This is a genomic window from Pseudomonas sp. B5(2017) (assembly GCF_002112825.1).
In the GTDB taxonomy this organism is placed as follows: domain Bacteria; phylum Pseudomonadota; class Gammaproteobacteria; order Pseudomonadales; family Pseudomonadaceae; genus Aquipseudomonas; species Aquipseudomonas putida_Z.
This window is the reverse complement of record NZ_NEIR01000023.1, coordinates 1-55,403: the sequence shown is the minus strand read 5'-3', so window position 1 is coordinate 55,403 and position 55,403 is coordinate 1. Positions and strand designations below refer to the sequence as shown.

The window sequence follows — 55,403 nt, the reverse complement described above, 5'->3', positions numbered from 1 at the left end:
ATCACGGCCTGCAATCCGCCGCCGATGCCTGGCCCGCCCACTGCCAAACCATCTGCGACAATCTCGGCATCGAACTCCAGGTCATCCACGTCCAGGTCACCCCCGGCGCCAGCCTCGAACAGGCCGCCCGCGACGCCCGCTATGCTGCCTTCAGGCAAGCCCTCGGCCCGGGTGACATCCTGTTCACCGGCCAGCACCGCGATGACCAGGCCGAAACCCTGCTGTTCCGCCTGCTGCGCGGCGCAGGCCTGCGTGGCCTGGCTGCAATGCCGGGGCAGCGGGCGCTAGGGCAGGGCAGCCTGGTCAGGCCATTGCTGGGCTGTTCCCGCCAGCAACTGCAGGACCATGCCCAGGCCAATGGGCTGGCCTGGATCGAAGATCCGTCAAACGCTGACACACAATTTGCCCGCAACTACCTGCGCAGCGAAGTGTTTCCGCTGCTTCAGCAACGTTGGCCGCAGGCCAGCCAGAACCTGGCTCGCGCCGCCGAGCACCTGGGCGAAGCCCAAGGCCTGCTGGACGAGCTGGCCCAAGACGACCTGGCGCTCGCCGGGGAGGGCGCGCCGGTGGCTTGGCCGGGGCTGGACTCCCTCGACCTGGCTACTCTGGTGGCGCTGTCGCCGGCCCGTCAGCGCAATGCCTTGCAATACTGGCTGAGCCACCGTACCCGCCTGCCCGACACCCGGCACTGGGCCGGCTGGGCCGACCTGCGCGATGCCGCCGCCGATGCCCAGCCCGCCTGGCAACTTGCCGATGGGCAATTGCTGCGCAGTCATGGGCGCATCTGGTGGTTGAGCGGTGACTGGCTGCAGCTGCCCGTCGGCGAACTGGCCTGGGCCGATCCCGCCAAGCCTTTGCCGTTGCCGGGTAACGGCAGTGTGCGTCTTGTTGGCGCAGCGCCGCTGCACGGCTTGCGCATTGCCTACCGTCAGGGCGGTGAAGTGCTGGACCTCCCCGGCCGCGGCCGACGCGACCTCAAGCGCCTGCTCAACGAGTTGCAGGTGCCGCTTTTCCTGCGCCCGCGCCTGCCACTGCTGTACCAGGGCGAGCGCCTGCTGGCGGTGGCCAACCTGCCCGGGCTGGTGCAGGCTGATTGCCAGCTGTCCTGGCAGTTGCCGACGAACGCGCAAGGTTTGAGCTGAAGGGTACATTCGGGTAGACTACCCTCCCTTCTTGATACAGCTTCTGTGGGTTCCGCGAAAACACAGGAGTTGCCGATTACCAAGCAGTTTTTTGCTGGGCTGATTCTGGAAATGACGAGCGAGCTCCATGCCGGGGATACCCCTGGTCTGTACAGACGCGGCAGTTTTTCGAGATGCACTGTGATTGACGCAGGTGATCGGGGGCTTCGGCCTTCCTTCGCTTTCTCCGGCGGCGCTGGCCGCCTTAACGCAGACTTCTAGGGTTTTTCATGACGCGCTACATATTCGTCACGGGCGGTGTTGTTTCTTCATTGGGGAAAGGCATTGCCTCGGCTTCCCTGGCGGCCATCCTGGAAGCGCGGGGCCTGAAGGTCACCATGCTCAAGCTGGATCCGTACATCAACGTCGATCCGGGCACCATGAGCCCGTTCCAGCACGGTGAAGTGTTCGTCACCCACGATGGCGCCGAGACCGACCTCGACCTGGGCCACTACGAGCGGTTCATCCGCACCACCATGACCCAGAACAACAACTTCACCACCGGCCGCATCTACGAGCACGTACTGCGCAAGGAGCGTCGTGGTGACTATCTGGGCGCGACCATCCAGGTCATCCCGCACATCACCGACGAAATCAAACGTCGCATCATCAAGGGCGCCGGCGATGCCGACGTGGCCCTGGTGGAAATCGGCGGTACCGTGGGTGACATCGAGTCGCAGCCGTTCCTCGAGGCCATCCGCCAGCTGCGCGTCGAAGTGGGCTCCAAGCGCGCCATGCTGATGCACCTGACCCTGGTCCCGTACATCGCCACCGCTGGCGAGACCAAGACCAAGCCGACCCAGCACTCGGTCAAGGAGCTGCGCTCCATCGGCCTGCAGCCTGACGTGCTGATCTGCCGCTCCGACCACCCGGTCGATGCTTCGTCGCGTCGCAAGATCGCGCTGTTCACCAACGTTGAAGAGCGTGCGGTGATTTCGCTGGAAGACGTCGACACCATCTACAAGATCCCGGGCGTGCTGCACGCACAGGGCCTGGACGACTTCGTCGTCGAGCGTTTCGGCCTGCAGTGCAATGGCGCCGACCTGTCCGAGTGGGACAAGGTGGTCGATGCCAAGCTCAACCCCGAGCACGAAGTGACCATCGCCATGGTCGGCAAGTACATGGAGCTGCTGGATGCGTACAAGTCGCTGATCGAAGCGATGAGCCACGCCGGCATTACCAACCGCACCAAGGTCAACCTGCGCTACATCGACTCGGAAGACATCGAGAACCAGGGCACCAGCCTGCTCGAAGGCGCCGATGCCATTCTGGTACCGGGCGGTTTCGGCCTGCGCGGCGTGGAAGGCAAGATCACCGCGGTGCAATACGCCCGTGAGAACAAGGTGCCGTACCTGGGTATCTGCCTGGGCATGCAGGTGGCCGTGATCGAATTCGCCCGTAACGTGATGGGCTGGAAAGACGCCAACTCCACCGAGTTCGACCGCAACAGCGGCCACCCGGTAGTCGGCCTGATCACCGAGTGGGCCGATGCCACCGGTGCCGTCGAAACCCGCAGCGAAGCCTCCGACCTGGGTGGCACCATGCGCCTGGGTGCACAGGACTGCCAGCTGGCCGCCGGCTCCAAGGTGCACGACTGCTACGGCAAGGACGTGATCACCGAGCGTCACCGTCACCGCTACGAAGTGAACAACAACCTGCTGCCACAACTGGTCGACGCCGGCCTGGTGGTTTCCGGCCGTTCCGAAGACGGTGCGCTGGTGGAAGTGGTCGAGTCCAAGGACCACCCATGGTTCGTCGCCTGCCAGTTCCACCCGGAATTCACCTCGACCCCGCGTGACGGCCACCCGCTGTTCAGCGGCTTCGTCAAGGCAGCCCTGGCTCAGAAGAACAAGGCCTGATCAATGACCCAGAAGATCATTCGCGTCGGTAACATCGAGATCGCCAACGACAAGCCGTTCGTCCTGTTCGGCGGCATGAACGTCCTGGAGTCCCGTGACCTGGCAATGAAGGTCTGCGAGGAGTACGTGCGGGTGACCGAGAAGCTCGGTATCCCGTACGTGTTCAAGGCCAGTTTCGACAAGGCCAACCGTTCGTCGGTAACCTCGTACCGTGGCCCGGGCATGGAAGAGGGGCTGAAGATCTTCGAAGAGATCAAGCGCACCTTCAACGTGCCGGTCATCACCGACGTGCACGAGCCTTACCAGGCCGAGCCTGTAGCCAAGGTGTGCGACATCATCCAGCTGCCGGCCTTCCTGTCGCGGCAGACCGACCTGGTGGTGGCCATGGCCAAGACCGGCGCGGTGATCAACATCAAGAAGGCCCAGTTCCTCGCACCCCAGGAAATGAAGCACATCCTGACCAAGTGCGAGGAGGCCGGTAACGACCAGTTGATCCTCTGCGAGCGTGGTTCGAGCTTCGGCTACAACAACCTGGTGGTGGACATGCTCGGCTTCGGAATCATGAAGCAGTTCGAGTACCCGGTGTTCTTCGACGTGACCCACGCCCTGCAGATGCCGGGTGGTCGCGCCGATTCCGCCGGTGGTCGCCGCGCCCAGGTCACCGACCTGGCCAAGGCCGGCATGAGCCAGGGCCTGGCCGGGCTGTTCCTCGAAGCCCACCCCGATCCGGACAACGCCAAGTGCGATGGCCCATGCGCCCTGCGCCTGGACAAACTGGAGCCGTTCCTGGCCCAGCTCAAGCAACTGGACGACCTGGTGAAAAGTTTTCCGACGGTAGAAACCGCGTAAAGCTCGATTCTCGGGTAAAGTACCGTCCGATCCACCCCTGACCAGTCGGTCAGGGGTTCCCTTCACCCGGCCTGCCCACTGCAAGTCCGCCCGGTGAACGGCAAGAATTTCCTAAGCTAAGTTGTTTTCGTCAATTCTGGAGTGCTTACAACAATGGCAAAAATCGTCGACATCAAAGGTCGTGAAGTTCTCGATTCGCGTGGCAACCCCACCGTGGAAGCCGATGTACTGCTCGACAACGGCATCATCGGTAGCGCCTGCGCGCCGTCCGGTGCTTCCACTGGCTCGCGCGAAGCGCTGGAGCTGCGTGATGGCGACAAGAGCCGTTACCTGGGCAAGGGCGTGCTGAAGGCCGTCGCCAACATCAACGGCCCGATCCGTGACCTGCTGCTGGGCAAGGACCCTGCTGACCAGAAGGGCCTGGACCGCGCCATGATCGAACTGGACGGTACCGAGAACAAGGCCAAGCTGGGCGCCAACGCCATCCTGGCCGTTTCCCTGGCTGCCGCCAAGGCCGCTGCCCAGGACCAGGACCTGCCGCTGTACGCGCACATCGCCAACCTGAACGGCACCCCGGGCCAGTACTCGATGCCGGTACCGATGATGAACATCATCAACGGTGGCGAGCACGCCGACAACAACGTCGACATCCAGGAGTTCATGGTTCAGCCAGTTGGCGCCAAGACCTTCTCCGACGGCCTGCGCATGGGTACCGAAATCTTCCACCACCTCAAAGCCGTGCTGAAGGCCCGTGGCCTGAACACCGCTGTTGGTGACGAGGGTGGTTTCGCCCCTAACCTGGCTTCCAACGAAGACGCTCTGGGCGCTATCGCCGAAGCTGTCGAGAAAGCCGGCTACAAGCTGGGCACCGACGTGACCCTGGCCCTGGACTGCGCGGCTTCCGAGTTCTACGAAGACGGCAAGTACAACCTGTCCGGCGAAGGCAAGTCGTTCGACGCCGAAGGCTTTGCCGAGTACCTGAAAGGCCTGACCGAGCGCTTCCCGATCATCTCGATCGAAGACGGCCTGGACGAGTCCGACTGGGCTGGCTGGAAGATCCTCACCGACAAGATCGGCACCAAGGTGCAGCTGGTTGGCGACGACCTGTTCGTGACCAACACCAAGATCCTCAAGGAAGGCATCGAGAAGGGCATCGGTAACTCGATCCTGATCAAGTTCAACCAGATCGGCTCGCTGACCGAAACCCTGGAAGCCATCCAGATGGCCAAGGCTGCTGGCTACACCGCGGTGATTTCGCACCGTTCCGGTGAAACCGAAGACTCGACCATCGCCGACCTGGCCGTGGGTACTGCTGCTGGCCAGATCAAGACTGGTTCGCTGTGCCGTTCCGACCGCGTTTCCAAGTACAACCAGCTGCTGCGCATCGAAGAGCAACTGGGTGCCAAAGCGGTTTACCGCGGTCGTGCCGAGTTTCGCGGCTAAGCAAGAGATGGTAAAAAGACAGCAGCCGGAGTTGTAGGAACGTTCGTACTGTTCTTTCCTACATTCCAACGGGTTTCTGTCGACGAAGCCTGGCCTCGGCCAGGCTTCGTGCTATTCGAGGCCCCGAAGTAAAAAGTACCCGGCAGCCTTTTTAACCTGGATAACGTGATGCGCAGTCCCTATTGGTTGTTCCTCGTCCTGCTCCTGCTGCTGGGTGGCCTGCAGTACCGCCTGTGGGTGGGTAATGGCAGCCTGGCGCAAGTGACCGAGCTGAAGCAGCAGATTGCCGAGCAGCATGCCGAAAACGAGCGCTTGCTCGAGCGCAACCGCGTGCTCGATGCCGAAGTGCTGGAGCTGAAAAAAGGCATGGAGACCGTTGAAGAGCGGGCTCGCCACGAATTGGGGATGGTCAAAGAGGGCGAAACCCTCTTCCAGTTGCCACAGAAATGATCGAAACCTTACCGGCCTTCTGGGCCGTGATTCCTGCTGCGGGCGTAGGTGCCCGCATGGCTGCCGACCGCCCCAAGCAGTACCTGGAGCTGGCCGGGCAGACCATTCTCGAGCACAGCCTCGACTGTTTTCTTGGCCACCCGATGCTCAAGGGCGTGGTGGTCAGCATTGCCGAAGATGACCCGTACTGGCCTCGCCTGCGCTGTGCCAGCGACCCGCGCATCCAGCGCGCCGCAGGCGGCCGCGAGCGTGCCGACTCGGTGCTCAATGCCTTGCTGATGCTGCATGCCCAAGGGGCGGCGGACAGCGACTGGGTGCTGGTGCATGATGCCGCGCGACCGAACCTGGCGCGCAGCGATCTGGACAAGCTGTTGTCGGAGTTGGCGGACGACCCGGTGGGTGGTCTGCTGGCGGTGCCGGCGCGCGATACCCTCAAGCGGGCCGATGCCGATGGCCGGGTGGGCGCTACCGTCGACCGCAGCACCATCTGGCAGGCCTATACGCCGCAGATGTTCCGCCTGGGGGCGTTGCATCGGGCGCTGGCCGAGTGCCTGGTGTCGGATGTGCTGGTAACCGACGAGTCCTCCGCCATCGAGTGGTCCGGCCAGGCGCCGCGGCTGGTCGAAGGGCGCAGCGACAACATCAAGGTGACCCGGCCGGAAGACCTGGAGTGGTTGCGCCAGCGTTGGGCAGGGCGCCGCTGAGGCTTTGACCAGTGCTGGTTTCTTCGCGGGCATGCCCGCTCCCACAGGTACAGCGCCAGCCTGAAGGTATGCGCAGGACCTGTGGGAGCGGGCGAGCCCGCGAAGAGGCCGGCACAGCCAACACCCCCCTTCAGCCTTGCCGATACTCCGGCAACCCCGCCAACCCTTCCTTCAGGTAATCCACCAGCCGCCGTACCTTCGGCGACAGGTGCCGTTGCTGCGGATACAGCGCCCACACCGCGGTATTCGGTGGCTGGTGCGCCTCCAGCAACGACACCAGAGCACCACTGTTCAAGTGCTCCAGCACGTAATAATCCGGCAACTGGCACAACCCCATCCCCTGCAGCGCCGCGTCCAGCACCGCCTGCCCGCTGTTGCAACGCCAGTTGCCCTGCACTCGCTGGCTGATCTCGCGGCCGTCCTGCTGCAGCGCCCACAAATCCGAGCTGCCCACCAGGCAATTGTGCCGCGCCAGTTCCGACAGGCTGTGTGGCCGACCGTAACGTTCCAGGTAGGCCGGCGAAGCGCACAGGTACATGCGCCGGGGCGCCAGGCGGGTTGCCACCAGTCGTGAATCGGCCAACCGGCCCAGGCGGATGGCCAGGTCCATGCCTTCATGCACAAGGTCGAGGGTATGGTTGCTCAGTTCCACATCCACCCGCAGCTGCGGGTACAGCGCCATGAACCGTGTCACCAGCGGCACGATGAAGCGCTCGCCATAAGCCACCGCGCAGGTCATGCGCAGCAACCCCTTGGGCTCGCTGGCCAGGTCGCCCATGGCGCGCAGGGCTTCCTCGCGGCCATCCTGCAGGCGCTGGCAGTGCTGCAGGAATGTCTGCCCGGCCTCGCTCAGGGTCACCCGCCGGGTACTGCGGTACAGCAAGCGCGTCTGCAGCCGTTCCTCCAGCCGGGCGATCTGCCGGCTGATGTGCGATGAGGAAACCCCCAGGCGCTCGGCGGCCGCGGTGAACTGGCCCGACTCGGCCACGGCGACGAACTCGTCGATGCCTTCCCAGCGGCTGCTCATTGATTGTCCCTGTATGGCAATAATGTTTTGTCTTTGGCCGGATTATTCATCAAAAGGCGGTGAATTACACTGCCAAACTGAATCGACCCTCTGTCTGGAGACCTTTGATGATCAAGTCCCGTGCTGCCGTAGCCTTCGAAGCCAAGAAACCCCTGGAAATCGTCGAAGTCGACGTGGCCATGCCCAAGGCCGGTGAAGTGCTGCTGCGCGTGGTCGCCAGCGGTGTCTGCCACACCGACGCCTACACCCTGTCCGGTGCCGACCCGGAGGGCATCTTCCCGTCGATCCTCGGCCACGAAGGTGGCGCGATCGTCGAGGCGGTAGGCGAGGGCGTCACCTCGGTCGCCGTCGGTGACCACGTCATCCCGCTGTACACCCCGGAATGCGGCAAGTGCAAGTTCTGCCTCTCGGGCAAGACCAACCTGTGCCAGGCCATCCGCGCCACCCAGGGCAAGGGCCTGATGCCGGACGGCACCACGCGCTTCTCCTACAAAGGCCAGCAACTGTTCCACTACATGGGTACCTCGACCTTCTCCGAGTACACCGTGCTGCCGGAAATCTCCGTGGCCAAGATCCAGAAAGAAGCGCCGCTGGAAAAGGTCTGCCTGCTGGGTTGTGGCGTCACCACCGGTATCGGCGCGGTGCTCAACACCGCCAAGGTCAAGCCGGGTGACACCGTGGCCATCTTCGGCCTGGGCGGCATCGGCCTGTCGGCAGTGATCGGTGCGGTCAAGGCCAAGGCGTCGCGCATCATTGCCATCGACATCAACCCGGCCAAATTCGAAATCGCCCGCCAGCTGGGTGCCACCGACTGCATCAACCCGAAAGACTACGACCGCCCGATCCAGGAAGTGATCGTCGACCTCACCGACGGCGGCGTGGACTTCTCCTTCGAGTGCATCGGCAACGTGCAGCTGATGCGTGCTGCGCTGGAATGCTGCCACAAGGGCTGGGGCGAGTCGGTGATCATCGGCGTGGCCGGTGCCGGCCAGGAAATCGCCACTCGTCCGTTCCAGCTGGTCACCGGCCGTGTATGGCGTGGTTCGGCGTTCGGTGGCGTACGTGGCCGCAGCGAGCTGCCAAGCTACGTGGAAATGTCCGAGAAGGGCGAGATCCCGCTGGATACCTTCATCACCCACACCATGGGTCTGGAAGACATCAACAAGGCCTTCGACCTGATGCACGAAGGCAAGAGCATTCGCAGCGTGATCCACTTCTGAGGTTTGCCATGAGCCTGGATAACATCTCCTGCCAGAAGAGCTTTGGCGGCTGGCACAAGCGTTACCGGCATCACTCCAAGGTGCTGGGCTGCGACATGGTGTTCGCCGTCTACCTGCCGCCGCAGGCCGAACAGGGCGAGAAGCTGCCGGTGCTGTACTGGCTCAGCGGCCTCACCTGCACCGACGAGAACTTCATGCAGAAGGCCGGCGCCCAGCGCCTGGCCGCGGAGCTTGGGTTGATCATCGTCGCCCCCGACACCAGCCCGCGTGGCGAGCAGGTGCCGGGCGACCCGGACGGTGCCTGGGACTTCGGCCTGGGTGCCGGCTTCTACCTCAATGCTACTCAGCAGCCTTGGGCCCAGCACTATCGCATGCACGACTATGTGGTGGAGGAGTTGCCCGCGTTGATCGAGGCGCACTTCCCGGCTTCGGGCGAGCGCAGCATCAGTGGCCACTCCATGGGTGGGCATGGCGCGCTGGTGTGCGCCTTGCGCAACCCGGGGCGCTACCGCTCGGTGTCGGCGTTTTCGCCGATCAGCAACCCGATGGATTGCCCGTGGGGCGAGAAAGCCTTCAGCCGCTACCTGGGTGAAGACCGTGCGCGCTGGCGCGAGTGGGATGCCAGCGTGCTGCTGGCCGAGACCCCGGCCGGCGAATGCCCGCCGTTGCTGGTGGACCAGGGCGACCGCGACGACTTCCTCGAGAAGCAGCTCAAGCCTGAAGCCCTGGAGCAGGCGGCACGCAAAGGTGGGCATGAACTGACCTTGCGCCTGCAGCCTGGCTATGACCACAGCTACTACTTCATCGCCAGCTTCATCGAGGAGCACCTGCGTCATCATGCGGTGGCCTTGGGGCGGGTGTAAGGCGTAGCTGTGGTGCTTGCTTCATCGCCTGTAGGAGCAGCCTTGTGCTGCGAATGGGCTGCGAAGCAGACCCTGGGTCTAACGCTATCGCCGATATTGCCGGGGCCGCTTTGCGGCCCATTCGCAGCACAAGGCTGCTCCTACAACGACGGCCCCAATACTGGCTAAAGCAGGTAGAATCACGCCCTGACTCATTCAGGGCGTTTTTCTATGCGTATTGGCCACGGCTACGATGTGCACCGTTTCTGCGACGGTGATTTCATTACCCTGGGCGGGGTGCGTATCCCCCACAAATACGGCCTCCTGGCCCACTCCGATGGCGACGTGCTGCTGCACGCCCTGAGCGATGCCTTGCTTGGCGCGGCGGCGCTGGGTGACATCGGCAAACACTTCCCCGACACCGATCCACAGTTCAAGGGCGCCGACAGCCGGGTGCTGCTGCGCCATGTAGTCGGCATCGTCCAGGCCAAGGGCTGGAAGGTCGGCAACATCGACGCCACCATCGTCGCCCAGGCGCCGAAGATGGCCCCGCACATCGAGACCATGCGCAAGCTGATCGCCGAAGACCTGCAGGTCGAGCTCGACCAGGTCAACGTCAAGGCTACCACCACCGAGAAGCTCGGCTTCACCGGCCGCGAGGAGGGCATCGCCGTGCATTCGGTAGCCCTGCTGTTGCCAGCATGACCGAACTGGAACTGCTGGGCCCGCGCGCATCGGGCGAACCACTGGGTACCGCCGTCCTCAAGGCGGTGGCCGAGGATTTCCAGGTCGACGAAGTACTGGACATCCCCCTGTCGGGCCAGGGCGAGCACCTGTGGCTGTGGGTCGAGAAGCGTGACCTGAACACCGAGGAGGCGGCCCGCCGCCTGGCCCGTGCCGCTGGGGTGCCGGTGCGCACGATCAGCTACGCCGGCCTCAAGGACCGCCAGGCCCTGACCCGCCAGTGGTTCAGCCTGCACCTGCCCGGCAAGGCCGACCCGGATCTGTCGCGTGCCGAGGATGCCAGCCTGCGTGTGCTCAAGCAGGTGCGCCACCAGCGCAAGCTGCAGCGCGGTGCGCATTCGGCCAACGGCTTCACGCTGCGCCTGACTGCCCTGGCTGCCGATCACCAGGCGGTGGATGCGCGCCTGGAACAGCTCAAGCAGCACGGTGTGCCGAATTATTTCGGCACCCAGCGCTTCGGCCACGGTGGCGGCAACGTTCACGACGCTCTCGATTGGGCCGCACGCAAGGCCCTGCCCGAACAGCGCAACGTGCGTTCGCGGTTGCTCTCGGCCGGGCGCAGCTACCTGTTCAACCAGGTGCTGGCAGCCCGTGTTGCCGACGGCAGCTGGGCGCGTGCGCAGGTGGGCGACCTGTTGGCGTTCACCACGAGTCGTAGCTTCTTTCCTGCTGGGGAGTCGGAATGTTCCGATCCTCGGCTGGCGATCCTTGACCTGCATCCGACCGGCCCGCTGTGGGGGGCAGGCGATTCGCCGGCTACGGGGAGTACTGCGCAACAAGAGGATGCGATCGCCGCACGGCAGCCGGCACTTTGCCAGTGGCTGGCCTTGGCGGGCATGGATCACGAACGACGCATTCTGCGGCTCCCTATTGGCGGTCTTACGTGGCATTATCCGGAGCCTGATATCCTGCAACTGGAATTCGTCCTTCCGGCCGGATGCTTCGCCACCGTGGTGGTGCGCGAAGTCGTGGATCTGGTGTCGGCGGGGCAGACGGACAGCTCATGCGTATTCTGATTTCGAACGACGACGGTGTTACCGCACCCGGCATCGCCGCGCTGCACGCTGCGCTGGCGGATTACGCCGAGTGCGTGGTTATTGCCCCGGATCAAGACAAGAGCGGCGCCAGCAGTTCGCTGACGCTGGACCGGCCACTGCATCCGCAGACCTTGGCCAATGGCTTCATCAGCCTCAACGGCACGCCGACCGACTGCGTGCACCTGGGGCTCAATGGGCTGTTGCCACAGGCGCCGGACATGGTGGTGTCGGGGATCAACCTCGGTGCCAACCTGGGCGACGACGTGCTCTATTCGGGCACGGTCGCGGCCGCGTTGGAAGGCCGTTTCCTCGGCGGTACCTCGCTGGCGTTTTCGCTGTTGTCGCGCCAGCCGGACAACCTGCCAACCGCGGCCCATATCGCCCGCCGCCTGGTCGAGGCGCAGTCGCGCCTGGCCTTGCCGCCGCGCACCGTGCTCAACGTCAACATCCCCAACCTGCCGCTGGAGCACATTCGTGGCATCCAGCTTACCCGCCTCGGTCACCGGGCGCGGGCGGCGGCGCCGACCAAGGTGGTCAACCCGCGCGGCAAGGAAGGCTACTGGATCGCCGTGGCCGGGGATGCCGAGGACGGTGGCCCGGGTACCGACTTCCACGCGGTGATGCAAGGCTATGTATCGATCACTCCGCTGCAGCTCGACCGCACCTTCAGTGATGCCTTCGAGCAGCTCGACGGTTGGCTGGAGGGCCTGCTCTGATGCGCGAGGACGATATGCTGCGGCGTGGCATCGGCATGACCTCCCAGCGTACCCGGGAGCGGCTGATCCAGCGCCTGTGCGAGGAGGGCGTTTCGAACACCAAGGTGCTCGACGTGATCCGTCGTACCCCGCGCCACCTGTTCGTCGACGAGGCGCTGGCGCATCGCGCCTACGAAGACACCGCGCTGCCGATCGGCCACAACCAGACCATCTCGCAACCGTTCATGGTTGCCCACATGAGCGAGCTGCTGCTCGAGGCCGGGCCGCTGGACAAGGTGCTGGAGATCGGCACCGGCTCGGGCTACCAGACGGCAATCCTGGCCCAGTTGGTCGAGCGTGTGTTCTCGGTGGAACGCATCAAGGTGTTGCAGGACCGGGCCAAGGAGCGCCTGGTGGAACTGAACCTGCGCAACGTGGTGTTCCGCTGGGGCGACGGTTGCGAAGGCTGGCCGGCGCTGGCGCCGTACAACGGCATCATCGTCACCGCCGTGGCGCCGGAAGTGCCGCAGGCATTGCTCGACCAGCTGGCGCCCGGTGGCCGTATGGTGATCCCGGTGGGGCCAGCCGGCGAAACCCAGCAGCTGATGCTGATCGTGCGCGAGGAGCATGGATTCTCCCGCCGCGTGCTGGGGGCAGTGCGCTTCGTACCGCTGCTCAACGGCCCGCTGGCCTGAACACTGCTGGTTCGAGCCGCGCGATATTTTTACGCCAGCACCGAATTCTTGCAGCAACGCCCTGTCTATCTGGCGGGGTGAAGCGCTAGCGCACAGCGTGTGCCATGGCTTTGCAGCAGTCTTTCACCAACCCTGCCAATGCGGGCGGGCTTGGTTATAATTGCAATAATATTGCATTTCTTGTCTTCATATCGTTTTCGGCACCATGAGGGGAGCGCGGGTGGGTCACACAGTCATTCGGCAGCGCAAGGACGGGTCGGGTTTCACGCTTCTGGTGATTGCACTGGCCATGGGCACGCTACTGGTGGGTTGCTCGAGCACCAGCAGCAACAGCGCGCGGGTGGTCGACCGCAATAACACCGTGCCCAAGCGCCCGGCGGTAACCACCGGGCAGTACATCGTCAAACCTGGCGATACGCTGTTCTCCATTGCCTTCCGTTATGGCTGGGACTACAAGGAACTGGCTGCGCGCAACGGCATCGCGGCGCCTTACACCATTCGCCCGGGGCAAGCGATTCGTTTCAGCAGCGGCTCTACCGGCAGCACCACGGTGGTGTCCAGCCCGTCGTCGTCGAGCAAGACCACGGTCATCCGGCGGCCTGTGGGCAGTACCAGCACACCCCCTGCCAGTACCAGCAAACCGGCCACGCCGACAGCCTCCAGCAGCGCCCCGGTGGTCGCCACGGTGCCTGCCGCGGAGCGCGCGGTAGGCGGCTGGACCTGGCCCGCCAATGGCGTGCTGATTGGAAAATTCGCTTCAAACGGTAGTTTGAATAAAGGCATTGATATCGCCGGTGATTTGGGACAGCCTGTTTTTGCTGCGTCTGATGGTGCAGTGGTGTACGCCGGGAGTGGCTTGAGGGGCTACGGCGAACTGATCATCATCAAGCACAGCGATACCTACGTCAGTGCCTACGGCCATAACCGCAGGCTGTTGGTTCGGGAGGGGCAGCAGGTCAAGGCAGGGCAGTCGATTGCTGAAATGGGGTCCACGGGCACAGATCGGGTGAAGCTGCATTTCGAGATTCGCCGCCAGGGCAAACCCGTCGATCCGCTCCAGTTCCTGCCACGTCGTTGACCGTTGTACCCGGCCTGTTCCTGTGATGTAGAGGGGACAGGCTCCAGCGCTGCCAGGGAGATAGGTGCCGCTCGAGTCTGAGTTCGAACTCAGCAAAGGACTATAACAATGGCTCTCAGTAAAGAAGTGCCGGAGTTTGACATCGACGATGACCTGCTTCTGATGGAGACGGGTATCGTTTTGGAAACGGATGTGGTGTCAGACGAACCTGCTGTATCTTCGGTTCGGACGAGGGCCAAGTCGGGCTCTTCGCTCAAGCAACACAAGTATATCGATTACAGCCGGGCGCTCGATGCCACCCAGTTGTATCTCAACGAGATCGGATTTTCGCCTCTGCTTTCGCCGGAAGAGGAAGTGCATTTTGCGCGCCTGTCGCAAAAGGGCGACCCTGCCGGCCGCAAGCGCATGATCGAAAGCAACCTGCGCCTGGTTGTAAAAATTGCCCGTCGTTACGTGAACCGCGGCCTGTCGCTGCTCGACCTGATCGAGGAGGGCAACCTGGGGTTGATCCGTGCCGTCGAGAAGTTCGACCCGGAGCGTGGTTTCCGGTTCTCGACCTATGCGACTTGGTGGATTCGCCAGACCATCGAGCGGGCAATCATGAACCAGACCCGCACCATTCGCTTGCCGATCCACGTGGTCAAGGAACTGAACGTCTACCTGCGCGCTGCGCGCGAGCTGACCCAGAAACTGGACCACGAACCCTCGCCAGAAGAAATCGCCACGCTGCTGGAGAAACCGGTCGCCGAGGTCAAGCGCATGCTGGGCCTGAACGAGCGGGTGTCTTCGGTGGATGTGTCGCTCGGTCCGGACTCGGACAAGACCCTGCTCGATACCCTGACCGACGACCGCCCGACCGACCCGTGCGAACTGCTGCAGGATGACGACCTGTCGCAGAGCATCGACCAATGGCTGGGCGAGTTGACCGACAAGCAGCGTGAAGTGGTGGTGCGCCGCTTTGGCCTGCGCGGGCATGAAAGCAGCACCCTGGAAGATGTCGGCCTGGAGATTGGCCTGACCCGTGAGCGGGTGCGGCAGATCCAAGTCGAGGGGCTCAAGCGTTTGCGTGAGATCCTCGAGAAGAACGGCCTGTCCAGTGAGTCGTTGTTCCAGTAGCGGAAGCCTGCAACACAAAGCGCCCCGATGATTTCGGGGCGTTTTTGTATGCCTGTTTGAATTGCTGGGGGCGCTGCGCGCCCCTATCGCGACACAAGGCCGCTCCTACAGGAGATCGCGTTGCCTGTAGGAGCGGCCTTGTGTCGCGACGGGCTGCAAAGCAGCCCCAGACATTATGTACTGCGCTACCCCAGTAACATCGCGTGTAAGCCTTTGCTTACTTGTTCTGTCAGCCTTCTATGTACGTTTCAGTAAATCATTGTCGTATCCAGATCCTGCGTTTTCCCAACTCATTGAAAAACCTGGCTTATTCAGCTGTGAGGAAATGTGTCACCTGCAACACCCTGTGAGGTTTAGCGGTTGCCCGCCCGGCTCAAGTCGCTAGTATTCGAACTGTGCACAGGGACATGCACAGGCTTTCAGGAGGAAAGCCAGGGACGTCGCAAGAGGCGATTTCATCAGGATGATGTTTGGGACAAGCAGGGACTACGGAAAAAATGTGGGCGGGTCAAACCGCCCCTTTTTTTTGCCTGCAGAAAACAAAAAAGGCCCCAAGGGGCCTTTTTCGTGTCCGGACGCTATCAGCGCTCCAGGTCTGCAATCTTGCCAGTCTTGCCATCCCACTCTTCAGCGTCCGGCAGGGCGTCCTTACGCTCGGTGATGTTCGGCCAGATTTCCGCCAGTTCGGCGTTCAGCTCGATGAAGTTCTCCATGCCCGCAGGCACTTCGTCTTCCGAGAAGATGGCTTGCGCTGGGCATTCCGGCTCGCACAGAGCGCAGTCGATGCACTCGTCCGGGTGGATGACCAGGAAGTTCGGGCCTTCGTAGAAGCAGTCCACCGGGCAGACTTCCACGCAGTCGGTGTATTTGCATTTGATGCAGTTGTCGGTGACGACGAAGGTCATTTCTAATTCTCTCCTCAGGCGACGGCGGCGGCCCTTCCTCTCAGGGCCGCGCGGTTTGCGGGCATGTGGCTGCAGGCCAGGCTAATAACCTGCAGCACCAGCAAACCGCGGCGGATTCTACCAGCTTGTAGTGGGCGCCGTTATAACAGGTTCTTTAGTTGATATAGCATTTCGATAGCTTGACGCGGGGTCATGTCGTCCAGCTGCAGCTTGCCCAGCTTCTCGACGGCCGGGTGTGGCAGGCTGGCGAACAGGTCGCTCTGGTGCGGGACCTGTGGCACGTCCTTGGCCTTTTGGGCCGGGGGTTGTTCATGCGGCAGGCTGGTGGTTTCCAGCCTCGCCAGGTGTTCACGGGCACGCTGGATGACGGCCGTCGGCACGCCGGCCAGCTGCGCCACGGCCAGGCCGTAGCTCTGGCTGGCAGGGCCAGGCAGCACGTGGTGCAGGAACACGATGCGTTCGTTGTGCTCGGTGGCGTTCAGGTGCACGTTGGCCACCAGCGGCTCGCTTTCCGGCAGCACGGTGAGCTCGAAGTAGTGCGTGGCGAACAGCGTGTAGGCACGCAGCTGGGCCAGGCGCTCGGCGGCGGCCCAGGCCAGCGACAGGCCGTCGAAGGTACTGGTGCCACGGCCCACTTCGTCCATCAGAACCAGGCTGCGGTCGGTGGCGTTGTGCAGGATGTTGGCGGTTTCGCTCATCTCGACCATGAAGGTCGAGCGGCCGCCGGCCAGGTCGTCGCTGGAGCCGATGCGGGTGAAGATGCGGTCGACCAGCGACAGCTCGCAGCTGGCAGCCGGCACGAAGCTACCGATATGCGCCAGCAGCACGATCAGGGCGGTCTGGCGCATGTAGGTGGACTTACCGCCCATGTTAGGGCCGGTGATGATCAGCATGCGTGTGCTGTTGTCCAGGCCCAGGTCGTTGGCCACGAATGGCGTGGTCAATACCTGTTCCACCACAGGGTGGCGGCCCTGCTCGATGCGCAGGCACGGCTCGTCGACGAAGCGCGGGCAGTTCAGGTCCAGGTTCAGTGCACGTTCGGCCAGGTTGCTGAGCACGTCCAGTTCGGCCAGGGCAGCGGCGCTGTCCTGCAGCGGTGCCAAGTGGCTGATCAAGGTTTCCAGCAGGGCGTCGTAGAGCATCTTTTCGCGGGCCAGGGCGCGGCTCTTGGCCGACAGGGCCTTGTCCTCGAACGCCTTCAGCTCCGGGGTGATGAAGCGCTCGGCGCCTTTCAGGGTCTGACGGCGGATGTAGTCGCCCGGGGCCTGCTCGGCCTGCTTGGTCGGCAGCTCGATGAAGTAGCCATGCACCCGGTTGTAGCCGACCTTGAGGTTGGCCAGGCCGGTGCGGGCCTTTTCCCGGGCTTCCAGGTCGATCAGGAACTGGCCGGCGTTCTCGCTGATCGCCAGCAGCTCGTCCAGCTCGTTGTCATAGCCGGCCTTGAGCACGCCGCCATCGCGGATCACCGCCGGCGGGTTGTCGATGATCGCCCGTTCCAGCAGGCTGGCCAGTTCGGGGTAGGTGCCGGTAATGGCGGCCAGGCGTGCCAGGTGCGGCGCCTCCAGCTCGGCCATGGCGTTCTGCAGCTCGGGCAGCGCGCCCAGGGCATCGCGCAGGCGTGCCAGGTCGCGTGGGCGGGCGTTGCGCAGGCCGATACGGGCGAGAATCCGCTCGATATCGCCGATTTCCTTGAGCTGCGGCTGCAGCTTCTCGAAGCGGTAGCCGTCGAGCAGGCAGCGGATCGAATCCTGGCGTGCCTGCAGCACCTTGAGGTCGCGCAACGGGCGGTTCAACCAGCGGCTCAGCAAACGGCTGGCCATGGCGGTCTGGCAGCGGTCGATCACCGACTGCAGGGTGTTGTCACGGCCGCCGGCCAGGTTGATGTCCAGCTCCAGGTTGCGGCGGCTGGCGCCGTCGAGGATGACCGTGTCGTCCAGGCGTTCGTGGCGCAGGCTGCGCAGGTGCGGCAGGGCGGTGCGCTGGGTTTCCTTGGCGTAGATCAGCAGGCAACCGGCGGCGCCGATGGCCAGGGTCAGCTTGTCACAGCCAAAGCCCTTGAGGTCCTTGGTCGCGAACTGCTGGCACAGGGCCTTGCGCGCCGAGTCGCGGTCGAAGTCCCATGGCGCACGGCGACGGGCGCCCGGGCGTTTCTCGGCGGGCAGGTCGCGCGGCCAGTCGTCGGGGATCAGCAGCTCGACCGGGTTCAGGCGCTCGAGCTCGGCCAGCAGGTTTTCCCAGCCCTTGATCTCCTGCACGCTGAAGTTGCCACTGGTGATGTCCAGTACGGCCAGGCCGAACAGGCGCTCGTCACCGAGCAGCGCGGCAATCAGGTTGTCGCGACGCTCGTCGAGCAGGGCCTCGTCGCTGACCGTACCCGGGGTGATGATGCGCACCACCTGGCGTTCCACCGGGCCCTTGCTGGTGGCGGGGTCGCCAATCTGCTCGCAGATCACCACCGATTCGCCGAGCTTGACCAGCTTGGCCAGGTAGCCTTCCAGCGAATGGAACGGAATCCCGCACATGGGGATGGACTGGCCGGCTGACTGACCGCGCGCGGTCAGGGTGATGTCCAGCAGTTTTGCGGCTTTTTTCGCATCTTCGTAGAAGATCTCGTAGAAGTCGCCCATGCGGTAGAACATCAGCTGGTCCGGGTGCTGGTTCTTCAGCTTCCAGTACTGCTGCATCATCGGGGTGTGTGCGGAGAAATCGGAAATTGCTTTATTCATCAAGGGCTTAGAAAGTAGGTCTCAATATTGTGGGGCAAATTGGGGCGTTCTGTGTTGCACGCGCGACGCCGAGACCCACCGGATTTTCAAGCCGCATAGGTTAACACGGCTACCCGGCAGGCTGTACCTGCGATATTCCGCCCGGCGCCGCTGCCGTGGCCGGTAGCGGCCTGGAACAAGTGATGTGCGAGACCGAAGCGGGCGCCCACCCCACCTCACCAAGATGCTAGGGTAGAAGCCTGCCTCCAAGGAGCCCGACATGGACCCGATCACCACGCTTGCCACCCGCCTGGGTGAACACCTGCGCCGCTTCAACGCGCAGGTGACCACCGCCGAATCCTGCACCGGTGGCGGCATCGCCGAGGCCATCACCCGCGTGCCCGGCAGCTCGGCCTGGTTCGAGGCTGGGTACGTGACCTATTCCAACACCCAGAAAACCCGTCAACTGGAAGTGCCCGCGGCGTTGTTCAGCCAGGTTGGCGCGGTCAGCCAGGAAGTGGTCGAAGCCATGGTCCGCGGCGCCCAGGCCGCCAGCGGCGCGCGCTTTGCCGTGGCGGTGAGCGGCGTGGCCGGGCCGGACGGTGGTTCGCCGGCCAAACCGGTGGGCACCGTGTGGCTGGCCTGGGGCGACGGCAACCATGTGTTCAGCGAGCGGCGCCAGTTCGACGGCGACCGCGAGGCGGTGCGCCGACAGACGGTGATCGCCGCGTTAGACGGCTTGTTACAGCTTGGTGCCGAGTAAATCGACGACAGGGGTTTGCGCGGGCGCTTGCCTGTGGAATAATACTGGCTACTTATACAGGTATTCCGGCCGTCAGGGCCAAGTCGAACACGTGAGGATTTCAATGGACGACAACAAGAAGCGCGCCTTGGCTGCGGCCCTGGGTCAGATCGAACGCCAATTCGGCAAGGGCGCCGTCATGCGCATGGGCGACCACGAGCGCCAGGCTATCCCTGCCATCTCCACCGGCTCGCTGGGCCTGGACATTGCCCTGGGCATCGGCGGCCTGCCAAAAGGCCGTATCGTCGAGATCTACGGCCCGGAATCCTCGGGTAAGACCACGCTGACCCTGTCGGTCATCGCCGAAGCCCAGAAAAACGGCGCGACCTGCGCCTTCGTCGACGCCGAACACGCCCTCGACCCCGAGTACGCCGGCAAGCTGGGCGTCAACGTCGACGACCTGCTGGTTTCGCAGCCGGACACCGGCGAACAGGCCCTGGAAATCACCGACATGCTGGTGCGTTCCAACGCTGTTGACGTAATCATCGTCGACTCCGTGGCTGCTCTGGTACCGAAGGCCGAGATCGAAGGCGAGATGGGTGACATGCACGTGGGCCTGCAGGCGCGCCTGATGTCCCAGGCGCTGCGCAAGATCACCGGTAACATCAAGAACGCCAACTGCCTGGTCATCTTCATCAACCAGATCCGTATGAAGATTGGCGTGATGTTCGGCAGCCCGGAAACCACCACCGGTGGTAACGCCCTGAAGTTCTACGCCTCGGTGCGTCTGGATATCCGCCGTACCGGCGCGGTCAAGGAAGGCGACGAGGTGGTCGGTAGCGAAACCCGCGTCAAGATCGTCAAGAACAAGGTTTCTCCGCCATTCCGTCAGGCCGAGTTCCAGATCCTCTACGGCAAGGGTATCTACCGTAACGGCGAGATCATTGACCTGGGTGTTTCCCAAGGCCTGGTCGAGAAGTCCGGTGCCTGGTACGCCTACCAGGGCAACAAGATCGGTCAAGGCAAGGCAAACGCTGCCAAGTACCTGGCTGAGAACCCGGCTATTGGTGCCGAGATCGAGAAGCAGATTCGCGAGAAGCTGCTGACCTCTGGTGCTGTTGCGGCTGCTGGTAAGGCTGCTGCTGCCGAAGCCGATGCCGATGACATGGCCGACGCTGACGCCGGTTATTGATTGCGCGGTAGATAGCCGAACATGTCCGCCGTACTCGACACCCCCGTCGCCATTCGGCGGACAGCCATGGACCTGCTCGCGCGACGTGAGCACGGTCGCGTCGAGCTGACGCGCAAGTTGCGTCAGCGCGGCGCTTCGGACGAGCTGATCGAGCCTGAACTCGATCGGCTCGCCGAAGAAGGGCTGCTTAGCGAAGCCCGTTACCTCGAAAGTTTCATCCGATACCGTTCCAGCTCTGGCTACGGCCCTGCGCGTATTCGCGAAGAGCTAGGCCAGCGCGGTTTGGCGCGTGCTGATATCGAGCAGGCGCTACGCGAGAGCGAAGTGGATTGGGGCGAGCGCATGCGGGACGTTTGGCAGCGCAAGTTTGCTGGCCAGCGTCCGCAAGATCCCCGCAGCCGTGCCCAGCAGACCCGGTTTCTGGCTTACCGGGGTTTCCCCATGGACATGATCGGCCGCCTGCTCAGTGGGCGTGATATCGACGACTACTGAGGGCTGCAAAGCAGCCCCAATCCAGCCGGCAAACGTTATCTGACCGGCATTAGGGTTTACCCGCGAGTACCGGCAACGCCGCTCCCACAGGTTGCGCGGCGCACTTTGGAAATTTGTTCGACAATCAACTGACCTTCAACGCCTCCCTGGCCCGCTGCGTGGTATGCATGGGCTGCGGCTTGGCCCAGTTCTCCGGCAGGTTGATGAAGTCCACCAGCTCGCGCAGCCTGCCCTGATCCCGGCCATTGAAGGCAAATGACAAACGGGTCAGGTGGCTGAAGTTGCCCACTTCGTGCTCGGCACTGCTGTCAGGTTGCTGGTGATACTTGCCACTCAGGCGCAAGTCGGCAAAGCCTTCCTGGATGTCATACAGCGCCGCCTCGCTGAGCGGGTGATGCATGCGGATCACGAACTGGCTCTTCAGCCAGCGGCTGGAGTGGTAGTTGCTGTAGAACTGGTTGATTTCTTCCACTGCCTCGTCAGCGCTGTGCACCAGGCGCAGCAGTTTCAGGTCGCTGGGCAGGATGTAGCGGTTTTCCTCCAGTTGGCGGCTGATGAAGTCCAGGCAGTCGCGCCAGAAGCTGCCACCTGGCGAATCCAGCAGCACCACCGGTACCAGCGGGCTCTTGCCGGTCTGGATCAGGGTCAGCACCTCCAGCGCTTCATCCAGAGTGCCGAAACCACCCGGGCACAGCACCAGGGCATCGGCCTCCTTGACGAAGAACAGCTTGCGGATGAAGAAGAAATGGAACGGCAGCAGCTTGTCGGTGCCGTCCACCGTGGGGTTGGCATGTTGTTCGAAGGGCAGGGTGATGTTGAACCCCAGGCTGTGGTCGCTGCCGGCGCCTTCGTGGGCAGCTGCCATGATGCCGCCGCCGGCACCGGTGATGACCATCAGGTCGGAGCGTGCCAGGGTTGCGCCCAGTTCGCGGGCCAGGGCGTACATCGGGTGCTCCAGCGGAGTGCGCGCCGAGCCGAACACGGTCACCTTGCGCCGGCCCTTATAGCGTTCCAGGGTGCGGAACGAATGGTCCAGTTCGCGCAGGGCCTGCAGGGTGATCTTGGCGCTCCAGCGGTCGGTGTCGTCATGGGCCATGCGCAGGATGGTCAGCATCATGTCGCGGTACAGCGGCAGGTTGGGGCTGTTCGGTGCCACCAGTTGCAGTTGTGCGTCGATGTTGCTCAGGTCGATGTTGTTGTCGCGGAAGTGGCTGAACAGCAGTTCACTCGATTGGTAAGGCATGCAACGTCTCCTTCTGCACCAATACCTCTGACCTCAATCTAGACCCTTGCGCTCAATTGTGCCGGAGGGTTCGGCACAGCCGCCCGTCGGCATGCAGCCACGGGGGATGCGGGTTTGGTTAACTGGGTAGAGCGAAACGTGTCGATGCAGGAGGTGGCGGTATGCATCGCTTGATCATCGAAGTGGACCGGCAGCTTTACCAGCAGCTGGAGAATGCGGCCCAGGTGCATCACCTGAGCCTGGAAGCCGAGTGCCGGCGCAGGCTGTCGGGGCTGGAATGCCAGTCGCGCTACCTGCAGGCGCTGCTGGCAGAGATGCGCGCCGATGCCGCTGAAGGGCGCTGGCGCGCCCGTGAAGACGAGAAGGCGTAGCGATCGAAGTTGGTTACTTCTTCTTGTTGCCGGCCACGCAGCTGGCATTGTCGAACGCCTGGTCCATGATCGGCTGGTTGGTCTTGTAGACCGTGAAGCGGTAGACCATGACCGCGCCTTTGGACATCAGGTTGCGGAAACCGCTGTTGCGGCAGACGCTGTCACCCAGCTGGCTGCGTACCTGTTCGGGGTTGGCCTGCATGCGCGCGGCATGGTCCTGGCGCACGCTCAGGTGGTTGACCAGTGCCTTGCCCTCCACGGTGTAACCCTGGTCGAGGATGTCCTCGTTGATGGCTCGCGGGGTGCCGACACTGCTCTCTTTGGCAACCTTCTGCAGCGTGTTGTTCAGGTCGTATTCCTGCTTGGAAGCCGCCTGGGCTGCCAGGGGCAGGGCGAGCAGCAGGCTCAGGGCGGGGACGATACGGCGCAGCATGAATCTCTCCTGGTTCGATGACTGGCGCTTTGACATGCGCGGGTCGACGGCGTTCCCTGAAAATCGCGCAGGCGCGAGGCTGGGGTACGGTAAAAACAGCGATTATAAGGACCGCGCCGCCACCTGCACAGCAATTGCCCCCTGTTCTGGTAGACTGGCGCCCTTAGTTTTTTCCGAGTCATCCTTGTGTCCATTCCCAACCTGTCCAGAGGCCTGCCGGCATGAGCCATGCGGTAGCGCGCCTGCGCGCCGAACGCCTGGCCCGCAGCAACAAGCCCTTCATCGCCCGTGGTTCGCGTGCCGAGCGCTGCCCCGATTGCCGGGTCATCGCCACTCATTGCCTGTGCGCCTGGAAGCCGCGGGTGCAGGCCGAGTCCGGCGTGTGCCTGCTGATGCATGACACCGAGCCGCTGAAGCCCACCAATACCGGCTGGCTGATCGCCGACCTGATCGAGGACACCTCGGCCTTCGGCTGGCTGCGCACTTCGGTCGACGAACGCTTGCTGGCGTTGCTGGGCGATCCGCGTTGGCAGCCCTACATCGTCTTCCCCGGCGAATTCGTTGCCCAGGAGCGGGTGGTCAGCGAGGTAGTGCGCGAGCCGGGCAAGCGCCCGCTGTTCATCCTGCTGGATGCCACCTGGACCGAAGCGCGCAAGATGTTCCGCAAAAGCCCGTACCTTGACCGCTTCCCGGTGTTGAGCCTGCAGGCCGAGCAGATGTCCCGCTACCGCCTGCGCCGCTCCAAGCGTGACGATCATTTCTGCACTGCGGAAGTCGCTGCCATGTGCCTGGACCTGGCCGGCGATACCCAGGCCTCGCAGGCGCTGGACGCCTACCTGGATGTGTTCAGCCTGCATTACCTGAGCGGCAAGCGGCGCCTGCCGCTGGACGAGCAGGACGACACCCACCAGCGTTTGCATACCTTCCTATAGTCCAAGGGGCACAACCCCTGCTTTGGTTCATAATGACCCTTACCCGAGTGCCCGACACAGAACAGGATCCCCAGATCGATGGCCACTTACGAAATCCTGATTGCCGATGACCACCCGCTGTTCCGTGGCGCCTTGCGCCAGGCCGTTACCCTCGGCCTGGGCCCGGATGTACGCCTGGTTGAAGTCGCCAGCATTGCCGAACTGGAAACCCGTCTGAGCGAAAAAGCCGACTGGGACCTGGTGTTGCTGGACTTGAACATGCCGGGTGCCTACGGTTTTTCCGGGCTGGTGCTGCTGCGTGGGCAATACCCGCAGATCCCTGTGGTGATGGTATCGGCGCAGGAAGAGGCCGCAGTGGTGGTCAAGTCCCGCGAGTTTGGCGCCAGTGGCTTCATTCCCAAGTCCAGCACCCTGGAAGTGATCCAGGATGCGGTGCGCAAGGTGCTCGACGGCGAGGTCTGGTGGCCGCCGCAGGCGTTCGAAAAGGTCGATGTCTCGGCCGAGGCCAAGGCCGCCAGCGAAGGCCTTGCCAGCCTCACGCCGCAGCAGTTCCGCGTGCTGACCATGGTCTGCGAAGGCTTGCTGAACAAGCAGATCGCCTATGAGCTGAACGTGTCGGAAGCGACCATCAAGGCCCACGTGACCGCGATCTTCCGCAAGCTGGGTGTGCGTACCCGCACCCAGGCGGCGTTGTTGCTGCAACAACTTGAATCGGTTGCCAGCAGCTGAGTGCGCCTGGCTTCACGCTTTTTTGACTCGTGCCGGTCTAGTCTGCTGGCCTTTCCGTTGTGAAGTGACTCACATGACATCGCCATTCAAGGGCCAGACCGGCCTCAAACGTATCCTCAACGCCGCCGGCTATTCGCTGGACGGCCTGCGCGCCGCCTTCAAGGGCGAGGCCGCGTTCCGCCAGCTGGTGCTGCTCAACGTGCTGTTGGTCCCGGTCGCCTTCTGGCTGCCGGTCAGCCGTGCGGAGCGGGCCATCATGATCGCCGTGTGCCTGTTGGGCTTGATCGTCGAACTGTTCAACTCGGCGGTGGAAGCAGCCATCGACCGCATTTCGCTGGAGCGCCACCCGCTGTCGAAAAACGCCAAGGACATGGGCAGCGCCGCGCAACTGGTGGCACTGACCATGGTGGCGCTGGTGTGGGGTGTGATCCTGCTTTAAGCGATCGGCGGCAACACGATCTCGTCACTGCGGGTGAAGCCCGCAGTGAAGTTGCGGCACAGTTCGAGAAATTCGCGCATGGCCGAGGTCTGGTACTTCTGTTTGTGCCAGATGAAGTAGAACTGGCGCATCAGGTCCAGCTCCGGGGTTTCTACCGCTACCAAGCTGCCGCGGCGGAAGGCGTCACGCAGGGCCAGGCGCGAGATGCAGCCGATGCCCAGGCCCGACTCCACCGCGCGCTTGATCGCTTCGGTGTGTTCCAGCTCCAGGCGGATGTTGAGGTTGGTGCGGTGGTGGCGCATGGCCTGGTCGAAGGTCAGGCGCGTGCCCGAGCCCTGTTCGCGCAGGATCCACGCTTCCTGGGACAAGGTCTGTACATCGGCGCGGCCCAGCTTGGCCAGCGGGTGCTGCGGCGCGCAGAACACCACCAGTTCGTCCTCGACCCAGGGCTGCACTTCCAGGTCCGGGTGGTTGCAATCGCCTTCGATCAGACCCAGATCAATTTCGTAATGCGCCACCTGTTGCACGATATGCGCAGTGTTCTGCACATGCAGCTTCACCTGGCTTTCCGGGTGCACCTGCATGAAGCTGCCGATCAGCAGGGTGGCCAGGTAGTTGCCGATGGTCAGCGTGGCGCCGACCGCCAGCGAGCCGAAACCGGACTTGCCGTTGAGCAGGTCTTCGATTTCCTTGGCCTGGTCGAGCAGGGCCACGGCCTGCGGCAACAGTTGCTGGCCCAGGGCGTTGAGGCTCAGGCGCTTGCCGGCGCGGTCGAACAGCTGGCAGCTGGACTGGCGCTCAAGCTCGGTGATCGAAGTGCTGGCAGCCGACTGCGACAAGGCCAGCACACTGGCGGCGCGCGAAACGCTCTGGTGCTGGGCCACGGCAACGAAGACTTGCAGCTGACGAAGTGTAAATCGCATATCGATATAACCGATAACACATATCTTGATAATCCAGTTAACAGATATTGTCGCTGCCCCTAAACTATCGCGCAACTGCGCGTCTTGCGCGCGCCGCGTCTTTCTTCAGGAGCCCCATTAAATGAGCAACATGAACCACGAACGTGTCCTCAGTGTGCACCACTGGAACGACACCCTGTTCAGCTTCAAGTGCACTCGCGACCCGGGCCTGCGCTTCGAGAACGGTCAGTTCGTGATGATCGGCCTGCAACAAGAAAGCGGCCGTCCGCTCATGCGCGCCTATTCCATCGCTTCGCCGAACTGGGAAGAGCACCTGGAGTTCTTCAGCATCAAGGTGCCGGACGGTCCGCTGACCTCGCAGCTGCAGCACCTGAAGGAAGGCGACGAGATCATCATCAGCAAGAAGCCTACCGGTACCCTGGTACTCGACGACCTGAACCCGGGCAAGCACCTGTACCTGCTGAGCACCGGCACTGGCCTGGCACCGTTCATGAGTGTCATCCAGGACCCGGAAACCTACGAGCGCTTCGAGAAGGTGATCCTGGTGCACGGCGTGCGCTACGTGAACGAAGTGGCCTACCGCGAGTTCATCACCGAGCACCTGCCGCAGAACGAATTCTTCGGTGAGTCGGTTCGCGACAAGCTGATCTACTACCCGACCGTGACCCGTGAACCGTTCGAGAATCAGGGCCGCCTGACCGACCTGATGCGCAGCGGCAAGCTGTTCAGCGACATCGGCCTGCCACCGATCAACCCGCAGGACGACCGCGCGATGATCTGCGGCAGCCCGAGCATGCTCGACGAGACCAGCGAAGTGCTGGACAGCTTCGGCCTGAAAATCTCCCCGCGCATGCGCGAGCCGGGTGATTACCTGATCGAGCGTGCCTTCGTCGAGAAGTAAGGCGCAGGCTGATGCAAAGAAGGCGACCCTTGGGTCGCCTTTCTTGTGCCTGTGATTCATGTATCGCCTGTGCCGGCCCTTTCGCGGGCTTGCCCGCTCCCACAGGGATATCACAAGGCCTGAGGTCAGTGGTACCCCTGTGGGAGCGGGCAAGCCCGCGAAGAGGCCGGAACAGGCAATACACAATCTATTCGACGCGCGTCTCGCCGCTATACACCAATATCTCCCGACACCGCTTGCACAGGTAGCGCCGCCCCTGGCGCACCAGCTTGTGCCGCTGCGCGGTAAACGGGAAGTCGCTTTGCGGGCACGGGCAGCGGTAGATGTAGCGGGTCACCACGCGCCGTTGCACTTCGTAGTTGTGGCAACGGTTGGGCGGCAGTTCATACACCCCGCGCATGATCAGCTGCCACTCCTCGCCATGGGCCTGGATGCGGTCGCCGAACAGCTGGTGGGCCACCAGGTGCGCCACTTCATGGGCCACGGTCTGGCGCAGGAAGTCTTCCTGGTTTTCGCGGTAAAGCTGCAGGTTGAAGCGCAGCAGGTTCTCGTGCAGGTGGGCGACACCGGCTTTTTGCCCGCGCAGCTTGAAGCTGACTTCCGGGCGCGGGAAGGTGCGTTTGAAGAAGGTTTCAGCTTGCTGGTAACAGGTTTCGACGCGTTGTCTGAGCAGCTCGGGCATGGCGGGGTGGTTCTCCTGACCGGGCATTATGCCGCAACCCCGGGCAGCCTGCCGAGCCACCGGTCAGCGCACAGCCAGAGGCCGCCTTGCGGCGGCCTCAGGTTGATGCCCCAGTGTTGGTCGAGTCTGTTCTAGTTGGTGTAGACGGGCCCCACGCCCAGTCCCCAGATGATCACCGTGGCGGCCATGATCGCCACCAGTACCACAAGGCCCACCGCCAGCACCGAGCTGGAGAACAGGAAGCCTTCGTCGGACGGTATGTTCATGAACGTCGGCAAACCGACGTACAGCAGGTACACCGTGTAGCAGATGGCGGCGGTGCCGATCAGCATGCCCAGCCACAGGTGCGGGTACAGTGCCGCCAGGCCGCCGATGAACAACGGGGTGGCGGTGTAGGTGGCAAAGGCGATGCACTGTGCCATGGACGGGTTGGCATCGTAGGTGCGAGCCATCCAGTGGATGAACGCCCCCATTACCGCCACCCCGGCAAGCATCGCCAGGTACGACATGATGCTCATCCAGATGGCGCTTTCCATGGTCAGCATCACCGCTGGCCGGTCGCCGATCACCCAGCCGACCTGGGTGGTACCGATGAACGCCGAAATGGCGGGGATCGCAGCCAGGATCAGGGTGTGCGTCAGGTACATGTGGCTGATGGTTTCTTCTTCGCCACGAATTTCCCGCCATTCCTGGTCGGGATGGGTAAACAGCCCCACAACGTGATGAATCATGCCGATCACTCCTCTCAATGTTGCCAAACGCCCCCCAGATGGAGCGCAAGCGGCCCGAGGCCCGAACACCGAAGCAAGCGGTAATGTGGCCTTATGTCGCAGTATAGGAAGCCGTTACCCGCATAAACCGAGCTTTTTAGAGCAAATTGCGCTGTAAGGCGCGCTGTTGATTACAATGAAGTCTTTATCGGAATGCCTACAGCGCCGCCGCGTTTGTGCGTAAAATAGCCGGCTTTTGTCACACCTCGCGGATCCAAGCGCTATGGGCACCCTCTCGGTCAACCAGAACAAACTGCAAAAACGCCTGCGTCGTCTCGCCGGCGAAGCCATCACCGACTACAACATGATCGAGGATGGCGACAAGGTCATGGTCTGCCTGTCCGGCGGCAAGGACAGCTACACCATGCTCGACGTTCTGTTGCACCTGCAGAAGGTGGCACCGATCAAGTTCGAGATCGTCGCGGTGAACATGGACCAGAAGCAGCCGGGTTTCCCCGAGCATGTGCTGCCGGCCTACCTCAAGGAACTGGGTGTCGAGTACCACATCGTCGAGAAGGACACCTACTCGGTGGTCAAGGAGCTGGTCCCCGAGGGCAAGACCACCTGCTCGCTGTGCTCGCGCCTGCGCCGTGGCACCCTGTACACCTTCGCCGACGAAATCGGCGCGACCAAGATGGCGCTGGGGCACCACCGCGACGATATCGTCGAAACCTTCTTCCTCAACATGTTCTTCAACGGCGCGCTCAAGGGCATGCCGCCGAAGCTGCGCGCCGACGATGGCCGCAACGTGGTGATCCGCCCGCTGGCCTACTGCAGCGAGAAGGATATCCAGGCCTACTCGGACATGAAGGAATTCCCGATCATCCCGTGCAACCTGTGCGGTTCGCAGGAAAACCTGCAGCGCCAGGTGGTCAAGGACATGCTTGTGGAGTGGGAGCGCAAGCACCCGGGGCGTACCGAGAGCATCTTCCGCGCCCTGCAGAACGTGGCGCCGTCGCAGCTGGCTGACCGCAACCTGTTCGACTTCACCAGCCTGAAGATCGACGAAAACGCTACCCCGCGTTTCCTTGACGTGCTGAACATCTGAGCCCATGCGCGATTACCAGTGGTTGCACGAGTACTGCCTGAACCGCTTCGGCTCGGCCCAGGCCCTGGAGGCCTTCCTGCCGCAGCCGCGCACACCGGCGCAACTGCGTGATATCAGCGACGACCGCTACCTGTCGACCTTGGCCCTGCGCGTGTTCCGCGCCGGGCTCAAGCACAGCCTGGTGGATGCCAAGTGGCCGGCGTTCGAGCAGGTGTTCTTCGGCTTCGACCCGGAGAAGGTGGTATTGATGGGCGCCGAGCACCTCGAGCGGCTGATGCACGACGAGCGCATCATCCGCCACCTGGGCAAGCTCAAGAGCGTGCCGCGCAATGCGCAGATGGTTCTTGACGTGGCCAAGGAGAAGGGCAGTTTCGGCGCCTTCATCGCCGACTGGCCGGTGACTGACATCGTCGGTTTGTGGAAGTACCTGGCCAAGCACGGCAATCAGCTGGGCGGGTTGTCGGCACCGCGCTTCTTGCGCATGGTCGGCAAGGACACGTTCATCCCTACCGATGACATGGCTGCGGCGTTGATTGCGCAGAAGGTGATCGACAAGCCGCCGACCAGCCAGCGGGACCTGGCCTTGGTGCAGCAGGCGTTCAACCAGTGGCATGCCGAGAGTGGGCGGCCGCTGTGCCAGTTGTCGGTGATGCTGGCGCATACCGTCAACCATTGAGATTTGTGTTGGCCCCTTCGCGGGCATGCCCGCTCCCACAGGTACAGCGCCGACCTCAAGTGTGGCGCGAACCCTGTGGGAGCGGGCAAGCCCGCGAAGCATCTAACTGCCTTCTCCCGCCATGCGCCGCTCGTGCTGGAACTTCCAGCGCACATACAGCAGCCCGGCAATGAACAGCCCCAGGCTCACCAGCACTTCTACCCAGCCAAATACCGCCCGTGCCGGGTCGAACGCCGCCAGCACGCCCTTGATGAAATAGATATTCACCACGAAGCAGGTCCAGGCATGTGCCCGGGCGCTGCCTGTCAGCATGCCCGGCAGCAACAGCAGCAACGGCACCAGTTCGATCGCCAGGATCACCTCGACCCGCGCCCCGTGCAGGTTGGCGAACCATAGGTTGTTCACCAGCAGCAGGGCGATCAGGCCGAAGAAGAACGCCAGGCTCAACGCCCGCGTCAGGCGCAGACGCGGTGCCAGCCATTCCAGCGCCGGCAATACCTTGGGCTTCTTAGCCACGTGCGGCCTCCAGGGCCTTGGCGGTGGTCGCCAGGCGTTGGCCAAGGGCGCGACACAGGGCTATCTCGTGCTGGTCGAGCTCGCGCTTGCCATCGGCGCCAGCATGATGGCTGGCGCCATACGGGGTGCCGCCGCCGCGGGTCTCGAGCAGTGCCGATTCGCTGTACGGCAGGCCCATTACCAGCATGCCGTGGTGCATCAGTGGCAGCATCATCGACAGCAGGGTGGTTTCCTGCCCGCCATGCAGGCTGGCGGTTGAGGTGAAAACGCCCGCCGGCTTGCCGACCAGTTCACCGCCCAGCCACAGGCTGCTGGTGCCATCCAGGAAGTACTTGAGCGGTGCCGCCATGTTGCCGAAGCGGGTCGGGCTGCCCAATACCAGGCCGGCGCAGTGGCGCAGGTCGTCCAGGGTGGCGTACAGCGCGCCACTGGCCGGGATGTCCGGGGCCACTGCTTCGCACTCGGTGGAAATCGCCGGTACCGTGCGTAGGCGGGCTTCCATGCCGGCCAGCTCGATGCCGCGGGCGATGTGCCGGGCCATCTCGCTGGTCGAACCATGGCGGCTGTAATACAGCACCAGGATGTAGGGCTGGCTCACGGCAGGATCTCCAGTACTTTCTCGGGCGGTCGGCCGACCACGGCCTTGTCACCGACGACCAGGATCGGCCGCTCGATCAGCTTGGGGTGCCGGGCCATGGCCTCGATCAGTTGTGCGTCGGTCAGCGCCGGGTCGGCCAGTTTCAGCTCCTTGTACTCGTCCTCGCCGGTACGCAGCAGCTGGCGTGGGGCGATGCCCAGCTTGCCGAGCAGGGCCTTCAGGGTGGCAGCGTCGGGCGGGGTCTCGAGGTAGCGCACGATGGTCGGCGCCAGGCCGCGAGCTTCGAGCAGTTCCAGGGCGCCGCGGGATTTCGAGCAGCGCGGGTTATGATAGAGCGTGAGGTCGGTCATGTCGGGTCGCATCCAGCAGGGTGTGGCGGCTATTCTAACCGCAGCGACTGACCAATTTGCTTTAAAACTCGAGAAGGATTGACCCATGGCAAGGCGTCTGGCAGCAGTACTGGCCATCACCGCGAGCCTGTTGCTCGGTGGTTGCGGTGCCGATTATGGCGTGGACCAACACGGTAATACGGTTAAGGCCGAACAGATCGACGGGCACTGGCTGGTGCTCAACTACTGGGCCGAATGGTGCGGGCCGTGCCGTACCGAAATCCCTGAACTGAACGCGGCAGCCAAGCAGTGGGCGGCCGACGGTATCAAGGTGGTGGGGGTGAACTTCGATGGCTTGCAGGGGCAGGAGCTGAAGCAGGCTGCCGAAACCTTGGGCATCGCTTTCACCGTGTTGGCGCAGGACCCGGCCGAGCGCTATGACCTGCCACGTAGCGAGGCATTGCCGGTGACCTACATCATCGATGACAAGGGCAAGGTGCGGGAACAGCTGATGGGCGAGCAGACCCTGGAAGGGCTGCAGGCCAAGATCAAGGCACTGAAGGGCGCCTGATGCATTTGGGGGCTGCTTTGCAGCCCATCGCGACACAAGGCCGCTCCTACAGGAGATCGCATCCCCCTGTAGGAGCGGCCTTGTGTCGCGATGGGCCGCAAAGCGGCCCCGGCAATACTCAGCCTTCCTCAGGCCAGAAGCGCAGCGGCTTGCCTTCGGCCGGCCAGAAACGCATCTGCTCGATAGGCGACACATCCCAGCGCTGCACTGTTTCCAGCGCCTGCAGGAAGCGCTTTTCCTGCTCCATCAACGCCGGTGCGCAGAGCTTGCGGGTCTTGCCGACCTTGCCGAAGCTCAGGTGCTCGCCGTCCAGTGTGTACGGCGCAAACCAGTGGTTGCAGCCGCCGTTGCCATAGGCACGGCCATCGCTGGCCAAGGTCAGGGTCAGGTGGCTGTAATCGATCAGCGGCCGTTCGCCAATCCACTCCAGCACGTAGCTGCGCTCCTGCTGCAGTTTCGAAGGTTCCGCGGCGCAGCCGAGCAGGCCGGTGGCAATCAGCACGCCGGTCAGCAGATTCTTCACTCGGCGCTCTCCTGGCAACGCGGGCACAGGTGTTTTTCGCCACGGCTGGCCCAGCCCAGCTCGGCAACGCGCGCGCTGGCGGCAGGCTGGCGGGCTTTCTTGCCCAGCTTGGCGTCCACCGCGAACTCGAAGTCCAGCACGGCGTCGCAGCTGTCGCACGCAACCTGCCAGGTGAGGATTTCCAGCTCGTTGAACACCGGGCCGCTGGCCACGGCAACCCACTGGCCGCGTGGGTTGATCAGGTGGCGCACGCTCTCCACTGTCAGGCGCATGGACAAGTCCTTGCTGCCCTTGAGGGTGACCAGCAGGGTGTCGCCTTTGTGCATCGAACCGCCGTTGCCGGTGACCTGATAGCGGCCCGGCACCAGGGCGCGGCACTCGATCAGGGTGTGTTGCGGGTTGAAAAGGGTGTAGCGGAAATCGTGCTCGACCATGGGTCCTCCAGAAATGCCGCGTATCCTAGCACTAACCCATCACCAGATTCTGTGGATTGCCTGCCGCCCAGCGGTTGATGTTGTCCAGCGTGGTCGCGGCGATGGCATCCAGTGCCTCGCGGGTAAGGAACGCCTGGTGGGCAGTGATGATCACGTTGGGGAAGGTCAGCAGGCGGGCCAGTACGTCGTCCTGCAGCGGCAGGTCGGAGCGGTCTTCGAAGAACAGCTGGGCTTCTTCTTCGTAGACGTCCAGGCCCAGGTAGCCGAGCTGGCCGCTCTTCAGCGCGTCGATCAGCGCCGGGGTGTCGACCAGCGCGCCGCGGCCGGTGTTGATCAGCATGGCGCCGGGCTGCAGCTGGGCCAGGCTTTGTGCATTGACAAGGTGCCGGGTGTGCTCGGTCAGCGGGCAGTGCAGGCTGATGACGCGGGCTTCGCGCAGCAGTTCGGGCAATGGCAGGTAGCGCGCGCCCAAGGCCAGCAGGTCGGGGTTGGGGTAAGGGTCATAGGCCAGCAACTGGCAGCCGAAACCGGCCATGATGCGGGCAAAGGCGGTGCCGATCTGGCCGGTACCGACCACGCCGACGGTCTTGCCGTGCAGGTCGAAGCCGGTCAGCCCATGCAGGGTGAAGTCACCCTCGCGGGTGCGGTTGTAGGCCCGGTGCAGGCGCCGGTTCAGGGCCAGGATCAGCGCCACCGCGTGTTCGGCCACGGCGTGCGGCGAGTAGGCCGGCACTCGCACTACGGTCAGGCCCAGGCGCTGGGCGGCGGCCAGGTCGACATGGTTGTAGCCGGCCGAACGCAGGGCGACCAGGCGCGTGCCACCTGCGGCCAGGCGTTGCAGCACCTGGGCGTCGAGCTCGTCATTGATGAAGGCGCATACCACCTCGTAGCCATCGGCCAGGGCAGCGGTGTCGAGGGTCAGGCGGGCAGGCTGGAAGTGCAGGTCCAGGGTGGTGCCGTTGGCGGCACTGGTGAAGCTTTCCTGGTCGTAGTGCTGGCTGCTGAACAACAGGGCGCGCATGGTGGGGCTTCCTTTGCAATGGTCTGGGGATTGTAGCCAGCGGGTTGAAAGGGGTGTTGACCTGGACCGGCCCTATCGCCGGCAAGCCAGCTCCCACAGGTACAACACAGCCTTCAAGAGCAGTGATTTCCTGTGGGAGCTGGCTTGCCGGCGATAGGGCCGGTGAGGTCAGGCGCTCAACCTTGCCTGCGCCGCCAAGCGGTTGATTGCCGCATCCAGTTCGTCCAGTGCCTGCTGTGCCAGCGGGTTTTCCTGCTTGAGCAAGGTCTCGCTGCGCTGGCACGCGGCCCGCAACTGCGGCACGCCGCAATAGCGCGAGGCGCCGTTCAGGCGGTGCACCTGTTCGATCAGGCCGTTGCGGTCGTCGGCCTCGCGGGCAGCGCGTATGGCTTCGCGGTCGGCTTCCAGCGAGGTCAGCAGCATGCTCAGCATATCCGCCGCCAGGTCCGCCTTGCCGGCGGCCAGGCGCAGGCCTTCCTCGGGGTCCAGCACCTTCAGGTCATCACCGTTGGCCAGTTGCTCGGCCAGGCGTTCCTGCTGTGGCGCGCCCAGGCTCAGGCCGGTCCATTTCATTACCACCTGGGCCAGCTGCCGTTCGCTGATCGGCTTGGTCAGGTAGTCGTCCATGCCACCGTGCAGCAACGCGCGCTTCTCGTTGGCCATGGCGTGGGCGGTGAGGGCGACGATCGGCAGCGGGTTGCCGCTTTGGGTGTTTTCCCACAGGCGAATCTGCTCGGTGCAGGCGCGGCCGTCCATGCCGGGCATCTGCACGTCCATCAGCACCAGGTCGAACGGCTCGTCCTGCACCGCCTGCACCGCCGCATAGCCGTTGTCGACAGCCAGCACCTCGGCGCCCAGGTCTTCGAGCAGGGTCTGCACCAGCAGCAGGTTGGCGGGGTTGTCGTCGACGCAGAGGATCTTCGGCTGGCGCTGGCCGTTGACGCTGTTCACCTCGCCCTGCGGGCGGCGCGGCTGCACCAGTTCCAGCAACAGGCGGCGCAGTTTGCGCGTGCAGGTCGGCTTGGACAGCAACTGGCCATGGCCGTTGGGCAGGTACGGATGGTACAGCGCCTGCTCGGTGGTCGGGCACAGCACCACGCACTGGCAATGGTAGCGCTCGAGCTGCTGGTGGTAATGGCCCAGCTGCTCGGGCGACAGGTTGCCAAGGTTGGCCCCGAGCACGGCGAACTCGAACGGCAAGCCAGCCTGGCTGGCGGCCTGCACACCCTGCAGCAGCTGGTCGTAGGAGGCGAACAGGCTGACGCTGAGGCCGCAGTCTTCCAACTGGTGTTCCAACGCCTGGCGCGCCAGCTCGTGGCCGTCGACGATGGCTGCGCGGCGGCCCAGCAGCGGTTGCAGCGGCAACTCCTCGACACCATCGTGGGCCTTGGGCAGGTTGAGGCTGATCCAGAACTGCGAACCCTCGCCCGGGGTGCTGTCGACGCCGATCTCGCCGCCCATCTGCTCGATCAGGCGCTTGGAAATCACCAGCCCCAGGCCGGTGCCGCCGGGCTGGCGGGCCAGCGAGTTGTCGGCCTGGCTGAAGGCCTGGAACAGCGTACGCACATCCTGTGGCGACAGGCCGATGCCGGTGTCCTGCACGCTGATGCGCAGCTGCGCACTGTCTTCGTGCTCGTCTTCGAGCATGGCGCGCACGACGATGGTGCCTTCGCGGGTGAACTTGATGGCGTTGCTGACCAGGTTGGTAAGGATCTGCTTGAGCCGCAACGGGTCGCCGATCAGCGACGACGGGGTATCGCGGTAGATCAGGCTGAGCAGCTCCAGCTGCTTGGCGTGGGCGGCCGGGGCGAGGATGGTCAGGGTGTCCTGGATCAGGTCGCGCAGGTTGAAGGGGATGCTGTCGAGCACCAGCTTGCCGGCCTCGATCTTGGAGAAGTCGAGGATCTCGTTGATGATCCCCAGCAGGTTGTCGGCGGATTTCTCGATAGTGCTCAGGTAGTCCAGCTGGCGCGGTGTCAGCTCGCTTTTCTGCAGCAGGTGGGTGAAACCGAGGATGCCGTTGAGCGGGGTGCGGATTTCGTGGCTCATGTTGGCCAGGAACTCCGACTTGATGCGGCTGGCTTCCAGGGCTTCCTTGCGCGCCATGTCCAGCTCGATGTTCTGGATCTCGATGGTTTCCAGGTTCTGGCGCACGTCCTCGGTGGCCTGGTCGATGCTGTGCTGCAGCTCTTCGTGGGCGTTGTGCAGGGTTTCGGCCATGCGGTTGATGCCGCGCGCCAGCTCGTCCAGCTCATGGCTGCCCATGGCCGGCAGGCGTTCCTCGAGGTGGCCGTCCTTGAGCTGGTTGACCGCGTGCTTGATGCGCTTGATCGGGTCGTTGATGGTGCGGCTCATGCGCAGTGCCAGCAGGCCGCTGAGCACCAGGCAGGCGAGGATCAGCAGCAGGCTGGTGAACAGGTTGCGGTAGCCGCGCAGCAGGGTGCCGTCGTGGGACAGCTCGATCTCGACCCAGCCCAGCAGGCGTTCGGATTCGGCCGGCACGGCATCGGTGGCCAGGTCGCGATGGTGGCCGAACACCGGCATCAGGTAGCGTGTGGCGTCATTGCCGCTGCGTTGCAGCAGCTGGGTGCCGGTGCCGCCGCTGGGTGGCTGGTTGAGCATGCTCGGGCCGGCGTGGGCCAGGCGCGTGCGGTCCGGGGCCAGGAAGGCGACCGCACGCACATCGGCCTGCTCCAGGGTTTGCGCGGCAATGCGCTCAAGTTGTGCCGGTGCCAGCTTGGCCATGGCGGGTGCGGCCAGTGGCGCCAGTTGCTCGGCGATCATCTTGCCGCGTTGCAGCAGCTGGGTGCGCAGGTCGTTCTGTTGCAGCCAGGTGAAGTAACTACCCAGCACCAGGGCCATCAGGCCGGCCGGCAGCAGGGCCAGCAGCAGGACCCGGCTGCGAATTCCCAAGCGATCGAGCACACTCGCCTCCTGTCATGTGCCTGGACGCCGTCAAGCGATGACGGCCAAGCCGGGAAGTTACTCCGCCTGCCGCGCTATTGCACCTCTTTAGTACGTGTTTTGCGCCCTTGCAGGGGCTTTGGTCGCAGGGCGGTTGCCTGGCAGGCGCTGGATACTCAATAATTGCGCAATTGAGAATGCATGGCAGTTGCCAATGAATCCTGTAGCTATTCACAACTCCAATATCCTCGCCATCGAGGATGACCCGGTCCTCGGTGCCTACCTGCACGAAGAGCTGCAGCGCGGCGGCTTCCAGGTGACCTGGTGCCGCAATGGCCTGGAGGGCCTGGAAACGGCGGGGCGCCAGGCTTTCGACGTGGTGCTCATGGACATCCTGCTGCCCGGGCTCAACGGCCTGGATGCCCTTGCGCAGTTGCGCAAGCGCAGCGCCACGCCGGTGATCCTGATGTCGGCGCTGGGCGCCGAGGCCGACCGCATCAGCGGTTTCCAGCGCGGTGCCGACGACTACCTGCCCAAGCCGTTCAGCATGGCCGAGCTGCAGGTACGCATCGAGGCCATCCTGCGCCGCGTCGCCCTCGAGCGGCGCCATCAAGCCCCGCAGGCGCGTGCCGGCAGCGGCGAACTGCAATACGACGAGGCACTGTGCGACGTGCGCCTGGAGGGTCGCCTGGCCGGCCTGACTCCCAGCGAATACCGCCTGCTCGACATCCTCAACCGCAACCTCGACGAAGTGCTGAGCAAGCCGTTCCTCTACCAGCAAGTGCTGCAGCGAGGCTATTCGCGGCATGACCGCAGCCTGGACATGCACGTCAGCCAGATCCGTCGCAAGCTCAAGGGCATCGGCTATCACGAACGGCAGATCCGCACCGTGTGGGGCAAAGGCTACGTACTCAGCGCCAGCGAGGCGGAGTGACCCATGCTCGACCGCCACTCGCTGTTCTGGAAGCTGGCGATCCTGCTGGTGGGCTTCTGCCTGCTGATGATCGGCCTCAGCTACACCTGGGGTCGGCACATGGAAACCCAGAACGCCTTCCTCTCGGAACCGGCGCGGCAGGCCTTGCGTGGCTACGCTGCCGAGGCCGAGCAGGCCTGGCGCAGCGGTGGGCGGGCAGGGCTGGACCGTTGGGTGGCGGCGATGCACCAGCGCGAACGCGGCTGGGTTGGCGTGCTCGACCTCAACCTGCGGCCGCTGGACAGCGCCAGTCTCGACCCGCAGATCATGCAGCGGCTGACCCGCCTGCGCGGTGTCGACTGGCCGATGAGCCGGCGCAGCGTCGAGCAGCCGTGGCTGCGCATACCGTTCCCGGGGGCTCCGGAGCAGGGCCTGCTGGTGATCGAACTACCGCAGCGCTTCAACCCCGGGCAGTATCGGATGCTGTGGCGCATCGTCACCAACGGCATCATCCCCGGCCTGTTCACCCTGCTGTTGTGCGTGGGCCTTTACCGCATGCTGATCGTGCCGTTGAACCAGTTGCGCGAGCAGGCCAATGCCTGGCGCGCCGACCAGTTGTCGGCTCGCCTCGACCCACGCACCATCGCCCGGCATGACGAGTTGGGCGAACTGGCCCGGGCCTTCGACCAGATGGCCGAGCGGCTGCAGGGTACGGTAGCCATGCAGCAGCAGTTGCTGCGTGACCTGTCCCACGAAATGCGTACGCCACTCAGCCGGCTGCGGGTGGCCTGCGATGGCGAAACCGACCTGCAGCGCCTGCGTGAACGCCTGACGCGGGAGGTGGACTGCATGCAGCAGCTGGTCGAGGACACCCTGCAACTGGCCTGGCAGGACGCCGAACGTGCGCCGATGAACCTGGAGCCGATCGAGGTGCAGGCGCTGTGGGAGCTGCTGGCCGAGAATGCCAGCTATGAAAGCGGCTGGTCGCTGGCGCGGCTGCGCTGCGAAGTACCGGCCGACTGCTGGGTGCAGGGCAACCTGAACCACCTGGCCCAGGCGCTGGAGAACCTGTTGCGCAATGCCATTCGTCATTCGCCAGCCGATGGTGTGGTGCGCCTCGGTGGGCAGCGTGAAGGCGGGTATTGGCGGTTGTGGCTGGAAGACGAAGGCGGAGGCGTGGCTGAAGAAGACCTGGAGCGGATCTTTGCACCGTTCTCGCGGCTGGACGGTTCGCGGCCCGGGGATGGCGGTTTCGGCCTGGGGCTGAGCATTGCCCGCAGTGCCATCCAGCGCCAGGGTGGCACCTTGTGGGCGCAGAATGGCAAGCGCGGGCTGCGGTTGTGGATGAGATTGCCGTTACATGTGCCGGCCTCACCACAGCGCTTGAATTTAACGCGGTCCCTGTAGGAGCGGCCTTGTGTCGCGATGGGGCGCGCAGCGGCCCCTAGGTTTCAGCTTCGCCGCATATATTGCCGGGGCCGCTGCGCGCCCCATCGCGACACAAGGCCGCTCCTACAAAGGCCGTGCACGCAATACACGCCGATATATAGCTTGTAGCTATATTCACCACAGATTGCGTGATATGGCCGGGAAGGGTTTGCCGGTATGATAGGCACCCCTGCCGTCCGGATTGTGAAATACGCCATGACCTTGCAGTACCCAACCATCGCCGATTGCGTCGGCAATACGCCCCTGGTTCGCCTGCAGCGTATCGCTGGCGAAACCAGCAACACCCTCCTGCTCAAGCTCGAAGGTAACAATCCCGCCGGCTCGGTGAAGGACCGCCCGGCACTGTCGATGATCACCCGCGCCGAACTGCGTGGCCAGATCAAACCCGGCGACACCCTGATCGAAGCCACCTCCGGCAACACCGGCATCGCTCTGGCGATGGCTGCGGCGATCAAGGGCTACAAGATGATCCTGATCATGCCCGACAACTCTACCGCCGAGCGCAAGGCCGCCATGACCGCCTACGGCGCCGAGCTGATCCTGGTGACCAAGGAGGAGGGCATGGAAGGCGCCCGTGACCTGGCCGAGAAGCTGCAGGCCGAAGGCCGCGGCCTGGTGCTGGACCAGTTCGCCAACGGCGACAACCCCATCGCCCACTACAACAGCACCGGCCCCGAGATCTGGCAGCAGACCCAGGGCACCATCACTCATTTCATCAGCTCCATGGGTACCACCGGTACCATCATGGGCTGCTCGCAGTACCTCAAGGAACAGAACCCGGCGGTGCAGATCATCGGCCTGCAACCAATGGAAGGCTCGGCCATTCCGGGCATCCGCCGCTGGCCCGAGGAATACCTGCCGAAAATCTTCGACGCCAGCCGTGTCGACCGCGTGGTCGACATGTCGCAGCAGGAAGCCGAGGAAACCACCCGTCGCCTTGCCCGTGAAGAGGGCATTTTCTGCGGCGTGTCTTCCGGTGGTGCAGTCGCGGCCATGCTGCGCCTGTCCCGCGAGGTGGAAAATGCCACGATGGTCGCCATCATCTGCGACCGCGGCGACCGTTACCTGTCCACCGGCCTGTTCGACCCGAGCTAAATGTCCAAGAAGAAAAGCAACAGCGGCCTGCGCTTCCAGCCGGCCGGCGGCAACCGCAGCCCCCAGGTCCCGGTGGGCAAGAAGCAGCGCCTGGAAATCGAGCGCCTGGCCGGTGACGGCCGGGGCATTGCCTTCCACGAGGGGCGCACCTGGTTCGTCAGTGGCGCCCTGGCCGGCGAGGCCGTAGAGGCGCGGGTGCTCAATGCCCGCGGCAAAGTGGTCGAGGCCCGCCTTGAGCGCCTGCTGCAGGCCAGCCCCGAGCGCCGTCAGGCACCATGCCGGCATTACGAGCGCTGCGGTGGCTGCAACCTGCAGCACCTGCCGCATGAAGCGCAACTGGCGCTCAAGCAGCGCACCCTGGCCGAGCAGCTGCAGCGGGTGGCCGGCGTGCAGCCCGAGGAATGGGCCGCACCGCTGAGCGGGCCGGAGTTCGGTTACCGGCGCCGCGCCCGCGTGGCCGTACGCTGGGACGCCAAGGCGCGCCAGCTGGAGGTCGGCTTCCGCGCCGAAGCCAGCCAGGACATCATTGCCATCGACGATTGCGCGGTGCTGGTACAGCCCTTGCAATCGATTCTGCGCCACTTGCCGACCGTGCTGCGCTCGCTGAGCAAGCCGCAGGCGCTGGGCCATGTGGAACTGTTCAGCGGCACTGCCGAGGCGCTGCTGGTGCGCCATGTCGCGCCGTTGCCGGCTGAAGACCTGGCCAGGTTGCAGGCATTCTGCGAGCAGGCCAATGCCCAGCTGTGGCTGCAGGGCGAAGGTGAGCCGGCGCCAGTGGACCCGGCCGCGCAACTGGGCTTTGCCCTGGCGCCCTGGCAGCTGGAGCTGGCCTGGCGCCCGGGTGACTTCGTGCAGGTGAATGCCCAGGTCAACACGGCGATGATCGAGCAGGCCCTGGCATGGCTGGCACCCCAGGCCGACGAGCGCGTGCTGGACCTGTTCTGCGGCCTGGGCAACTTCGCCCTGCCGCTGGCCCGCCAGGCGCGCGAGGTGGTTGCTGTGGAAGGTGTGCAGGCCATGGTCGATCGGGCCGCGGCAAATGCCCGGAACAACAATGTGCATAACGCACGGTTTTTTCAGGCCGATTTATCGCAGCCTTTGGCGGGCGCCGGATGGGCCGCCGAGGGCTTTTCTGCGGTACTCTTGGATCCACCGCGCGACGGTGCTTTCGAGGTGGTGCAAGGCATCGCCCGCCTCAAGGCCAGAAGGCTGGTCTATGTATCGTGCAACCCGGCCACGCTGGCGCGAGACGCCCAGGTGCTGGTCGGCCAGGGGTACCGGTTAAAAAGGGCCGGGATTCTCGACATGTTTCCTCAGACGGCGCATGTCGAGGCCATGGCGTTATTCGAAGCGGGCTAGCTGACTGGCCCCTTGGTGCGGCTTTCACGGAAGGGTGGCCGCACGGTGATTGCCAGCGCACCCGCGTGGTGCGCTGTATGGAAAGGTAAAACAAAGATGGTACAGGTGAGAGTGCACCAGCCGGTCAACACCGACGGCAGTATCAATCTCGAAGCATGGTTGGACCATGTGGTAAGCGTCGATTCGGCACTGGATCGCGCAGCGCTGAAAGAGGCCTGCGAGTTTGCCCATGAAGTCGAGAAAAAGGGCAACCCGGCCAAGCATTCCTGGGCGGACGGTACGTCCAGCTTCCAGGCGGGCCTGGAGATCGCCGAAATCCTCGCCGACCTCAAGCTCGACCAGGATTCCCTGGTGGCGGCGGTCATCTACCGCTCGGTGCGCGAGGGCAAGGTGACTCTGGCCGAGGTCAGCCAGCGCTTTGGCCCGGTGGTGTCCAAGCTGATCGACGGTGTGCTGCGCATGGCTGCGATCAGCGCCAGCCTCAGCCCGCGCCAATCGCTGGTACTGGGTTCGCAGGCGCAGGTCGAGAACCTGCGCAAGATGCTCGTGGCCATGGTCGACGACGTGCGCGTGGCGCTGATCAAGCTGGCCGAGCGTACCTGCGCGATCCGTGCGGTCAAGGCCGCCGACGACGAGAAACGCCTGCGTGTCGCGCGCGAGGTGTTCGACATCTATGCGCCGCTGGCGCACCGCCTGGGTATCGGCCACATCAAGTGGGAGCTGGAAGACCTGTCCTTCCGCTACCTAGAACCCGACCAGTACAAACAGATTGCCAAGCTGCTGCACGAGCGCCGGCTGGACCGCGAGCGCTTCATCAGCGAGGTGATGAACCAGCTGCAGAACGAGCTGCTGGCCACTGGCGTCAAGGCCGACATCAGCGGCCGGGCGAAACATATCTATTCGATCTGGCGCAAGATGCAGCGCAAAGGCCTGGAATTCAGCCAGATCTACGACGTGCGCGCGGTACGCGTGCTGGTGCCGGAAATCCGCGACTGCTACACCGCGCTGGGCATCGTGCACACCCTGTGGCGGCATATCCCCAAGGAGTTCGACGACTACATCGCCAACCCCAAGGAGAACGGCTATCGCTCGCTGCACACCGCGGTGATCGGCCCCGAGGGCAAGGTGCTGGAAGTGCAGATCCGTACCCACGGCATGCACGAGGAGGCCGAGCTTGGGGTTTGCGCCCACTGGCGCTACAAGGGCACCGACGTCAAGTCCAGTTCCAACCATTACGAAGAGAAGATCTCCTGGCTGCGCCAGGTGCTGGAGTGGCACGAAGAGCTGGGCGATATCGGTGGCCTGGCCGAGCAGCTGCGGGTCGACATCGAGCCGGACCGGGTCTACGTGTTCACCCCGGACGGCCACGCCATCGACTTGCCAAAGGGTGCCACGCCGCTGGACTTCGCCTACCGCGTGCACACCGAAATCGGCCACAACTGCCGCGGCGCCAAGATCAACGGGCGCATCGTGCCGCTCAACTACAGCCTGCAGACCGGCGAGCAGGTCGAGATCATCACCAGCAAGCACGGCAACCCCAGCCGTGACTGGTTGAACTCCAACCTGGGCTACGTCACCACCTCGCGGGCGCGGGCCAAGATCGTGCACTGGTTCAAGCTGCAGGCACGCGACCAGAACGTCGCTGCCGGCAAGACCTTGCTCGAACGCGAGCTCAGCCGCCTGGGCCTGCCGCAGGTGGATTTCGAGCGCCTGGCCGAGAAGACCAACGTCAAGACCGCCGAGGACATGTTCGCCTCGCTCGGTGCTGGCGACCTGCGCCTGGCGCACCTGGTCAACGCCGCCCAGCAGTTGCTGGAGCCCGAGCGCATCGAGCAGATCGAACTGGTACCGCGCAAGCCTACCGGGCCGCGTACCGGCAAGCGTGGCGACATCCAGATCCAGGGCGTCGGCAACCTGCTGACGCAGATGGCTGGCTGCTGCCAGCCGCTGCCGGGTGACGCCATCGTCGGCTACATCACCCAGGGCCGCGGCGTGAGCATCCACCGCCAGGACTGCGCCTCGGTGCTGCAGTTGGCGGGCAAGGAGCCGGAGCGCATGATCCAGGTCAGCTGGGGGCCGATCCCGGTGCAGACCTACCCGGTCGACATCGTCATCCGTGCCTACGATCGCCCGGGCTTGCTGCGCGATGTGTCGCAAGTGCTGCTGAACGAAAAGATCAACGTGCTGGCGGTGAACACCCGCTCGAACAAGGAAGACAACACCGCGCTGATGTCGCTGACCATCGAGATTCCAGGCCTGGATGCGCTGGGGCGCCTGCTGGGGCGCATCTCGCAGTTGCCGAACATCATCGAGACGCGGCGTAATCGTACCCCTTGAGACCGCGGTGCCTGCTTCGCGGGCTTGCCCGCTCCCACAGGCAAGATGCAGATTTCGAAACCTGCATGCATCCTGTGGGAGCGGGCAAGCCCGCGAAGAAGCCACCACCGAAGGACCTGCCTGAATGACCTACACCCTCGAAGACCTGCTGCACCTCATGGCCCGCCTGCGCGACCCGCAGTACGGCTGCCCGTGGGACCTGAAGCAGAACTACGCGAGCATCGTCCCGCACACCATCGAAGAGGCCTACGAGGTTGCTGACACCATCGAGCGTGGCGACTTCGAGCACCTGCAAGGTGAGCTGGGCGACCTGCTGTTCCAGGTGGTCTACTACAGCCAGCTGGCCCGCGAGGAAGGGCGTTTCGAGTTCGACGGCGTGGTCGACAGCATCACCCGCAAGCTCATTCGCCGTCACCCGCATGTATTCCCCACCGGTGAGCTGTACGCGCCGGTGGACACCCCCAGCCTGAGCGAGGCCCAGGTCAAGTCACGCTGGGAAGAAATCAAGGCTGAAGAGCGGGCGGAAAAGAGCCAGCCCGAACAGCTGTCGCTGCTCGACGACGTACCAGCGGCATTGCCGGCATTGTCGCGGGCAGCCAAACTGCAAAAGCGCGCGGCCACGGTCGGTTTCGACTGGCCTGCGGCATTGCCGGTGCTGGACAAGGTCCGCGAAGAGCTGGACGAAGTGCTGCAGGCCATGGCCGACGGCGATGCCGATGCGCTCGAGGATGAAATCGGCGACCTGCTGTTTGCCGCCGTCAACCTGGCCCGTCACCTCAAGCATGACCCGGAACACGCCCTGCGCCGTGCCAATCGCAAGTTCGAGCGGCGTTTCCGCTTCATCGAACAGGCATTGCGCGACAGTGGCCGACCCATCGAAGATTGTAACCTTGACGAACTGGATGCCCTTTGGGGTGAAGCCAAACGTCAGGAAAAGAACCTGCCCAGCTGCAGCTGAGCTGTTGCATAAGTGAGTGAACATTCATGAGCCTTTCCCTTCGCGACCAACTGCTCAAAGCCGGTCTGGTCAACCAGAAACAGGTTTCCCAGGCCAACAAGGCCGAGAAGAAACAGAAACGCCTGGAGCACAAAGGCCAGGTCGAGGTGGACGACAGCCAGCAGCGCTTGGCCAAGGAAGCCATGGCCGAGAAAGCCAAGCGTGACCAGGAACTGAACCGCCAGCAGCAGGAAAAAGCCGAGCAGAAGGCCCGCGCCGCGCAGATCAAGCAGTTGATCGAAGCGACTCGCCTGCCGAAGCTGAGCACCGAGGACTACTACAACTTCGTCGACGACAAGAAGGTCAAGCGCATTGCCGTCAATGCCTTGATGCGGACCAAGCTGAGCAATGGCGCGCTGGCCGTGGTGTCGTTTGCCGGCGGTTACGAGGTGATCCCTCGGGAGGCGGCGGTGAAGATCCAGGAGCGCGACCCCAACCGTATCCTGTTGCTGAATACCCATGTCGAGGAAGCGGACGAGGACGACCCGTACGCGGCCTACAAGATCCCTGATGATCTGATGTGGTAACCACGAAAAACCCCGCCTTGGCGGGGTTTTTCATTTGAAGATGGGTCATTGCGTGGCGCGCTGGTTTTCCAGGTTTTCCAGCTCTGTACGGTACTGGTGTGCTTCATGTTCGTTGTGGAACATCCCCACCAGCTGGCCCTGTTGGTGCACATCCCAGATCCGCACACCAGCGGCCAGGCCTTCGTGGGACATTTTCGATTCGTCGCGTTCGGTTACTTGGACTGTCATCGTTAAACTCCACTGCTTCAGTTGGCTGCGACACTGTGTCGCACAACCTCTTTATAGAATTTGTTAGCAGGCTAAGTAAATAAAACCGGCATGAAACAAGTTTCATGATCAGCCTTTGGGCCGGCAGGTGCGCTTTTGTAGGAGCGGCCTTGTGTCGCGATGGGGCGCGCAGCGGTCCCGGCAATCTTGCGTTGAGGCAAAGATCCTGGGGACGCTGCGCGCCCCATCGCGACACAAGGCCGCTCCTACAGGCGTCGGTGCAAGGCAGGCAGAAAAAAGCCCCGCACAAGGCGGGGCTTCGGGTGCTGCAGGCAGCGCTGGCTCAGTTGCCCTTCACCGGCTTGCCATCGACCGTGCCATCCTGCAGCACGATCACGTATTCCTTGCCATCGGTCTCGACCTGGCGCAGTTGCACCAGCAGGTAGTCCCAGTTCTTGGCGAACCAAAGCTCGGTGATGCGCTTGCTCTGGCTTGGGTCGCGCACGCGCTCGACCTTCACCGCATCGACCTGGCCGGTCTTGGTAGTGACCTTTTCGGTGCCCAGCACGCGGAAGTCGTAGGTGTCGATCTCGTCACCGTCGACCACCTGGTAGGTCATGCTCTTCTTGCCGGCGGCCACGTCATGCTGCAGGGCCAGTTGGTAGGACGACTTGTCCAGCACGCCACGGTTCAGCGGCAGGCTGATGGCATCGCCACGGTCGCTGCCGGTGACCTTCTTGCTGTTCCAGTCGAAGGTCAGGTCGACCTTCTTGGCCTTGCCCAGGCCGCCACGCTCGAAGTGATACTTCTGCGGCAGCAGCGTGTCGTTGTCCAGGCGCAGGGTGCTTTGCTCGGTCAGGCTGGCGATCATCATGGAAGCCTTGAAGTTAAGGTCCCAGGTACCGTTGGCATTCTTGACCAGGCTGCGCTCGGCGGTGCCGCTCATGGGCAGTTGCTTCCAGTCTGCGGTGTAGCTGGCCGAGAAAGGCTTCAGATCAGCTGCCTGGAGGGGCAGGGCGAGCACGGCGAGAGCCAAGAGCAGGGCGCGACGCATAAATTCTCCTAGGATCGAATCAAGTGACCGCTGGCCGCCAGGGGCTGGCCATCCAGTAATGCACCCAGTTCGCCAAGGCGCAAGCGCCCTTCGGCGAACCAGCGCACCGCCAGCGGGTAGATCAGGTGTTCCTGGCGGTGTACCCGCTGGGCCAGGCTTTCGACGGTGTCGTCAGACGCCACCGGTACCACAGCCTGTACGACCAGTGGGCCGCCATCGAGTTCCTCAGTCACGAAGTGTACGCTGCAGCCATGCTCGGCGTCGCCTGCCTCCAGCGCCCGGCGGTGGGTATGCAGGCCCTTGTACTTGGGCAGCAGCGACGGGTGGATGTTGAGCAGGCGGCCCTGGTAGTGGCGCACGAAGTCGCCACTGAGGATGCGCATGAAACCGGCCAGCACCACCAGGTCCGGGGCGAAAGCGTCGATGCGCGCCATCAGCGCGGCATCGAAGGCTTCACGGCCGTCGAACTGGGTGTGCTCGAGCACGACGCTGTCGATGCCGGCCGCCGCGGCGCGTTGCAGGCCGTAGGCATCGGCGCGGTTGGAAACCACCGCACGGATGCGCACCGGGCTGTCCTGGCCTTGGCAGCTGTCGATCAGGGCTTGCAGGTTGCTGCCGGAGCCCGACAGCAGTACCACTACATTGCAGGTCTTGCTTGGCATCAGTGTGCCTTGAGGTTCTGCAGCTCGACCTGGGCAGCGCCCTCGGCGGCTTCGGCGATGTGGCCGATCACCCATGGCTGCTCGCCAGCGGCGCGCAGTTCGTTCAGGGCAGCTTCTACCTGATCCTGGGCCACGCAGATGACCATGCCGACGCCGCAGTTCAGCACGCGGTGCATTTCATGCTCGTCGACGTTGCCTTTTTCCTGCAGGAAATCGAACACCGCCGGGCGCTGCCAGCTGGCCACGTCGATGACCGCCTGGGCGTTGGCCGGCAGTACGCGCGGGATGTTGTCCAGCAGGCCACCACCGGTGATGTGGGCCATGGCCTTGACCGCGCCGGTGTTCTTGATCAGTTGCAGCAGCGGCTTGACGTAGATGCGGGTCGGCGCCATCAGCAGGTCGGTCAGTGGCTTGCCGTCGAGCTGGGTGTTCTCGATGTCGGTGGCGGACACTTCGAGGATCTTGCGGATCAGCGAGTAGCCGTTGGAGTGCGGGCCCGAGGACGGCAGGGCGATCAGTGCGTCGCCGGTGGCAACCTTGGAGCCGTCGATGATCTCGGCCTTTTCCACCACGCCGACGCAGAAGCCGGCCAGGTCGTAGTCTTCGCCTTCGTACATGCCAGGCATTTCGGCGGTTTCACCACCGACCAGCGAGCAGCCGGCCAGTTCGCAACCGGCACCGATGCCGGTGACCACGGTGGCGGCTACGTCGACGTTAAGTTTGCCGGTGGCATAGTAGTCGAGGAAGAACAGCGGCTCGGCGCCGCACACTACCAGGTCGTTGACGCACATGGCGACCAGGTCCTGGCCGATGCTGTCGTGCTTGTTCAGGTTCAGTGCCAGGCGCAGCTTGGTGCCGACGCCGTCGGTGCCGGAGACCAGCACCGGCTGCTTGTAGCCGGCCGGGATCTCGCAGAGGGCGCCGAAGCCGCCCAGGCCACCCATGACTTCAGGGCGTGCGGTGCGTTTTGCCACGCCCTTGATGCGTTCGACCAGTGCTTCGCCGGCGTCGATGTCTACACCGGCGTCCTTGTAGCTCAGGGAGGGTTGCTTGCTCATTGATCCAGGCCTTTAGGAGGGAGGGATTCTTAAAAACGACCATGACGGCCAAGGCCGGCTGGTAAGCGGCGGCTGCCTGAAACGTCAGTGGTCTGTGAAGGCGCGCGATTTTATCAGGGTTGCCGGGCAGCGGCCATCCTCAGGCCGACGGGCAGGTGCCGAAAGCATTAAAAAAACATCCTTTCACGGGCCGCGACTGGTTGCCGCGCGGGTGGCTGTATAAGGTATAGGAAAGGTGGCAGGCAGAAATGCCCGGTGCCACGGAGCATTTCTTGCCCGTGGCGGTCACAGCCTGCAGGCAGCGCTCCGTCGCTCCATGTGTTCTGGACAGGAATCCTCCATGCGTCTCTTCAATATTCTGGCAGTCGGTTGCCTGGCCCTGATCTCGGCCACTGCCCAGGCTGAAAGTGTCTCCGGCCTGTACCAGGTGCGCGAACCGGTATCCGGGCAGGGCGCCGAAGCCCGTGCCGCGGCTACCATCCAGGCCCTCGATACCCTGGTAACGCGCCTGACCGGCGACCCCAAGGCAGCGCAAAGCCCGGCATTGGCCGGGCTGCGCAAGGACCCGCAGCAAATCATCAACCAGGTCGCCAGCGAAGCCGGGCCACCCGAGTCGGTGCTGGTCGAGTTCGACCCTGGCAGTACCGAACGGGCCTTGCGCAAGGCCGGCCTGGCCTTGTGGGGCAGCAACCGCCCCTCGATCCTCGGCTGGTGGCTGAACGACAGTGCGGAAGGCAGCAACCTGGTCGGTGACGGCCAGGCCAGCGCCCAACCCCTGCGCCGCGCCGCGCAGCACCGTGGCCTGCCGTTGCGCCTGCCTCTGGCCGACCTGCAGGAGCAACTGGTGGCCAATGCCGAGCAGATCGAAGGCAGTGACCCTGCGGCGCTGCGCGAAGCCTCAGGGCGCTACGGCGCCGATGCCTTGCTGGCGGTGCATGCCCGGGAAGCCGACGGCAAGTGGCAGGGCAAATGGCAGCTGTGGCTGGGCGACCAGCGTGAACAAGGCACTGCCGAAGGTGCCGACCCGGCAGCACTGGCCGATGCCGTGATGCTGGCGCTCAGCAGTCGCCTGGCGCCGCGCTACGTCACCCGCCCGGGCGCCAGCAGCCAGTTGCAGGTGCAAGTGCAGGGGATGAACCTGCAGCGCTACGCAGAGCTTGCCCGCGTGCTCGAACCCTTTGGCCCGCGCCTGCAGATGGCCGAAGGCAGCACCCTGACCTACGGCGTGACCGCCAACCGCGAACAGCTGCGCGCCCAGCTTGGCCTGGCCAAGCTGCAGGAAGTACCGGTAGAGCAGGCGCCTGCTGTGCAGCCCCCTCCAGCTCCGGCAGACGCTGCCGGCGCTGGGCAACCAGTGCCGGCCCAGCCAGCACCCAAGCCGTTCGACGGTTTGCGTTTTCGCTGGTAAGGGGAGCACACCGTGACCGACGTACGTCGTTGGATCTGGCTGGGCGTTGCCCTGCTGGTCGCCGTGCTGCTTTACAGCCTGCACAATATTCTTACCCCGTTCCTGGTCGGCATCCTGCTGGCCTACCTGGCCGACCCGCTGGTCGACCGCCTGGAGCGCCTGGGGCTGTCGCGCACCTGGGGCGTGGTGGTGGTTTTCGGCCTGTTTACCTTGCTGTTGCTGGCCTTGCTGCTGGTATTGGTGCCGCTGCTGGCCAAGCAGCTGGTGCGCCTGTACGAACTGGCGCCGCAGATGCTCGACTGGCTCGAGCACGTGGCGCTGCCCTGGGTGCAGAGCCGCCTGGGCCTGGCTGACGGCTTCTGGAAGTTCGACAAGATCAAGGCCGCCATCGGCACGCACATGGGCCAGACCACCGATATCGTCGGCGTGCTGCTGTCCCATGCCACCGCATCGAGCCTGGCGCTGATGGCCTGGCTGGCCAACATGGTGCTGATCCCGGTGGTGGGTTTCTATCTGTTGCGTGACTGGGACCTGATGATGGCCAAGCTGCGTGGCCTGTTGCCGCGCCAGCGTGAGCCGCAAGTGATGGGCCTGGCGGGCGAATGCCATGAAGTGCTGGGGGCGTTCGTGCGCGGGCAATTGATGGTGATGGTGGCCCTGGGCATCATCTATTCGGCCGGGCTGATGCTGGTGGGGCTGGAACTGGGGCTGCTGATCGGCATGCTCGCCGGGCTGGCTGCCATCGTGCCGTACATGGGCTTCATCATCGGCATCGGCGCGGCCTTGGTGGCTGGCCTGTTCCAGTTCGGCGGCGACCTGTACCCGATGCTGGGGATCGTCGCGGTGTTCATGGTCGGGCAGGCGCTGGAAGGCATGGTGCTGACCCCGCTGCTGGTCGGCGACCGTATCGGCCTGCACCCGGTGGCGGTGATCTTCGCGATCCTGGCCGGCGGTGAGCTGTTCGGCTTTACCGGGGTGTTGCTGGCGCTGCCGGTGGCGGCGGTGATCATGGTGCTGCTGCGGCATGTACATGACCTGTACAAGGAATCGGACATGTATGCCGGGGATATCGACCCGGAGTTGTGATCCCGGGGCCGCCTTGATGCCGGCCAGTTAAGAAATTGGGGCCGCGTTGCGGCCCTTCGCGGGCTTGCCCGCTCCCACAGGTGTGTCGCTGAGGCCATGATTTACGCGCCCCTGTGGGAGCGGGCAAGCCCGCGAAGGGCTGCAAAGCAGCCCCAAAACAGCAAAAAAAACCGCAACTCGTTGATTTTACTTGTGCTATCCGCTGCCGCGATTGTGCGCCCCGCGCTGCGGGTATAGACTTTGCACATTGTTCACCAAAGGCCCCCTGCGGTCCTGTCGACCGCCCGCGAGCATGAAACCACCGATCCAGTTGCCCCTGGGTGTGCGCCTGCGCGATGACGCCACCTTCATCAACTACTATCCGGGCGCCAATGCCGCGGCATTGGGCTACGTCGAGCGGCTATGCGAAGCCGACGCCGGCTGGACCGAGAGCCTTATCTACCTGTGGGGCAAGCAAGGTGTTGGCCGTACCCACCTGCTACAGGCCGCCACCCACCGCTTCCAGCAACGCGGCGAGCCAGCCGTCTACCTGCCACTGGCGCAATTGCTCGATCGTGGCGTAGGGCTGCTCGACTACCTGGCCCAGTACGAACTGGTGTGCATCGACGACCTGCACGTGATCGCCGGCAAGGCTGACTGGGAAGAGGCCATGTTCCACCTGTTCAACCGCCTGCGTGACAGCGGCCGGCGCCTGCTGCTGGCTGCCTCGGCGTCGCCGCGCGAACTGCCGATCAAGCTGCCCGACCTGAAGTCGCGGCTGACCCTGGCCCTGGTGTTCCAGATGCGTGGCCTGTCCGACGAAGACAAGCTGCGTGCCCTGCAACTGCGTGCTTCGCGCCGTGGCCTGCACCTTACCGACGAAGTCGGTCACTTCATCCTCACCCGCGGCGCACGCAGCATGAGTGCGTTGTTCGACCTGCTCGAACGTCTCGACCAGGCCTCGTTGCAGGCACAACGCAAGCTCACCATCCCGTTCCTCAAGGAAACCCTGGGTTGGTAACCCCGAAAACGCTGGGCCAGAGCGGCAAAACAAAAAAGTCACATCTTTTTCGATAAAATTTGCAAATGGCCATGATAGAGGGCATAGTTTCACCCTTCTAAAGGATTACAGACACGGTCGTGCCCATGCTGAAGCGCTTCGCACCCCTCGTGCCACTCGCACTCGTGACCCTGCTTTTTGGCTGCGCGGCCCAAGGCCCAGCTTCTCATTCAGAGCCGCAGCCCCAGGATCACTCCCCGATCGCCGCACAATCGGCGTTCAAGGCCAAAGCCTCGTCCTCGTCGGTATTCGGCGAGCCGGAAGAGCTGGCCACCGAAGATGACCTGGAGGCTTTCTCCAGCAGCAAGCCTTACCAGTTGCCAGCTCTGGCTGACAGCATTCTCGAGCGCGGCATGTCGCTGATCGGCACCCGCTACCGCTTCGGTGGTACCTCGGAGAAGTCCGGCTTCGACTGCAGTGGTTTCATCGGCTACCTGTTCCGCGAAGAGGCGGGCGTTACCCTGCCGCGTTCCACGCGTGAAATGATCAACGTCGATGCCCCGAAAGTGGCCCGCAACAAGCTCAAGCCAGGTGACCTGCTGTTCTTCAGCACCAATGGTCGCGGCCGCGTGAGCCATGCCGGCATCTACCTGGGTGACAACCAGTTCATCCACTCCAGCAGCCGCCGCAGTGGTGGCGTGCGCATCGACAGCCTCGGTGACCGCTACTGGAGCAAGACCTTCATCGAAGCCAAGCGTGCCTTGGCCATGGCGCCGACCACCAATATCGCGCGCAACTGATAGCAAAATGATATATCCTGCCGCGGCGGCGATGCTTTGAAAAAAGCTCGCCGCCGTGCGCATTTATAGAAAGCGTCTAATCTAAATTCTCAATTCTTTTCGGCTGCGGCCCAGCGGACTCAGACAGGATGTTCTGGCCATGGTAAAGATGGCGCGCTTCGCATTTCTCTCCTTGGCAGCCTTGCTTGCTGCCTGCTCCAGCCGTGCGCCTGCGCCGGCCCCTGTGGTACAGCCGCAGGTAACCTATAGCCAGGCCAGCCCTTCGCCGATTGCCGATGACGTGCTGATGCGTGCTATCGGCCTGGTGGGCACGCCTTATCGCTGGGGCGGCAACACACCGGACTCCGGTTTCGATTGCAGTGGTCTGATCAAGTACGTCTACCGTGATGCTGCCGGCATCAGCCTGCCGCGTTCGACGCGTGAGATGATCGTCATGCGCGCGCCAACCGTGGATGCCAAGTCGCTGCAGTCCGGTGACCTGGTGTTCTTCGCCACCAGTGGCGGCTCGCAGGTCAGCCATGCTGGCATTTATGTCGGGGAAGGGCGCTTCGTGCATGCACCTTCCAGCGGTGGCACGGTGCGCCTGGACTACCTGTCCAACAGCTACTGGGCCAAGGCTTACCTGCAGGCCAAACGCGTCATTCCGCAAGGGCATCTGGCGCAGAACCCCTGAGGACAGGCGGGGCTTTGCTCACCCGCCAGACCACATTGCCGACATCATCGGCTACCAGCACGCCGCCACGCCCGTCGGTGATCACGCCGACCGGGCGCCCTTGGGCCTTGCCATGCTCATCCAGAAAACCGGTAAGCAGGTCCACAGGCTTGCCCGAAGGTTTTCCTGAAGGGTCGAACGGCACGAAAATCACCTTGTAGCCACTGTGCGGCTTGCGGTTCCACGACCCGTGCTGGCCCACGAATGCCCCTTCTTCGAAGGGCGGTGGTAGCCCATTCGGTTGGGCGAATGCCAGCCCCAGCGATGCCGTGTGTGGGCCCACGGCGTAGTCGGGCACTAGCGCCTGGGCTACTTTTTCAGGCGCTGGCGGTTGCACGCGCTCGTCCACGTGGCGGCCGTAGTAGCTGTAGGGCCAACCATAGAAACCGCCGTCCTTCACGGAAGTGATGTAGTCCGGTACCAGATCGCTACCGATCTCGTCACGCTCGTTGACTGCCGTCCACAACGCGCCGCTGTGCGGCTCCCAGGCCAGGCCGTTAGGGTTGCGCAGGCCGGTGGCGAACAGGCGGTGCTGGCCGCTGGCGGGGTCCACTTCCCAGATCGCGGCGCGTCCCTGTTCCTTGTCCATACCGTTTTCGCTTACGTTGCTGTTGGAGCCGACCGTCACGAAAAGCTTCTTGCCATCGGGGCTGGCGATGACGTTCTTGGTCCAGTGGTGGTTGAGCGGCCCGCCTGGCAACTCGACTACCGGCTGGCCTTCATTGCGAATTTGCATGGCTCCGGGCTCGTAGTGAAAGCGCAGCAGCCTGTCGGTGTTGGCGACGTAGAGGTCCTTGCCGACCAGGGCCATGCCGAACGGTGAGTTGAGCTCTTCGATGAAGGTCGTGCGGATTTCAGCCACGCCGTCGTGGTCGGCATCCCGTAGCAGGGTAATGCGGTTGGCGCTGGGCACGCCTGCACCTGCCCGCTTCATCACCTTCTTCATGACCCAACCGCGCAGGCCCTTGCCATCTTCGGGTTTGGGCGGGGCATTGGTTTCAGCTACCAGCACGTCGCCGTTGGGCAGCAGGTATAGCCAGCGAGGGTGGTCGAGTCCGCTGGCGAACGCTTTCACCTGAGTGCCTGGTGCTGCTTCGGGCTTGGCGTCCTTGGGCCAGCCCACTGCCGGGGCGATATTCACGGTGGGGAGGGTGGTCTTGACCGGAGCAGGCAGCTGGGGGGTTGGGCCACTGCCGTCGAGTACATTCAGCAGGGCGGTTTCGCCGCAGGCAGTCAGGCTGGCGGCCAATAGCCAAGGCATCAGGTGTTTCATGGGCGGCATCCTCCGTAAGAAGGCCTATGGAACTGAGAGGTCGGCGACGTTCGCCGGGTTCCCGGGAACCATCCAACTGCCGTTGCCGTTGCCGTTGCCGTTGCTTTTGCTTTTGCTTTTGCTTCTAAGCGCGCGATAGTTCAGGCGCCGCCGATTGCGACTTCAGGAGGCCGAGCGAAGGGACTGCGGAGGGAGGTGACGGGCATGGATGCCCGTCAAGCGCTGAGGCCCCATGGATGGGGCCTGCAGCGCGTACTCCCGGGAGCAGGCCCGTAGCGAGGGAACCCCGGAGCGAAGCGTAGGGGCCGGATGATAGGAGCCAGCGTTTTTTGGTTACTTTTTGTCGCGTTTGACAAAAAGTGACCCGCCGTAAGGGCGGAAAGGTGATTAAGCGCCACCTTCGAAAATGAATGTTGACCTTGTTGTTGATGCCCACGCTTGAAAGCGAAGAGCGAAGAGCGAAGAGCG

General features: G+C 63.7%; 57 protein-coding genes (1 of these 57 running past the window's edge). 37 read left to right on the top strand and 20 right to left on the bottom strand.

Features of this window, described 5'->3' with window-relative positions:
• From tilS to ispD, 6 genes are all read left to right on the top strand, one after another.
• Positions 1-1,142, top strand: the 3' portion of a protein-coding gene (gene tilS, locus CAG00_RS26230) for a tRNA lysidine(34) synthetase TilS (RefSeq protein WP_085665689.1). The gene continues 142 nt to the left of window position 1, outside the view; only the last 1,142 of its 1,284 coding nucleotides appear in the window; the start codon falls outside the window, past its left edge; it ends in the stop codon at positions 1,140-1,142.
• A gap of 269 nt (positions 1,143-1,411) precedes the next feature.
• Positions 1,412-3,040, top strand: coding sequence for a CTP synthase (locus CAG00_RS26225; RefSeq protein ID WP_025337984.1), 1,629 nt, complete (start codon positions 1,412-1,414; stop codon positions 3,038-3,040).
• A gap of 3 nt (positions 3,041-3,043) precedes the next feature.
• Positions 3,044-3,889, top strand: coding sequence for a 3-deoxy-8-phosphooctulonate synthase (gene kdsA, locus CAG00_RS26220; RefSeq protein WP_025337985.1), 846 nt, complete (start codon positions 3,044-3,046; stop codon positions 3,887-3,889).
• Positions 3,890-4,042: 153 nt separating this feature from the next.
• On the top strand, positions 4,043-5,332 hold the full coding sequence (gene eno, locus CAG00_RS26215) for a phosphopyruvate hydratase (RefSeq protein WP_025337986.1): 1,290 nt from the start codon (positions 4,043-4,045) through the stop codon (positions 5,330-5,332).
• Positions 5,333-5,500: 168 nt separating this feature from the next.
• Positions 5,501-5,782 carry a cell division protein FtsB gene (ftsB, locus tag CAG00_RS26210; protein ID WP_004375443.1) on the top strand — a complete coding sequence of 94 codons (282 nt, stop codon included), beginning with the start codon at positions 5,501-5,503 and terminating at the stop codon, positions 5,780-5,782.
• Complete coding sequence (gene ispD, locus CAG00_RS26205) at positions 5,779-6,486, top strand: 2-C-methyl-D-erythritol 4-phosphate cytidylyltransferase (protein ID WP_085619276.1); 708 nt, start codon at positions 5,779-5,781, stop codon at positions 6,484-6,486. The genes ftsB and ispD overlap by 4 nt, the downstream gene beginning before the upstream one ends.
• Positions 6,487-6,616: 130 nt before the next feature.
• Here the strand turns inward: ispD and CAG00_RS26200 are convergent, their stop codons facing one another.
• Complete coding sequence (locus tag CAG00_RS26200) at positions 6,617-7,513, bottom strand: LysR substrate-binding domain-containing protein (RefSeq protein WP_025337988.1); 897 nt, start codon at positions 7,511-7,513, stop codon at positions 6,617-6,619.
• A gap of 107 nt (positions 7,514-7,620) precedes the next feature.
• Between CAG00_RS26200 and CAG00_RS26195 the strand changes: the two genes are divergently transcribed.
• The 8 genes from CAG00_RS26195 to rpoS all read left to right on the top strand — a co-directional run bounded on the left by CAG00_RS26195 (position 7,621) and on the right by rpoS (position 14,940).
• Positions 7,621-8,733, top strand: coding sequence for an S-(hydroxymethyl)glutathione dehydrogenase/class III alcohol dehydrogenase (locus tag CAG00_RS26195; protein WP_016712915.1), 1,113 nt, complete (start codon positions 7,621-7,623; stop codon positions 8,731-8,733).
• Between the two features lie 8 nt (positions 8,734-8,741).
• Complete coding sequence (gene fghA, locus CAG00_RS26190; protein WP_025337989.1) at positions 8,742-9,596, top strand: S-formylglutathione hydrolase; 855 nt, start codon at positions 8,742-8,744, stop codon at positions 9,594-9,596.
• Positions 9,597-9,806: 210 nt separating this feature from the next.
• Complete coding sequence (gene ispF, locus CAG00_RS26185) at positions 9,807-10,280, top strand: 2-C-methyl-D-erythritol 2,4-cyclodiphosphate synthase (protein WP_015269207.1); 474 nt, start codon at positions 9,807-9,809, stop codon at positions 10,278-10,280.
• The gene (truD, locus tag CAG00_RS26180) at positions 10,277-11,335 is read left to right on the top strand and encodes a tRNA pseudouridine(13) synthase TruD (RefSeq protein WP_085593278.1); all 1,059 of its coding nucleotides are present in this window, start codon (positions 10,277-10,279) and stop codon (positions 11,333-11,335) included. The genes ispF and truD overlap by 4 nt, the downstream gene beginning before the upstream one ends.
• Complete coding sequence (gene surE / locus CAG00_RS26175) at positions 11,323-12,072, top strand: 5'/3'-nucleotidase SurE (RefSeq protein ID WP_025337991.1); 750 nt, start codon at positions 11,323-11,325, stop codon at positions 12,070-12,072. Before truD ends, surE begins: the two co-directional genes overlap by 13 nt.
• A gap of 35 nt (positions 12,073-12,107) precedes the next feature.
• Positions 12,108-12,746 (top strand): protein-L-isoaspartate(D-aspartate) O-methyltransferase, encoded by a 639-nt coding sequence (locus tag CAG00_RS26170; RefSeq protein WP_015269209.1) that lies wholly within the window; start codon positions 12,108-12,110, stop codon positions 12,744-12,746.
• A 220-nt stretch (positions 12,747-12,966) separates the two neighbouring features.
• Positions 12,967-13,824, top strand: coding sequence for a peptidoglycan DD-metalloendopeptidase family protein (locus tag CAG00_RS26165; protein ID WP_085665688.1), 858 nt, complete (start codon positions 12,967-12,969; stop codon positions 13,822-13,824).
• 108 nt (positions 13,825-13,932) lie between these two features.
• Positions 13,933-14,940: an RNA polymerase sigma factor RpoS gene (gene rpoS / locus CAG00_RS26160; RefSeq protein WP_013971277.1), complete on the top strand. Its 1,008-nt coding sequence runs from the start codon at positions 13,933-13,935 to the stop codon at positions 14,938-14,940.
• Positions 14,941-15,521: 581 nt separating this feature from the next.
• On the opposite strand, the gene fdxA is transcribed toward rpoS, so the two are convergent.
• Together fdxA and mutS are read right to left on the bottom strand one after the other, a co-directional pair.
• A complete protein-coding gene (gene fdxA, locus CAG00_RS26155; protein WP_004375459.1) occupies positions 15,522-15,845 on the bottom strand; it encodes a ferredoxin FdxA in 324 nt (107 codons plus the stop codon).
• A gap of 140 nt (positions 15,846-15,985) precedes the next feature.
• Positions 15,986-18,559: a DNA mismatch repair protein MutS gene (gene mutS / locus CAG00_RS26150; RefSeq protein WP_176240921.1), complete on the bottom strand. Its 2,574-nt coding sequence runs from the start codon at positions 18,557-18,559 to the stop codon at positions 15,986-15,988.
• Between the two features lie 271 nt (positions 18,560-18,830).
• On the opposite strand from mutS, the gene CAG00_RS26145 reads away from it, so the two are divergent.
• From CAG00_RS26145 to recX, 3 genes are all read left to right on the top strand, one after another.
• Positions 18,831-19,313 (top strand): CinA family protein, encoded by a 483-nt coding sequence (locus CAG00_RS26145; protein WP_085665686.1) that lies wholly within the window; start codon positions 18,831-18,833, stop codon positions 19,311-19,313.
• A 103-nt stretch (positions 19,314-19,416) separates the two neighbouring features.
• Positions 19,417-20,484: a recombinase RecA gene (gene recA, locus CAG00_RS26140; protein WP_015269214.1), complete on the top strand. Its 1,068-nt coding sequence runs from the start codon at positions 19,417-19,419 to the stop codon at positions 20,482-20,484.
• 21 nt (positions 20,485-20,505) lie between these two features.
• Complete coding sequence (gene recX, locus CAG00_RS26135) at positions 20,506-20,976, top strand: recombination regulator RecX (RefSeq protein ID WP_085619270.1); 471 nt, start codon at positions 20,506-20,508, stop codon at positions 20,974-20,976.
• 124 nt (positions 20,977-21,100) lie between these two features.
• On the opposite strand, the gene CAG00_RS26130 is transcribed toward recX, so the two are convergent.
• Positions 21,101-22,219 carry an LOG family protein gene (locus CAG00_RS26130; RefSeq protein ID WP_025337997.1) on the bottom strand — a complete coding sequence of 373 codons (1,119 nt, stop codon included), beginning with the start codon at positions 22,217-22,219 and terminating at the stop codon, positions 21,101-21,103.
• Between the two features lie 161 nt (positions 22,220-22,380).
• Here CAG00_RS26130 and CAG00_RS26125 point away from each other — a divergent pair, with 161 nt between their 5' ends.
• Positions 22,381-22,590 (top strand): hypothetical protein, encoded by a 210-nt coding sequence (locus CAG00_RS26125; RefSeq protein WP_025337998.1) that lies wholly within the window; start codon positions 22,381-22,383, stop codon positions 22,588-22,590.
• 13 nt (positions 22,591-22,603) lie between these two features.
• On the opposite strand, the gene CAG00_RS26120 is transcribed toward CAG00_RS26125, so the two are convergent.
• On the bottom strand, positions 22,604-23,023 hold the full coding sequence (locus CAG00_RS26120) for a quorum-sensing-regulated virulence factor family protein (RefSeq protein WP_085665685.1): 420 nt from the start codon (positions 23,021-23,023) through the stop codon (positions 22,604-22,606).
• 221 nt (positions 23,024-23,244) lie between these two features.
• Here CAG00_RS26120 and CAG00_RS26115 point away from each other — a divergent pair, with 221 nt between their 5' ends.
• The 3 genes from CAG00_RS26115 to CAG00_RS26105 all read left to right on the top strand — a co-directional run bounded on the left by CAG00_RS26115 (position 23,245) and on the right by CAG00_RS26105 (position 25,123).
• Positions 23,245-23,955 (top strand): tRNA-uridine aminocarboxypropyltransferase, encoded by a 711-nt coding sequence (locus tag CAG00_RS26115; protein ID WP_025337999.1) that lies wholly within the window; start codon positions 23,245-23,247, stop codon positions 23,953-23,955.
• A gap of 78 nt (positions 23,956-24,033) precedes the next feature.
• The gene (gene erdR / locus CAG00_RS26110; RefSeq protein ID WP_025338000.1) at positions 24,034-24,684 is read left to right on the top strand and encodes a response regulator transcription factor ErdR; all 651 of its coding nucleotides are present in this window, start codon (positions 24,034-24,036) and stop codon (positions 24,682-24,684) included.
• 73 nt (positions 24,685-24,757) lie between these two features.
• On the top strand, positions 24,758-25,123 hold the full coding sequence (locus tag CAG00_RS26105; RefSeq protein WP_025338001.1) for a diacylglycerol kinase: 366 nt from the start codon (positions 24,758-24,760) through the stop codon (positions 25,121-25,123).
• Here the strand turns inward: CAG00_RS26105 and finR are convergent.
• Positions 25,120-26,046, bottom strand: coding sequence for a LysR family transcriptional regulator FinR (finR, locus tag CAG00_RS26100; protein ID WP_004375481.1), 927 nt, complete (start codon positions 26,044-26,046; stop codon positions 25,120-25,122). The two genes, CAG00_RS26105 and finR, sit on opposite strands and share 4 nt — an antisense overlap.
• A 121-nt stretch (positions 26,047-26,167) precedes the next feature.
• Between finR and fpr the strand changes: the two genes are divergently transcribed.
• Positions 26,168-26,947: a ferredoxin-NADP reductase gene (gene fpr / locus CAG00_RS26095; protein WP_004375483.1), complete on the top strand. Its 780-nt coding sequence runs from the start codon at positions 26,168-26,170 to the stop codon at positions 26,945-26,947.
• 187 nt (positions 26,948-27,134) lie between these two features.
• On the opposite strand, the gene CAG00_RS26090 is transcribed toward fpr, so the two are convergent.
• Positions 27,135-27,629: a SprT family zinc-dependent metalloprotease gene (locus tag CAG00_RS26090; RefSeq protein ID WP_085593202.1), complete on the bottom strand. Its 495-nt coding sequence runs from the start codon at positions 27,627-27,629 to the stop codon at positions 27,135-27,137.
• 131 nt (positions 27,630-27,760) lie between these two features.
• Positions 27,761-28,360 (bottom strand): Yip1 family protein, encoded by a 600-nt coding sequence (locus tag CAG00_RS26085; protein WP_012270925.1) that lies wholly within the window; start codon positions 28,358-28,360, stop codon positions 27,761-27,763.
• Between the two features lie 262 nt (positions 28,361-28,622).
• Here CAG00_RS26085 and ttcA point away from each other — a divergent pair, with 262 nt between their 5' ends.
• Positions 28,623-29,447 carry a tRNA 2-thiocytidine(32) synthetase TtcA gene (gene ttcA, locus CAG00_RS26080; RefSeq protein WP_012270926.1) on the top strand — a complete coding sequence of 275 codons (825 nt, stop codon included), beginning with the start codon at positions 28,623-28,625 and terminating at the stop codon, positions 29,445-29,447.
• A 4-nt stretch (positions 29,448-29,451) separates the two neighbouring features.
• Complete coding sequence (locus tag CAG00_RS26075; protein WP_054573186.1) at positions 29,452-30,123, top strand: DNA-3-methyladenine glycosylase I; 672 nt, start codon at positions 29,452-29,454, stop codon at positions 30,121-30,123.
• 102 nt (positions 30,124-30,225) lie between these two features.
• On the opposite strand, the gene CAG00_RS26070 is transcribed toward CAG00_RS26075, so the two are convergent.
• The 3 genes from CAG00_RS26070 to arsC are packed head-to-tail and all read right to left on the bottom strand — an operon-like array spanning position 30,226 to position 31,587.
• A complete protein-coding gene (locus CAG00_RS26070; RefSeq protein WP_085593200.1) occupies positions 30,226-30,639 on the bottom strand; it encodes a DUF2069 domain-containing protein in 414 nt (137 codons plus the stop codon).
• A complete protein-coding gene (gene wrbA / locus CAG00_RS26065) occupies positions 30,632-31,237 on the bottom strand; it encodes an NAD(P)H:quinone oxidoreductase (protein WP_025338005.1) in 606 nt (201 codons plus the stop codon). The genes CAG00_RS26070 and wrbA overlap by 8 nt, the downstream gene beginning before the upstream one ends.
• Positions 31,234-31,587 carry an arsenate reductase (glutaredoxin) gene (arsC, locus tag CAG00_RS26060; RefSeq protein WP_085665684.1) on the bottom strand — a complete coding sequence of 118 codons (354 nt, stop codon included), beginning with the start codon at positions 31,585-31,587 and terminating at the stop codon, positions 31,234-31,236. Before arsC ends, wrbA begins: the two co-directional genes overlap by 4 nt.
• An 85-nt stretch (positions 31,588-31,672) precedes the next feature.
• On the opposite strand from arsC, the gene CAG00_RS26055 reads away from it, so the two are divergent.
• Positions 31,673-32,137 carry a TlpA disulfide reductase family protein gene (locus CAG00_RS26055; RefSeq protein WP_015269224.1) on the top strand — a complete coding sequence of 155 codons (465 nt, stop codon included), beginning with the start codon at positions 31,673-31,675 and terminating at the stop codon, positions 32,135-32,137.
• Positions 32,138-32,255: 118 nt separating this feature from the next.
• On the opposite strand, the gene CAG00_RS26050 is transcribed toward CAG00_RS26055, so the two are convergent.
• The 4 genes from CAG00_RS26050 to CAG00_RS26035 form a co-directional block, all read right to left on the bottom strand.
• Complete coding sequence (locus CAG00_RS26050) at positions 32,256-32,660, bottom strand: META domain-containing protein (RefSeq protein ID WP_004375489.1); 405 nt, start codon at positions 32,658-32,660, stop codon at positions 32,256-32,258.
• Positions 32,657-33,094 carry a hypothetical protein gene (locus CAG00_RS26045; protein ID WP_004375491.1) on the bottom strand — a complete coding sequence of 146 codons (438 nt, stop codon included), beginning with the start codon at positions 33,092-33,094 and terminating at the stop codon, positions 32,657-32,659. The genes CAG00_RS26050 and CAG00_RS26045 overlap by 4 nt, the downstream gene beginning before the upstream one ends.
• A 31-nt stretch (positions 33,095-33,125) precedes the next feature.
• A complete protein-coding gene (locus CAG00_RS26040) occupies positions 33,126-34,115 on the bottom strand; it encodes a 2-hydroxyacid dehydrogenase (RefSeq protein WP_085665683.1) in 990 nt (329 codons plus the stop codon).
• A 168-nt stretch (positions 34,116-34,283) separates the two neighbouring features.
• A complete protein-coding gene (locus CAG00_RS26035; protein ID WP_075044003.1) occupies positions 34,284-37,040 on the bottom strand; it encodes a response regulator in 2,757 nt (918 codons plus the stop codon).
• Between the two features lie 193 nt (positions 37,041-37,233).
• Between CAG00_RS26035 and CAG00_RS26030 the strand changes: the two genes are divergently transcribed.
• The 7 genes from CAG00_RS26030 (at position 37,234) to CAG00_RS26000 (ending at position 45,696) form a co-directional block, all read left to right on the top strand.
• The gene (locus CAG00_RS26030) at positions 37,234-37,953 is read left to right on the top strand and encodes a response regulator transcription factor (protein WP_025338009.1); all 720 of its coding nucleotides are present in this window, start codon (positions 37,234-37,236) and stop codon (positions 37,951-37,953) included.
• A 3-nt stretch (positions 37,954-37,956) separates the two neighbouring features.
• Positions 37,957-39,339, top strand: a complete 1,383-nt coding sequence (locus CAG00_RS26025) for a sensor histidine kinase (RefSeq protein ID WP_085665682.1) — start codon at positions 37,957-37,959, stop codon at positions 39,337-39,339.
• 237 nt (positions 39,340-39,576) lie between these two features.
• On the top strand, positions 39,577-40,476 hold the full coding sequence (gene cysM, locus CAG00_RS26020; protein WP_043936067.1) for a cysteine synthase CysM: 900 nt from the start codon (positions 39,577-39,579) through the stop codon (positions 40,474-40,476).
• On the top strand, positions 40,477-41,835 hold the full coding sequence (gene rlmD, locus CAG00_RS26015; protein ID WP_085665681.1) for a 23S rRNA (uracil(1939)-C(5))-methyltransferase RlmD: 1,359 nt from the start codon (positions 40,477-40,479) through the stop codon (positions 41,833-41,835). It abuts the gene before it with no gap.
• Between the two features lie 96 nt (positions 41,836-41,931).
• Positions 41,932-44,172 carry a GTP diphosphokinase gene (gene relA / locus CAG00_RS26010; RefSeq protein WP_015269231.1) on the top strand — a complete coding sequence of 747 codons (2,241 nt, stop codon included), beginning with the start codon at positions 41,932-41,934 and terminating at the stop codon, positions 44,170-44,172.
• 124 nt (positions 44,173-44,296) lie between these two features.
• A complete protein-coding gene (gene mazG, locus CAG00_RS26005) occupies positions 44,297-45,130 on the top strand; it encodes a nucleoside triphosphate pyrophosphohydrolase (RefSeq protein ID WP_075044006.1) in 834 nt (277 codons plus the stop codon).
• A 26-nt stretch (positions 45,131-45,156) separates the two neighbouring features.
• On the top strand, positions 45,157-45,696 hold the full coding sequence (locus CAG00_RS26000; protein ID WP_025338014.1) for a DUF2058 domain-containing protein: 540 nt from the start codon (positions 45,157-45,159) through the stop codon (positions 45,694-45,696).
• 45 nt (positions 45,697-45,741) lie between these two features.
• On the opposite strand, the gene CAG00_RS25995 is transcribed toward CAG00_RS26000, so the two are convergent.
• The 4 genes from CAG00_RS25995 to purM form a co-directional block, all read right to left on the bottom strand.
• On the bottom strand, positions 45,742-45,924 hold the full coding sequence (locus CAG00_RS25995) for a hypothetical protein (protein ID WP_003257734.1): 183 nt from the start codon (positions 45,922-45,924) through the stop codon (positions 45,742-45,744).
• A gap of 322 nt (positions 45,925-46,246) precedes the next feature.
• Positions 46,247-46,957, bottom strand: a complete 711-nt coding sequence (locus CAG00_RS25990; RefSeq protein WP_025338015.1) for a DUF3108 domain-containing protein — start codon at positions 46,955-46,957, stop codon at positions 46,247-46,249.
• Between the two features lie 8 nt (positions 46,958-46,965).
• Complete coding sequence (gene purN / locus CAG00_RS25985) at positions 46,966-47,619, bottom strand: phosphoribosylglycinamide formyltransferase (protein WP_085665680.1); 654 nt, start codon at positions 47,617-47,619, stop codon at positions 46,966-46,968.
• Positions 47,619-48,677: a phosphoribosylformylglycinamidine cyclo-ligase gene (gene purM, locus CAG00_RS25980; protein ID WP_013971366.1), complete on the bottom strand. Its 1,059-nt coding sequence runs from the start codon at positions 48,675-48,677 to the stop codon at positions 47,619-47,621. Before purM ends, purN begins: the two co-directional genes overlap by 1 nt.
• A 340-nt stretch (positions 48,678-49,017) precedes the next feature.
• Here purM and CAG00_RS25975 point away from each other — a divergent pair, with 340 nt between their 5' ends.
• From CAG00_RS25975 to CAG00_RS25955, 5 genes are all read left to right on the top strand, one after another.
• On the top strand, positions 49,018-50,085 hold the full coding sequence (locus CAG00_RS25975; protein WP_085665679.1) for a DUF2066 domain-containing protein: 1,068 nt from the start codon (positions 49,018-49,020) through the stop codon (positions 50,083-50,085).
• 12 nt (positions 50,086-50,097) lie between these two features.
• Entirely contained in the window at positions 50,098-51,171 is a 1,074-nt protein-coding gene (locus CAG00_RS25970) for an AI-2E family transporter (protein WP_085665678.1), read from the top strand.
• 292 nt (positions 51,172-51,463) lie between these two features.
• Complete coding sequence (gene hda / locus CAG00_RS25965) at positions 51,464-52,171, top strand: DnaA regulatory inactivator Hda (RefSeq protein ID WP_013971369.1); 708 nt, start codon at positions 51,464-51,466, stop codon at positions 52,169-52,171.
• Between the two features lie 125 nt (positions 52,172-52,296).
• Positions 52,297-52,950: a C40 family peptidase gene (locus tag CAG00_RS25960; RefSeq protein WP_084785065.1), complete on the top strand. Its 654-nt coding sequence runs from the start codon at positions 52,297-52,299 to the stop codon at positions 52,948-52,950.
• Between the two features lie 139 nt (positions 52,951-53,089).
• Positions 53,090-53,623: a C40 family peptidase gene (locus CAG00_RS25955; RefSeq protein WP_085665677.1), complete on the top strand. Its 534-nt coding sequence runs from the start codon at positions 53,090-53,092 to the stop codon at positions 53,621-53,623.
• Here CAG00_RS25955 and CAG00_RS25950 read toward each other — a convergent pair.
• Complete coding sequence (locus tag CAG00_RS25950) at positions 53,589-54,935, bottom strand: sorbosone dehydrogenase family protein (RefSeq protein ID WP_085665676.1); 1,347 nt, start codon at positions 54,933-54,935, stop codon at positions 53,589-53,591. The two genes, CAG00_RS25955 and CAG00_RS25950, sit on opposite strands and share 35 nt — an antisense overlap.
• Positions 54,936-55,403: the final 468 nt, after the last annotated feature.

Coding starts and splice junctions, on each gene's coding strand:
- fghA (WP_025337989.1), top strand. CDS start 8,742: ATGAGCCTGGATAACATCTCCTGCCAGAAGAGCTTTGGCGGCTGGCAC.
- CAG00_RS26090 (WP_085593202.1), bottom strand. CDS start 27,629: ATGCCCGAGCTGCTCAGACAACGCGTCGAAACCTGTTACCAGCAAGCT.
- rpoS (WP_013971277.1), top strand. CDS start 13,933: ATGGCTCTCAGTAAAGAAGTGCCGGAGTTTGACATCGACGATGACCTG.
- purM (WP_013971366.1), bottom strand. CDS start 48,677: ATGAGCAAGCAACCCTCCCTGAGCTACAAGGACGCCGGTGTAGACATC.
- CAG00_RS26170 (WP_015269209.1), top strand. CDS start 12,108: ATGACCTCCCAGCGTACCCGGGAGCGGCTGATCCAGCGCCTGTGCGAG.
- erdR (WP_025338000.1), top strand. CDS start 24,034: ATGGCCACTTACGAAATCCTGATTGCCGATGACCACCCGCTGTTCCGT.
- truD (WP_085593278.1), top strand. CDS start 10,277: ATGACCGAACTGGAACTGCTGGGCCCGCGCGCATCGGGCGAACCACTG.
- CAG00_RS25995 (WP_003257734.1), bottom strand. CDS start 45,924: ATGACAGTCCAAGTAACCGAACGCGACGAATCGAAAATGTCCCACGAA.
- CAG00_RS26225 (WP_025337984.1), top strand. CDS start 1,412: ATGACGCGCTACATATTCGTCACGGGCGGTGTTGTTTCTTCATTGGGG.
- mazG (WP_075044006.1), top strand. CDS start 44,297: ATGACCTACACCCTCGAAGACCTGCTGCACCTCATGGCCCGCCTGCGC.
- CAG00_RS26000 (WP_025338014.1), top strand. CDS start 45,157: ATGAGCCTTTCCCTTCGCGACCAACTGCTCAAAGCCGGTCTGGTCAAC.
- recX (WP_085619270.1), top strand. CDS start 20,506: ATGTCCGCCGTACTCGACACCCCCGTCGCCATTCGGCGGACAGCCATG.
- CAG00_RS26040 (WP_085665683.1), bottom strand. CDS start 34,115: ATGCGCGCCCTGTTGTTCAGCAGCCAGCACTACGACCAGGAAAGCTTC.
- recA (WP_015269214.1), top strand. CDS start 19,417: ATGGACGACAACAAGAAGCGCGCCTTGGCTGCGGCCCTGGGTCAGATC.
- rlmD (WP_085665681.1), top strand. CDS start 40,477: ATGTCCAAGAAGAAAAGCAACAGCGGCCTGCGCTTCCAGCCGGCCGGC.
- arsC (WP_085665684.1), bottom strand. CDS start 31,587: ATGACCGACCTCACGCTCTATCATAACCCGCGCTGCTCGAAATCCCGC.
- eno (WP_025337986.1), top strand. CDS start 4,043: ATGGCAAAAATCGTCGACATCAAAGGTCGTGAAGTTCTCGATTCGCGT.
- CAG00_RS25955 (WP_085665677.1), top strand. CDS start 53,090: ATGGTAAAGATGGCGCGCTTCGCATTTCTCTCCTTGGCAGCCTTGCTT.
- ttcA (WP_012270926.1), top strand. CDS start 28,623: ATGGGCACCCTCTCGGTCAACCAGAACAAACTGCAAAAACGCCTGCGT.
- CAG00_RS26130 (WP_025337997.1), bottom strand. CDS start 22,219: ATGCCTTACCAATCGAGTGAACTGCTGTTCAGCCACTTCCGCGACAAC.
- CAG00_RS26085 (WP_012270925.1), bottom strand. CDS start 28,360: ATGATTCATCACGTTGTGGGGCTGTTTACCCATCCCGACCAGGAATGG.
- finR (WP_004375481.1), bottom strand. CDS start 26,046: ATGCGATTTACACTTCGTCAGCTGCAAGTCTTCGTTGCCGTGGCCCAG.
- kdsA (WP_025337985.1), top strand. CDS start 3,044: ATGACCCAGAAGATCATTCGCGTCGGTAACATCGAGATCGCCAACGAC.
- ispD (WP_085619276.1), top strand. CDS start 5,779: ATGATCGAAACCTTACCGGCCTTCTGGGCCGTGATTCCTGCTGCGGGC.
- CAG00_RS26055 (WP_015269224.1), top strand. CDS start 31,673: ATGGCAAGGCGTCTGGCAGCAGTACTGGCCATCACCGCGAGCCTGTTG.
- relA (WP_015269231.1), top strand. CDS start 41,932: ATGGTACAGGTGAGAGTGCACCAGCCGGTCAACACCGACGGCAGTATC.
- CAG00_RS26025 (WP_085665682.1), top strand. CDS start 37,957: ATGCTCGACCGCCACTCGCTGTTCTGGAAGCTGGCGATCCTGCTGGTG.
- CAG00_RS25960 (WP_084785065.1), top strand. CDS start 52,297: ATGCTGAAGCGCTTCGCACCCCTCGTGCCACTCGCACTCGTGACCCTG.
- hda (WP_013971369.1), top strand. CDS start 51,464: ATGAAACCACCGATCCAGTTGCCCCTGGGTGTGCGCCTGCGCGATGAC.
- purN (WP_085665680.1), bottom strand. CDS start 47,619: ATGCCAAGCAAGACCTGCAATGTAGTGGTACTGCTGTCGGGCTCCGGC.
- CAG00_RS26120 (WP_085665685.1), bottom strand. CDS start 23,023: ATGCTGCGCCGTATCGTCCCCGCCCTGAGCCTGCTGCTCGCCCTGCCC.
- CAG00_RS26195 (WP_016712915.1), top strand. CDS start 7,621: ATGATCAAGTCCCGTGCTGCCGTAGCCTTCGAAGCCAAGAAACCCCTG.
- CAG00_RS26045 (WP_004375491.1), bottom strand. CDS start 33,094: ATGGTCGAGCACGATTTCCGCTACACCCTTTTCAACCCGCAACACACC.
- ispF (WP_015269207.1), top strand. CDS start 9,807: ATGCGTATTGGCCACGGCTACGATGTGCACCGTTTCTGCGACGGTGAT.
- surE (WP_025337991.1), top strand. CDS start 11,323: ATGCGTATTCTGATTTCGAACGACGACGGTGTTACCGCACCCGGCATC.
- CAG00_RS26145 (WP_085665686.1), top strand. CDS start 18,831: ATGGACCCGATCACCACGCTTGCCACCCGCCTGGGTGAACACCTGCGC.
- CAG00_RS25990 (WP_025338015.1), bottom strand. CDS start 46,957: ATGCGTCGCGCCCTGCTCTTGGCTCTCGCCGTGCTCGCCCTGCCCCTC.
- ftsB (WP_004375443.1), top strand. CDS start 5,501: ATGCGCAGTCCCTATTGGTTGTTCCTCGTCCTGCTCCTGCTGCTGGGT.
- CAG00_RS26125 (WP_025337998.1), top strand. CDS start 22,381: ATGCATCGCTTGATCATCGAAGTGGACCGGCAGCTTTACCAGCAGCTG.
- CAG00_RS26105 (WP_025338001.1), top strand. CDS start 24,758: ATGACATCGCCATTCAAGGGCCAGACCGGCCTCAAACGTATCCTCAAC.
- CAG00_RS25950 (WP_085665676.1), bottom strand. CDS start 54,935: ATGAAACACCTGATGCCTTGGCTATTGGCCGCCAGCCTGACTGCCTGC.
- CAG00_RS25975 (WP_085665679.1), top strand. CDS start 49,018: ATGCGTCTCTTCAATATTCTGGCAGTCGGTTGCCTGGCCCTGATCTCG.
- CAG00_RS26200 (WP_025337988.1), bottom strand. CDS start 7,513: ATGAGCAGCCGCTGGGAAGGCATCGACGAGTTCGTCGCCGTGGCCGAG.
- fdxA (WP_004375459.1), bottom strand. CDS start 15,845: ATGACCTTCGTCGTCACCGACAACTGCATCAAATGCAAATACACCGAC.
- CAG00_RS26075 (WP_054573186.1), top strand. CDS start 29,452: ATGCGCGATTACCAGTGGTTGCACGAGTACTGCCTGAACCGCTTCGGC.
- CAG00_RS26115 (WP_025337999.1), top strand. CDS start 23,245: ATGAGCCATGCGGTAGCGCGCCTGCGCGCCGAACGCCTGGCCCGCAGC.
- cysM (WP_043936067.1), top strand. CDS start 39,577: ATGACCTTGCAGTACCCAACCATCGCCGATTGCGTCGGCAATACGCCC.
- CAG00_RS26030 (WP_025338009.1), top strand. CDS start 37,234: ATGAATCCTGTAGCTATTCACAACTCCAATATCCTCGCCATCGAGGAT.
- fpr (WP_004375483.1), top strand. CDS start 26,168: ATGAGCAACATGAACCACGAACGTGTCCTCAGTGTGCACCACTGGAAC.